Below are 57671 nucleotides of genomic sequence, written 5' to 3'. Positions count from 1 at the left end.
TAATTTTATTGTTTTCATCAAGATATTCAAAAGGTGGATAATCAGCGCTCGAGCCAACTTTATAAACTACATTTTTAGTAACTTCTTCGGCATTATTTGCTGTATTTTTTTTATTAGCGTCATCGCTACAACCTAGTAAAAATAAAACCGAGCTTGCCATCAAAAATTTTAAAATTTTACTCATTTTCTACTCCTTTAATGATTTAAAATTTTGCCTAAAAACTCTTTTAAGCGCTCATGTTGCGGATTTGTAAAGACATTTTTCGGTGTATCATCAACTGCGATTTTGCCTTTATCCATAAAGAAAATTCTATTTGCTACATTTCTTGCAAAGCCCATTTCATGGGTCACAACAAGCATCGTTATACCCCTTGCGGCAACATCTTTCATAATATCAAGCACCTCTCCGATCATCTCAGGATCAAGTGCACTTGTAGGCTCGTCAAAAAGTATCACTTCTGGCTCCATCGCTAGGCTTCTAGCGATCGCAATACGTTGCTTCTGTCCGCCTGAAAGCTTGTGCGGATAGGCAAATTTCTTATCACTTAACCCAACACTTTTTAGCAACTCATCAGCTCTTTTTTCTGCGCTTGCTTTATCTAAAATTCCCGCTTTTATCGGGGCTAGAGTTAAATTTTGCAAGACGTTTTTATTTGCAAAAAGATTAAAGTGCTGAAAAACCATGCTCACTTTTTGGCGAATTTTATTTATATCTGATTTTTTATCTAAAATATCTTCGCCATTTATCTTTATGTGCCCGCTATCTGGCTCCTCAAGGCGGTTTATGCAGCGTAAAAATGTACTTTTTCCACCACCACTTGGGCCAATTATCGCTATAACTTCACCCTTTTTGATATCTACACTGATGTCATTTAAAACACGCAAATCGCCATAGCTTTTATTTAAATTTTTAATCTCAATCATGGCGGTTTAATCTCCTCTCGAGTAGTTTTGTCAAAAGTGTAAAAAATTTAACACTCACATAATAGACAATACCTGTAAAAATGACTGGCTCTGGACTATAAAAGACCGCTTGCAAGCTCTTACTTTGCATCGTGATATCAACGACGCTTATATAGCCCACAACTGATGTCTCTTTAAAAAGTGAGATAAACTCATTTGCAAGAGCTGGTAAGATATTTTTTGTAGCTTGTGGAAAGACTATCTCGCGCATCGAAACATAGTAGTTTAGGCCCATCGCACGAGCCGCTTCCATTTGTCCTTTATCGACGCTATTTATACCACTTCGTACGATCTCGGCCACATAAGCAGAGCTATTTAGTCCAAGTGCGATGAGAGCTACATAAAAATTATCACTCCATGTTGCAAAAATGACAACTGAAAATATTAAAAGTTGAAGTATTACAGGTGTTCCACGTAAGATATCGATATATTCATCAATTATAAAATTTAAGACTTTGATATTTAAAAATTTAATAAACGCCAAGGTAAATCCAAGTGTTATGCCTATGACAATACCGCCTATAGTAAGCCCTAAAGTCACTCCGTAACTTTTGATATAAGCAATCTCTTGAGCCTCACTAAGATCTCTTGGATAGAAAAAATATGCTCCAAGTGAGACGATTATTATAAAAAATAGAAATTTAGCTAAATTTTGAGCCTTCAACTTTGTCCTTCTCTTTAAAATATGGCTTTAAATAATACGAAAAAATTTATATCATTTTGCTTAAAAGTGTTTAAGGATCGGCACTGAATGTTGTAATTTAAAAAAATTTATATTAACATAAGCCATTTATCTTAATTTGAAAGGAAATTTATGAGCTTTGGGTCTTATTTAGCCATCGCCATCTATTTTGGCTTTTTGCTCTTTATCGGACGATATTTCTACGATAAAAATGCAAGTATGAACGAGTATCTGCTAGATAATCGTCGAATGGGTCCAGTGGTCACTGCACTTAGTGCTGGTGCTTCTGATATGAGTGGTTGGATGCTACTTGGCGTGCCCGGAGCATTATACGCAACTGGCATAGCAAATGTGTGGATGATAATCGGTCTTATCATTGGAGCTTACTGCAACTATCTATTTTTAGCAAAGAGGCTTAGAATTTATACTGAGGTTGCGAGTGATAGCATCACGATACCGGATTTTTTAGAAAATCGCTTTAAAGATAGGACTAAAATTTTAAGAATCATCTCTGGTCTTATCATTTTGATCTTTTTCACACTTTATGTAAGTAGCGGCATCATCGCTGGTGGCAAGACGTTTGAGAGCTTTTTTGGTTTAAAATTTGCCTACGGAGCGGTCTTTACACTTGTTATCGTGGTCTTTTACACATTTTTTGGTGGATTTAAAGCAGTTAGTATAACTGACGCATTTCAGGGGCTTTTGATGTTTTGTGTCCTAGTCTCGATCCCAGTCGTGGCATATCTAAATTTAGACTTGCCAAGCGATACAAATTTACTAAAAGAGATAAGCAAACTTGATGCAAATCACCTAAATCCATTTAGAGATCAAACTTTTTGGGGAATTTTAGGACTTATGGCTTGGGGATTTGGCTATTTTGGTCAGCCACACATCATTGTTAGATTTATGGCGATACGCGATTCAAAAGAGCTTGCTAAAGCAAGAAGGATCGGCATTGGCTGGATGAGCATTGGGTTGCTTGGTGCGATTATGAGCGGACTTATCGGCTTTGTCTACTTTAGTCAAAGAGACGGACTTAGCGATCCTGAGACGGTGTTTTTAAAGCTTGGCGAGCTACTTTTCCCACCATTTTTTATAGGCATTATCATCTCAGCTGTGCTTTCAGCGATCATGAGTACTATCTCAAGTCAGCTTTTAGTTACATCTAGCTCGGTAACAAAGGATTTTATCTTTGCATTCTATAAAAAAGAGATTAGTCAAAATACACAAACAGCGATCAGTCGCTATGCTGTCGTAGTAGTGGCTATAGTTGCTACTATGCTTGCTTTTATCTCAACAGATAATGTTCTAAACGTCGTTGGTAACGCTTGGGCTGGATTTGGTGCAAGCTTTGGACCAGTGCTACTTTTTAGCCTTTACTGGAAGCGTATGAGTGCACTTGGAGCACTCGCTGGTATGATAGCTGGAGGTGCGACAGTAATATTTTGGATTACTTCAGGGCTAAATGTTTATGTTTATGAAATTTTACCTGGCATCATAGCTTCTTGTATAGCGATCATTAGCGTAAGTATCTGGGGAGATGCAATAAATAAAATGACGAGCGAACCTCACGAGCAAGTCATAAAAGATGAATTTGAAAAGATGAAAACAAGGCTTTAAGCCTAAACTTACAAGAAATTCCTAGTATCTTGTGCTAGGAATTTCTGCTAATTGCCTCTTAAAGTTTTAATCCCTTTTTTAGTTTTCTTATCAAAAACCTAGCTGGATGAAGCTCATGAAATAGTGATCTTTCTATACAAAGTGGACGATCAAGTACAAGATCGGCTATCAAATTTGCTCCAAGTATCGCTGTACCAAGACCTCGTGAGCCGTGGGCAAAATTTACAAAGACATTCTTTTCATAGCTTGCTTTTGGATTGTTATCTTTATTTTTACTCCAAAATAGCCCTTTGTAGTTTTGCTTGTAAAATTCTTCGTCATGCAAAGCGCCAATTATCGGAAATCTGTCTCCACTATAGCTCCTATATCCTACACGTGAACCGATAATGGCGGCTTTTGTGGTGTCAAAAAACTCGCTTACATCGCTTAAATTTTTAGCATTATCCTCAACTTTAGGCATATCGCAAATTTCATTTCTGGCATAAGTTGCGCCGATGACTTGCACGCCTTTGACGGCTGGGCAGATGTAGCCTTTTGCGCTTAGCGGCAAAGTATTTTTAAGCACTGGTTTTAGGTGCGTGACTTGACCTCGGACGCTGCTTATTTGCATGTCGTAGTCCTTAAAAATTTCACTGCTCTTACTGCCAGTGCAAAAGACCAAAATATCGGTTTCTAAATTTTTACCATTTTTAAATTTAACACTTATCTTACCGTTTTGTAGATGCGCCCTACTCTCATACTCGTGATTAAATAAAATTTCAAAACTGCCTGATAAAAATTTACAAATTTCTCTTGGTCTAGCGTATGCACCGTCTTTTATAAATATCCCAGGATATGGCTTTAAGTTCTCATCAAATTTAAAAATATCGCTAGCGGCTTGATCCTGCCACGAGCCATATCTTTTGATGAGCTCATCATCAAATGCGTAGTCGATGCAGCCGTTAAATTTAATAAGGCTTTTTGGCAAAGTTGCCTTGTAAAATCTCACTGCTTGCAAAAATGCGTTTAAGTGCATGCGACCTAAATTTACCACAGGCTTTGTAACTAGCGGCATCAAGGCACCACAGTGATTGCCTGAGCCATTTGTAGCCACTTCACCCTTTGCCTCGGCGATCACCACCTTAAAGCCATTTTTGGCTAGCTCGTCAGCTGTTGTAAGTCCAGCCACACCAGCTCCTATGATAAGCGCTGTTTTGCCTTTTGCGCTAGAGGCTGGCTCGCACCTCGCAAACCAAGCATCTTTTAAATTTTCATCTTTTTTCTCTAGTACGGCGCTACTCATCTGGCGTTTTCTAGCATAGCCCTCTTTTAGGCTTAGCAAAAAGCCAGCGCTCTTTAGCCCGTCTTTTACTATTTTTGCGCACGAGTAGGTTCTAGCAATCGTGCCAACCTTGCTTAGTCTTGCGATCTGCCCAAAAATTTCTTCGCTCCAGATTGAGCCATTTTTACTTGGAGCAAAGCCGTCTAGAAACCAGATGTCAGCGCTAAAATCAAGCTCAGGTAAAATTTCTTTAGCCTCGCCGTAGCAAAGATCAAGTGTGATATTTGGGGCAAAATTTATACGGTGTATGCCAGAAATTAGCGGCGGATAGAGCGAAACCAACTTTCTAGCATAAGCTTTAAAAATGCCTAAATTTTCATAAATTTTTAAAATATCTTCTTTTTTAATAGGGCTTTTTTCGATGCTAACAAAGTGAAGTTTTTTATTACTACCTTTAAATTTCTTACAAAGTGTAAAGAAATTTAGCCCAGCACCAAAGCCAGTCTCAGCAACTATGAAACTGTCTTTGCTCTGCCAAATTTCATCAAGTGCACTTGCAAAGACAAATTCACTCTCAAGCCAAGGTTTATCGGTATTAAAGTAGATGTCACCAAACTCCTCGTTAAATGGAATTTGCCCTTTAAAGCTTAAATTTGCATTTTTCATCTATTTTTTGCGAAATATCCATCTATGCCGTTTGCTATGCCGTTTGCAAGGGCGTTTTGATATGCATCATTAAAGAGCTTTTCACCCTCAACTGGATGCGTGATATAGCCGATCTCAACAAGAACTGCTGGCATAAGAGCGCCTACGAGTACCCAAAACGGCGCTTCCCTTACACTACCGTCACTTGCAGCATAGACCTTTCTAGCACTTGCTAAAATTTCTTTTTGGATATCGATACCAAGCTTATTTGACGCGATGATCTTCTCGCGATTTAGCACATTTAGAAATGTCTGCTGCGAAAAGTAGTTCATCTCTTCAATATCTGATTTGTTCTCAAGCGCGGCTGCGTTTTTACTACGTTCACTTCTTGCAGGCGATAAGAAAAATGTCTCAATGCCGTGCATACTCTTTGCCTTTGTGGCATTTGGAGCGGCATTTGCGTGAATGGAAACAAATAGATCAGCCATCTTATCATTTGCAAATTTTGTTCTTGTTCTTAAATTTATAAAGACATCGGTTGATCTAGTAAAATAGACCTTGTAGCCACGCGCTTTTAGTATGTCGCCAAGCTTTTTGGCTACACCTAAAACCGCAGTTTTTTCCTGAAGCTTGCCATTTACTGCACCTGGATCAGTGCCACCATGACCTGGATCGATGACAATCGTTTTGTTGCGTAAAAATTTACCAGTCGCAACTGGTGGCAAAGGTGCTGCCACTGGCTCACTTTGTGCAGACTGCGGCTTTAAATTTGGCTCAGGCTCTTTGTGTGGCACTTCTTCATTTTTGTTTTTAGTTTTATGAAGTGGTGTTTTTACATTTTCGTTTGAGATAAAATTTTGAGTGCTGATTACAAGCAGATCACCTGTTGCATTTGCTTTTATAGTCTTTTGGATCTTATCAGAAAAAATAACTCTAACAGTGTTTTTATCATACTGCGAGATGTGAATGTAATCAGATATGAAATTTTTATAAGTTAGCGGATTGCCGTTTAATCTACCATCGATATCCATAATGTTTTTATATGTATTTTGTTGCTTTAAAAAGGATGTTTTTAGTTTTGCAGTATCGATTTTTGTATTAAACTTAAGTACTAAAGTGTCATTTATCTTGGTTGCACTAAGCAGCGTCAAAGTAGTAGCGCTAGGCGTACTAGCGCTCTTTACACCATTTAGTGCATTTAGATCTTTTATATACCCACTTGAATCAAAACCAAGCGATTTTGAGCTGGTTATAAGCCTTGTGAGTGCTTGTTTTTTTATATTTTTGTCATTTTTTATGATCGCGTCGACATAGATATCTTTTATATCGTTGTGAAATTTAATCTTTGCACTTCTGCTTGAGCTGGCAAAATTTTTATCAAATTTTGCAAATATCTCAGAATTTGTCGCGGCAAAAAGAAAACTACAAACAATAAAAAAGAGGATTATCGCTCGTTTCATTCACCATGTACCAGCTTGTGCATTAGCTCTTTTACGCTTATTAGCTCTTTTAGTTTATATCCATTTGCTCCAGTGAAAAATAACCCAGTCTCTTTTTTGCCACTAAATGAGTCAAACAGCCTATCAGCGATGCAATATCCAACCTCTTTAGCTCCTTTGCCCCTTTGACAAGGACTCACACAGTTACTTATACACTGGATCTTTGGGCCCATCTTTTTTTCTACTAAATTTATCAAATTTGTTCTAATCCCACGAGCTGGATAGCCAACTGGACTTTTTATAAGCTCTATGTCCTTTTCCTCGGCTGCTAGTATCACTTCTTTAAAGCCAATATCCGCGTCACACTCATGAGTACCGATGAAGCGTGTACCCATCTGAACGCCGTCTGCGCCTAGCGATATTGCTTTTTCGATATCATTTTTATCCCAAATTCCACCGGCTGCTATGAGCGGAAAATCGCCCCACTCTTTTATCTCGGCTTTTACTTGCGGGATTAGATTAAATAGCGAAAACTCAGGATCAAGACACTGCTCGTAAGTAAAGCCCTGATGTCCACCACTTAGTGGTCCTTCAAGCACGACAGCATCTGGTAAGCGGTCATATCTTTGTAGCCAGCGTTTGCAGATGATCTTTAGTGCTTTTGCACTTGAGATAATAGGAACTAGCGCGACTTCTTTAAAATTTTGTGTAAATTCTGGCAAATTCGTAGGTAGCCCAGCACCTGATACGATGATATTTATACCGGCTTCACAAGCATCTTTTACCACTCTTGCGTAGTCATTTGCAGCATACATTATATTTACGCCAAGTGGCAGGTCGCCACAAATTTTTCGTGCATTCTCAATAATTGCTCTAAGACCTCTTGTTGAGTAGAAATTTTCACTTCCAAATGGCTTTGCATTTAGCTCTTTGTTTATAAATTTACGATTTTCATAATATCCTGTGCCAACTGAACTGATTATTCCAAGACCGCCTTCAAGGCTGACGTTGCCAGCTAGTTTGTCCCAGCTGATACCAAGTCCCATACCGCCTTGAAATATCGGATACTTTATCTCATATTTTCCTATTTTTAATGGCTTTAACTCCATCTATTCAACCTTTACTTTTGCAAATTTACGCTTTCCAACTTGCAAGATATATTCACCTGCCTCTAATTTTAACTGCTCATCGCTAATCTTTTCTTGATTAATGCTAACCGCATTTGCCTTTATGTCGCGTCTTGCTTGAGAATTTGACTCACTTAGCTCACACTGCGATAAAGCTTCCACGATCCAAACTGGTGCTTTTAGGCTAAATTCTTTTATATCAGTTGGGAGTTGATTTTGAGAGTGTACGCTATTAAACTCAGCCATCGCAGCTTTTGCAGCCTCCTCGCCGTGATACCTTGCTGTTATCTCGTACGCAAGGTCCTCTTTTGCTTTTTTTGGATGATACTTGCCGTTTTTTACGTCGTTCATTAAATTTTCTATCTCGCCAAGGCTTTTTGTACTTAAAAGCTCGTACCAACGCCACATTAGCTCATCGCTTATACTAAGCGTTTTTGCAAACATATCATTTGCATTTTCAGTTACGCCGATGTAGTTTCCAAGACTTTTGCTCATCTTATTTACACCATCAAGCCCTTCAAGAAGAGGCATCATTATTACAGCTTGCTCTTTGCCAACATTATAAGTCCTCTGCAAGGTTCTACCCATTAGAAGGTTAAATTTCTGATCCGTACCGCCCATCTCGATATCGCACTTCATAGCAACGCTATCATAACCTTGAAGAAGTGGATACATAAATTCACAAATTGAAATTGGGCTGCCAGCTTTTATCCTTTTTTCAAAGTCGTCGCGCTCTAGCATTCTAGCGACTGAAAATGTACTAGTTAGCTCTATCATTCCAGCGGCTCCAAGCTCATTTGACCATTTTGAGTTAAACATGATCACAGTTTTTTTTGGATCTAAAATTTTAAAAACTTGCTCTTCGTAGGTTTTAGCGTTTTTTAAAACTGTCTCTTGATCTAGCTTTTTTCTAGTTACTGATTTACCGGTTGGATCACCTATTTGAGCAGTGAAGTCACCTATTAAAAACTGTACGATCGCGCCATGTTTTTGAAGCAAAGCCATCTTGCTTAAAACGACTGTGTGTCCTAAGTGAAGGTCTGGAGCAGTTGGATCAAAGCCAGCCTTTACATAGAAATTTTCACCTTTTTCATAATAGTTTTTTATTAAATTCTCAACTCTTTCAAAGTCAATAATCTCGGCGACACCGCGTTTTATCTCTTGTAAAATTTCAGCTATATCTTGCATTATCTTTCTCCTAGTTGTGGTATGGATCGCTTTGTGAAACGAAATCTATAATCTTATATCTATCTTTGATCTTCTCTCTTAGCTCGTTTGCATCGATGTTTTCAGCTATCTCAACACTTATCTCAAATGTATCGCCGCTAAGGTCATTTGCTTCATTTAGCGAGATTGTAGCCAAATTTACATCTAGTCTAGCAAGATATGTTAAAAATTCAGCCAACGCGCCTTTTCGGTTCTCAAGATTTAATAAAATTTTATATCTATGTGGGGCATTTCTAGTCCATTTGACAAAGATGATCTCATTGCCCTTATCCATAAGCTTTCCAGCACGCTCACAAAGCTTGTGATGCACTGTCACATTGTGCCCATTTTTAAAGCCAACTATGCTATCGCCTCTTTTTGGGTTACAACAATAGTCAAACTCGACATTTGAAATTTTATGATTTGAATAGATTACGATATTTTCAAATTTTTGCTTTTTAACCTGATATTTGTCGCCCAAAGAGATCATAAAAGGACGCTCTTTTTTTATATACTTTTTAAGCATATTTACGACCTCTTGCAAAAAATCACTTTCAGTTGCAGCACGAAAAACTTTTTTGCCTAAATTTTCATGCTCTATCCAGTCTAAAATTCTATCTTTTGAAACGCCAAAAACCGACTTTAAAATATCAACTGCGATTTTATAATTTATATCTTTTATCTTTTGCTTGCAGTATGTTCTTATCGTAGCCCTTGCTTTACCAGTTCGAACACTATTTATCCACGAACAGCGAAATTTTGCCTCCTCGCCAGTTACAATCCTTACAATATCACCGTTTTTTAGCTCTGTTAAAAGTGGCATCCTGACGCGATTTATATAAGCTTCTTTTGCGTAAAGTCCGATCTCTGTGTGAATCTCATAAGCATAATCAAGTGCAGTAGCCCCGCGTGGAAGTGTAAAAACCTCACCTTTTGGCGAATAGACCGCAATATCTTCTATATAAAGACTATCTTTTGCATATTCATAAAGCTCTTCGACGTTACTTTCAGCTTCATTGTTTTGCATACCAATGTCGTTTAGCCAGTCAAGTTTTGGATTAAGTAAACTGCCCTCGCCGTTTTTGTATTTCCAGTGAGCTGCGACACCGTATTCGGCGGTTTTGTGCATATCGTAAGTACGAACTTGTGCCTCAAAAATACTCTTATTATCAAAAATAGTTGTATGTATCGTTTGATAGCCATTTTGCTTTGGAAGCGCAATATAATCCTTAAATCTCGAAATAAGAGGATTAAAATTTATATGCAAATTTCCAAGCGCAAGGTAGCAATCAAGCGGCTTTTGCACAAGAATTCTAATAGCAAGCAAATCAAGCACCTCTTCAATCGAAATACCTTTTCTTTGCATTTTTAAATAAATCGAATAGTAATGCTTTATACGTTTTTGAATCTCGAAAGTACCCTCAATAAAGCCATTTTCAAGCAAAATTTGATTTACTTTCTCGTAAAAAGCATTTAGCTTAAGGCTAAGCTGCTGTTTATTTTTATTTAAAAAGCTATCGATCTTGGCGTATTCTTCTGGCATCGCATATTTAAAGCTTAGATCTTCAAGTATATTTTTAATCGATGAAATTCCAAGCCTATGAGCGATCGGAGCATAGACCATAAGCGTCTCTTCAGCGATGCGTTTTTGTTTTTCTACTTTTAATGCATCAAGGGTTAGCATATTATGAAGTCTGTCACAAAGCTTAACCACAAGAACTCTAACATCTTCAATGGAGATTAAAAGCATTTTTCTAAAGGTTAGTGCCGAGCTTGCTAGTTTTTCGTTACTACTTGAGCTTGCAAGCTTATTTTCTCTTATAGCAACTATCTTTGTAAGCCCTTCAACCAGCTTTGCCACTTCATCGCCAAATTCAGCCTGGACTTCGCTAAGTGTAACTTCAGTATCTTCAACCACATCGTGAAGTAGTGCAGCTATGACCATACTCTCGTCTCCGCCCATATTTGCTACTATTGATGCTACCAAGATAGGATGGATTGCGTATGGCTCGCCACTTTTGCGGTATTGACCAGCATGAGATGTGACGCAGCTATCTATAGCTTTGTCTAATTTCTCGCTTCGTTCGCAAAGGGAAAAGAGCAGCGTTATAGCTTCTGAAACATTTTTACAAGGTAAAATTTGTTCTATTAGCTGCTCTAAAAAAAGACTATTTTCCTTCAACTATTGCCTCTAAGCCTATTTTGCCCTCAGCTACTTCAAGTAGTGCAATGTCAGCAAATTTCATCTTTGAAGTATCGGCTTCTACAAGCACTACTGCTCCATTTGCTAGTGCTTCTGCACGCTTTGCTACGATAAGTGAAAGTTTATATCTATCATCACCAACTTGCTTTAACGCTCTTGCTGTTGTTTGTTCTGTTCTCATATTTATCCTTTTTAAAATTTATTTTACTACTGAATATAGGGCTGCTTCTTCTTCATTTATTATTTTTAATAAATTTCCAGCCTTAAACATATTACAAACCAAAATCGGCAGTGAGTTATCTTTTGCTAAAGCTATAGCAGTATCGTCCATAACCTTGATATCATCACTCATCGCCTTTTCGTAGTTTAGTGATTTTAAAAGTTTTGCATCTTTGAATTTTTTCGGGTCTTTATCATAAACGCCATCAACCTTTGTAGCTTTTATGATCATATCTGAGCCAATTTCAATAGCTCTTAACGTGGCTGCTGTATCAGTTGTAAAGAAAGGATTGCCAGTGCCTGCAGCAAATATAACGACTCTGCCTTTTTCCAAATGGCGCTGCGCACGTCCCACGATGAAAGTCTCACAGATCGCTTCCATTTTGATTGCACTTTGCACTCTTACCTCTAGCCCACTTCGCTCTAAAGCTTCACGCATTGCGATCGAATTTATAACAGTTGCTAGCATGCCCATGTGATCGCCGCTCGTTCGTTTGATGATGCCATCTTTTGCAGCACTCACACCACGTATAATGTTGCCACCACCGATAACGATGCCAACCTCGATGCCATTTTCGACAAGCTCTTTTATCTCATTTGCTATAAATTTAAGCACCGCCGTATCTATGCCAAAACCATTCTCTCCCGCCAAAGCTTCGCCTGAAAATTTAACCAATACGCGTTTTCTTTTACTCATTGTCTTGCTCCTTAAAATTCACGCATTCTAGCCAAAAAGGCTTTAAATTTAGTTAATAGCACTTGCAAAGCGGCTATTTTGAGATCATCTCAAGTGGATCAATGTGGTAGTTTCTTTGCGTCACTTCAAAGGTTAGATCGTTTCTAACTCGGCCTATAACGTAGCCTTTTTGCACGACTGAGCCTACCTTAACCGTCGGTGCGATCTGACTTAGGTGAGCGTAGATCGTGTGGATGCCATTTTCGTTTTCTATAATGACTACATTTTCAAGCATCGGAGTTGCTTTTGCAAAGACCACTTTGCCATTTAGCACGCTTTTAACCTTGGCATCTGGCGTGGTTGAGCGAAGCGTGACTGACTCATTAAAAATTTTGATGTTATATATTGGATCTACATAGTTACCAAATTTTTGCTTTACGGTGTAGCTATCAAGAGGAGCGATTGTCTTTGCACCTGAATATTTTTTGACTGAGCTTGTTTGATAGCCTCCACCCATTGGTTGGCTTTTTTCGCCTTTTTTACCACCTTTGCTTGCAGCTGCTTTTTCTTGTTTTTCTCTAGCAGCACGTGCGGCTTCATCTTCTTGTTTTTGCATGATAGCGAGCTGCTCTAGCGTCTTTCTTAGCTCATCTTGCTGGGCTTGAAGCTTGGCTAGCTTTTTGCTATAAATTTCTTTATCTCGTTTTAGTCCGTTTATAGTATTTTTTTGCGTACTTTCTAAATTTTGCAAGTCACTTTGCTTGCGTCTATAGTTTTTGATGCTTGAGTTTATCTCGCTTATTTTGTTTGATTTATTTTTTATCTTCTCAATCGTATCTTCATAGTTCTGGCTAAGCCTTTTAAAATCCTCTTTTGCTATGGCATTTAGCTTGGTTAAAATTTGAGATGAGATGATACTCTCCTCGCTTTGCTTGCCCTCAGTTGCAGACATCAAAAGATCAAACGATAAATCTTCTGCAATAATCCTTATCATATTTTGCTCAAGCTCTTTTTGTGTGCGTTCTAGCTCTTTGTTTTGTTTTGTTAGATCATCAAGTTCAATAAGTGCTTTTGAAGCATTTGTCTCAAGGACTGAAATTTGACCCTTTAAATTTGTGATATCGCCACTTATACCGCGAAGTTTTTTCTCACCATTTACGATATCACCAGCCAAATCATCTAGCTTTTTACTAAGCTGCTCGCTCATCGCCTGACTCGACCTCAATGAGTTTTTGGAGTCTTTGATCTTCTCTTTAGTATTTGACGCAAAAGCTAGACTAAAAGCTAGCAAAAATATAAAAATTCCTTTTCTCATATCGTGCTTTTTCTAGCCTTACTCATTACCAAACTAACAGCAAAAATACTTAAAAACATAGCCACGCCAAATAAAATAAAAATATCCCTTGAAGGATCAAGACTAGGCAATACCACATCAATACTTGCGGCATTTTCTCTAAAAATTTCAATACTAGGCAAGAAAAAGAAAAATACACCGACTGCAACGGTAGCAACTAAGCTATCAACCATAGCCGATTTGTAAAGCATGGCTGATTTTAGCCAAAATGGTGCTCCAAAAAGCGTCATAATCTCGATGCGCTCTCTATGCTCAAATAGCCAAATTTTAGCCTGCTTAAGCATGAGCATGAGTCCAACAACACAAAGTATCGCCATAAAAGCATACGATATGCTTTTTGCTAAATTTAGCATTTTAAAGACCTTGTCATGAGTCTTTGAAAATGTCTCGACCTTTGTGATGCCATCAAATTTTAAAAGTTTTTGCTTTAGATCATCCATGTACTGCGGTGTCGGAAATTCGCTAAGTTTTAGTGAGTAAAATTTTGGCAGTACATTTTGTAGTATGGATAAATTTTTAGCAGAGATGTCATTTGAAAGGCGGTCAATTATTTTTTGCGGACTTAGTGGCTCGAGACTAGCTAGATTACTCACGATCGGCTTTAGCACGGGCTCACTCAGCTCTTTACTTGAAACTATGACGATGTTATAGTCATTTCCCATAAGTCTTTCATAATCTCTCACAACCTTATCAGCAGTTAGGCTAAACTGCACGGAAAACAAAAGCGCGATCAGCGGCATGATGAATCCAAGATGGTTTTTAAGCGATCTCATGCACGCCTCCATTTTCTATGACGAAGTGACGGTATGGGATACGAAGTGTCGATGGGATATGGTGCGTGACAACTACTACGCTTGTGCCTAAAAATTCCCTAGCTGATTTTAAAAGCGACCAGATGACATCGCTTGAGTATTCGTCTAAATTTCCCGTTGGCTCGTCGCATAAGAGCAAATTTGGATTGTGCGCTAGAGCCCTTGCCATCGCTACTCTTTGCTGCTCACCACCACTTAGCTCACGAGGGTATTTATCTGCCTTGTGAAGCATATTTACATGTTTTAAAAGTTTAGCCACTTGCTTTTTGCTCACATTTTGATTGATGCCTTTGATGATGAGTGGCAACATGACGTTTCTTTCCACATTCCATTCATTTATCAAACGATAATTTTGAAATATAATGCCAACTCGCTGTCTAAGCTCACAAAGCCTTTTATCATCAATGTCATCCATTTGTGTCATGCAGACATTTAGCTCTCCAGCAAGAGGTGAAATTTCTCCGTAAAATGATTTTAAAAGCGTGCTTTTTCCACTTCCGCTCTTGCCTGTGATAAAGACAAAATCATTTGCATAAATATCTAAATTGACGCTATTAATTACGATTTCATCGCGTTCATAAGCTAGGCTCAAATTTCTTGCACTAATTATCTCTTGCATCAGCCAAATACTCCTTCAAAAGCTCGTGTGCTGCTAAATTCTCACGAATTAAGATCGGTTTTTTTATAAAATATTCGCTTTTTTCATCGCTTATTTTGATAAAACATTGCTCGGGTTTATTAAATGCTCCAAAAGCAACTTTTAGCAAAATTTCACCCTCATTTATGGTGTAAATTTCTTCAAAATGTAAAAAATAATCTTCTTTTTTGATGATGAAATTTTTGAAATTTTTAATGATATTTTTTACGCTTGTCTTTTCTTTGAAGCTAAAATCCCCAACTAAAATACTCTCACCACTTTTGACCTCACAAGTATAAATGACATCATAAATATCCTTATCTTGACGTCTCCAGCGGTCTTCGTACTTACTAGTTACTTCTAAATTTCTATTTTTGAAAGCTTCTATTTTTGAGTTTGTAGGCTCTAAAAATTTACTCAAGCTAAAGTCGCAATACTCCTTGCTATCAGTCCTTAGCTCAAATTTACCGCCTACTTTTAGTATCCTCTCGCACTCAAGTGCAAACGCCGATGAGACCACGCGTCTATGCTCTGCTTTATCCCACGGCACTGGAAAGTGTAAAAAGACTCTATCAACTAAATTTGAGCCAACGAGAGAGAGTAAAAGTCTGGCGTCAGTATTGATTAGACGCACGTTTTCTAGGGCATTTGCCCTAGCTAGCTTTGCTACTTGCTCGATGCTTGGCTTATAGACTTCTATTCCGATAACTAGGGCATTTGGATTGTTTTTAGCTTGATAAAGCAAGTGCCTGCCAGAACCAAAGCCGATCTCGATAAAAATCTCTTTAAATTTATCTTTTAGCTCACAAAATGCTGGCACAAATTCTTCAAGGCTTAAAATTTCACTCACTTTTTTAGTCAAATTTGTCTTTTTTACAGCAAATGCTTGACTGATTACGTCATTGCAATTTTGCTCTTTAAAAAGCTCCAGTGCCTCTTGCAAAAGACCAACTTTAGCTGGCTTTGTAAGCTTCTCTCCCTTTACAACAACGCCATTTTTACCGGGCTTTACAACTAGAAAAAAGCTCTCTTCTTCATTTTTTGTGTAGATGAGCCTCTCGTTTCGCCCATTTGCCTGCCAAAGAAATTTGACTTTGTCATTACCAAATGGAAACGAGAGCTCTTTTAAAGACGAAGCGATGAAATTTGGCATTATTTTATGCTAACTTCTGCTTTTGATGACTTATCAGAGGCGATGCCGTACTCATCGATAGCTACGACGCTGTAAGAATAGCTAGCTCCTTTTTGCACGCTATCATCTCTAAGTCCAGTACCATCTATGCCACTAAAAATTTTCTCACTTGCACCACTTCTATAAACAGTGTACGAACTAGCTCTATCAACTGCACTCCAATTTACATTTACTCCGCTACCATCGTAGCTAGCGCTAATATTTGGAGTCTTTGGCGCACCAAGTGTTATCCCCACAATTGGCTCTTCTTGTTTTAAGCTCTCAAGGCCGTCTTTATCAACTGCTGTGACTCTGTAATACCTCGTCGCTGCATTTGTGTTTATGAGATCCTCATAGGTGTTGCTAGTCGTTTTTGCCAGATATGTGTAAGGCAAAATTTTACTCACTGTCCTATAAACCTTAAAATAAGCAAAATCCTCAGCCGGCGCGTAATCCCAAGTTAAAATTATCTTTTTTGGTGCATTTTTTGTTGCCTGAAGGTTTGTTACTGATTTAGGGTAACTCCTTTGTCGTTGCACTGATATTTTGGCTTGGTTTTGAGACAACACCTGAAGAAGTTTTAACTAAAATTCTATACTCATAAGACTTACCAGGTTTTACCTCAGTGTCGATATATTCAGCATTTAGTCTGCCATTTACCTCTGCGATTTGACTAAATTTATTAGCTCCTGCATCACTTCTTTGAATAATATAGCTTGCCACGGTGCTATCAGGATGTGGTCTCCAGATCACTTTTACACGTCCTGGAAGCCCTGTAATAGCTTGCGAAAATGGTACTGAGTCAAGCAGTGGCTTTGTAGTTGCTGTTGCGATCGTGCCTGGTTGAGAGATGGCATTGCTTGAGTAGGTTCTCATCTGGTATGAGTATGTGGTCTCCGGTGCTAGATTGCGGTCCACATAGTGCGTTGCAAAGCGGTCTTTGATGTCTGCAACTAGCTGCATTTTTGAGTTGGTATCATTTGGGTTTGAGCGGTAGAGATAGTATCCAACAACACTTTCATTGGTTACTGGGTTCCATTCAAAACCAACTTCTGTCATGTCTGAAATAGTTTTTAAACTTGTAATCGTAGGTAGTGACATGCTTTGCTGAGTGGGTACGCTAGAGCCGCATCCCGCCAAGAAAGCTGCTAAAAATGGTGTCAATATGCGTAGGGCAAATTTTTTCATCAAAAATCTCCTTGGGAATTTTTTTGTAAATTATTTGGTTAAAGTCATCATACGTTTTTGCGATAAATTCCACCCTTTTGCCAGTTCGTGGATGGATAAAATAAAGCATATAAGCGTGAAGCATAACCCTGCTTATTTTATCGCCTTGGCTCTTAAATCCGTATAAATCATCGCCTAAAATATGGCGGTTTATGCTAGATAGGTGCACTCTTATCTGATGAGTCCTGCCTGTAAAAAGTTTTGCTGCTATTAAATTTATGCCATTTTCACTTAGTAAATTTACAAAGGCGCTTTTTGCAAATTTAGCGTCCGCAACGATCGCTTTTTTTAGGCGGTTGTTTGGATTTCTGCCGATTGGCTTGTTGATGATAACATCCTCTTTTAGCGGTAGATCGGTGAGTGCTAAATAAATTCGCCCCATACTCTTATCGCTTAGCTGCTCGCTTAGTTTTGCGTGAGCGAAGTTATTTTTAGCAACGACAATAGCGCCACTTGTACCCTTATCTAGGCGGTGGACGATGCCAGCTCTTACATCGCCATTTAAATTTGAGAGCATAAAGCCCTTTTTATTTAGCCATTCAACAAGTGTCGCCTCTTTTACACTTGGAGCTTGATGAACGACGATTTGCGGGGGCTTGTTTAGCACTATGAGATCGTCGTCTTCATAGATGATCGGGATGTCAAAATTTACTTCATACTCGTTTTGCACCTCTTTTTTTGGGGCAAAATTTACGCAAACTTCATCATTTTCGCTTAGAGCAAAGCTTGGTTTTGAGACTGGTTTTAAATTTACGCTTACGAGAGAATCTTTTATCAAATTTAAAGCTTGATTACGTGAAATTTGAAGCTCTTGCGCTACTGCTACGTCGAGTCTTGAGCTATTTAAAACATTAAATTTAACCAAAATCAAAGCCTTGTTTGTGATATAATCTAGCCCAAAAATTAAGGTTTGCTTCTTGATAAAACTAGATCGGCGTATTTTAACACATTTTGATTTTATTCAGCCGTTTTTAATAATCCCAATCATCATAATTTCATACATCCTAGTTTCCGAAGCAAACGACATTTTAGCAAACAAACAGCTTGTGTATTTTGGCATAGGTTTTGCATCATTTTGTGTAGCGTTTTTGCTGCCTATTAGGCGTATCGACTGGATTATTCCGATGTTTTACTGGATCTGCATCGTGTTACTTTTAAGCGTCGATCTTTTTGGCGTTAGCAAGCTAGGAGCTAGGCGCTGGTTAGAAATTCCCTTAGTTCACTTCACACTTCAGCCATCAGAACTGATGAAGCCAGCCTTTTTGCTGATGTTAGCCTATCTCATCAAACAGCGTCCTCCAGAGGCTAATGGATACGGAGTAAAAGATTTTTTAAGACTTAGTTTTTATATACTTTTGCCATTTGTGCTCATCATGAAAGAGCCTGATCTTGGCACTGCGCTCATACTTTTGATAGTTGGCTACACCATCCTTTTTGTAATCGGCGTAAATAAGAAAATTTGGATCACTATCATCCTTGCGATAGGCTTTTTGGCGCCAGTTTTGTATGAAAATTTACATGACTATCAAAAAAAGAGGATTCACGATTTCATCGCTGAAGAACCAAGCTATCACGTCAAACAAAGTATCATCGCCATAGGTAGCGGCGGACTCAAAGGCAAGCCAAAGGACGAAGCGACGCAGACGCACTTTAAATTTTTGCCAATCGCCACTAGTGATTTCATCTTTGCCTACAATATCGAGCGTTTTGGTTTTTATGGTGGATTGTTTTTACTTGGACTTTATGGAGCACTTATAACACATCTTCTAAGTTTAAATTACGGACTAAAAAACGACTATTTTACACAAGTTACTACCACGGGGATTGCTGCACTTATTTTCGTTTATGTGGGTGTAAATGTCTCAATGACGATCGGTTTTGCACCAGTTGTAGGCGTGCCGCTGCCATTTTTTAGTTACGGCGGAAGCAGCTTTGTTACATTTATGGTGCTTTTTGGAATTTTACAAAATTTGCTAACTTTTAGATTTGATAGAACTTATAGCTTTATAAAAATTCACTTCTAAAAATTTCTCCACAAGTATCAAATATATAGTTTTGTCCTACCCTACTTTGTGTTTTTTGATACAAGACTTTATAGCATTTATAAGATATTTTATATCCTCTTTTGTATGCGTATAGTGAATGCTAACACGTACCCAGCCAGGTTTTGCTTCAAAAATGGTATTATCTTTTAAATTAAGCAGATCATGTCCATACGGCCCAGCGCAATCACAGCCTGCACGCGTTTGTATACCAAAATCACTACTTAAACTAGCAGCAAAATCATAAGGCGAAATGCCTTTTACATTAAATGCAAAAATGGGCAATCTGTCTAAATTTTCAGGGCAATAATTTATCACCTCATCTATCTTTTCTAGCTCTTTGCAAAACATCTCGCCTAGCTCACATTCAGCTGCTTTTATATTATTAAGTCCGATTTCATTTCTTAGTTTATAGGCTAAATTTGCACGTATTAGCTGCATTATCGGTGGCGTGCCACCCTCTTCTAAATTTTCAACTTCATTAGTAAAAATATGCGATGTCCTGCTTACGTACTTGACTGTACCTCCTGCTGCAAATGTAGGCAAATTTTTACAAAGCTCTTTTTTGATAGCCAAAAGCCCACAACTCCCAACTCCTCCAAGTAGTTTGTGAGGCGAGAGAAACAGTGCGTCAAAATATCTGCAATCAACATTTTCATAAGCGCTAAGAGTGGCCACGTCAAGTGCTAAAATGCCATTATATTTTTTAATCAGCGAGTAAATTTTTTTATAATCAGTTTTAACGCCAGTGACGTTTGAGGCGGCACTAAAGCTAGCTATTATCTTTCTTTTTGCATTTTGCTTTAATGCATTCTCAAGCATCGCATAATCTATCTCATTATTTTCATCAAGCTCTATACGTTTTATATCACAAAGCCCTTCTCTTAAGCTAACTTCAACAGAGTGATGCTCATAAGGGCCAATGATCGCTAATGGCAAGTTTAATTTTCTTAAATTTGCTTCGCCGATCAAAGCTCTTGTGGCTGGTGAGATATAAATTCCCATTATCTCCTGAAATTTCTTTATCGCAGCCGTTGCTCCTTGACCAGTCGCGATAAGATAAAAACTATCATCAAGACCCAATAAGCTTTTTAACTCAGCTCTTGCATTTTCATAGCATTTTTGCGTTAACGCTGCGCTTGAACTACTATCTGAGTGAGTGTTTGCATAGGTTTTTAAAAATTTTAAAATTTCATCTTCAATGGGCTTGTAAGCAAGACCTGAAGCTGTGTAGTCAAAATAGTAAAGACCCTCTTTTAAAATGATATTTTTTCTTACTTCATCGATATTTAGCAATGTTTTCCTTTTATTTAAAGCAGGGATTATAATTAAATTTTCATAAAAAATCTTGCAAAACAAGTATCTTTTAAAGCAATAAATTTCTTTGTAAATTTTCTATATTTTTCTTTATCGTGCCATCTTTATAGATAGCGGATATTAAGGCGACCATGTCTGGCTTTACTTTAGCGACACTTGCAATGTTACTAGAGTTTATACCTCCTATGACACACACATTCATTCCCATTTCTCTTGCTTGTGATATAGTTTGGGCCTTGCAAAGCGGCGCATTTGGTTTTGTTGGGCTTTTAAACATCGCTCCAAAAGCCACATAGCTAGCACCATTTTGTTTTGCCCTAAGGGCAAGCTCCAAGCTATCATAGCAGCTAACTCCCACGTAAGCATCATCTCCTAAAATTTCAAACGCTTCTTTTATGCTCGCATCATCTTTTCCCAAATGCACGGACTTTGCCCCGATATTAGCAGCAAATAAAATATCATCATTTACGATAAATCTGGCTCCAAATTTTTCGCATAAGTTGAAAATTTCACTAGCTAGCCTCTCATCTTTGGGTATTTTTTTAGAGCGAAATTGAAAAAATTTCACCCCACACTCTAAAATTTCTTTAGTATATTGCAAGGCTAAATTTTCAGGCATCAACACATCGTCGCTAATCGCATAAATTTCAATCACTTATGCCAACTTTATGATTTAGTAGACGTTTGCCAAATTTTGTCGTAATTGCATTTTTAATAGCATTTAAAATGTATCTTTTGGCTAGTTTTATAGCCTCTTCTTTTGTGTGTCCATTTGCCAGCAAGCAGGCCAGCGCACTTGCAAAGCTACATCCAGCCCCGTGCATGATCTCTGGTTTTATTAGTGACTCTTTAAATTTAAGCACGTCACCATTTTTTTTAAAAAGAGTATCTTCGCAAATTTCTGCAACCATGCTTCGCTTTAAGATCATATCGCAAGGTAAATTTTTGCTATCAAGTTTCAAAACTTTGGCTTCATCGATATTTGGCGTGATAATGTCTGCGAATTTAAAAAGCTCTTTTAAGCTTGCTATCGCATCATCCTCAAGAAGCTTTGAGCCTGATTTTGCTACGCAAACTGGGTCTATTACTATTTTAATGCCTTGCTTATGAAATTTTTCAAGCCAAGAACCAACGCAAGATATAAGCTCTTTATTAAAAAGCATACCAACCTTTATGGCATCTATGTTTAGCTCTTCGTCTACCATTTTGATTTGTTCATTTAGATTTGTAACATTTGTAGCAAAGATATTACTAACGCCATTTGTATTTTGTGCCGTAAGAGCCGTAATAGCTGTCGCTGCGTAGCAAGAAAATGCCTCACATGTCTTAATATCAGCCTGCACGCCAGCGCCACCAACACTATCACTTCCTGCAATGATTAATATATTTTTCATCTATCTCCCATACAACCTGAAATTTTATCAACACTAAAAGGATCATCGACTTTCCAACTACTTGAATACTTTTTAATGCTATTTTTTAATGCATCTACTAAATAATCCACGTCTTGTAGCGTATGCGTATAGTGAAGTCCAGCCCTTACCCAGCCTGGCTTATGAGTAAATAATGCATCTTCTTTTAAATGAAGCAAATCATGTCCATATGGTCCAGCGCAAGAACATCCTGCACGCGTTTGAATGCCATATTCTTTGCTTAAAACTTTGGCTAGTTCATAAGGCGAAACACCGGCCACATTAAAAGAAAATATCGGCAAACGCTTTACGTTATTTGGATGGTAGCAGGTAAGCTCAGGAATTTCTGCTAGCTTTTTTTCCAAATACTCTCCAAGCTCGCTCTCATTTTCATATATTGCCTCAAATCCTATCTCATTTCTTAGCCTATAAGCTAAATTTGCCCTTATAAGACCTAAAATAGGCGGAGTGCCAGCCTCTTCTAGCTGCTCACTATCTTTTACAAATATAGCGTAGTTTTTGCTGACATAACTTACCGTTCCACCACCAGCAAATGTCGGCTCATCTGAGTTTGCAAGTATCTTTTTTATAGCAAGAAGCCCACAACTTCCAACTCCACCAAGCAATTTATGAGGAGATAAAAAAAGAGCATCAAAATAGTCACAATCAATATTTCCATAAGCGCTAAAGCTTGCAGCATCAAATGCCACAATGCCACCATAAGATTTTATAAGAGTATAAATTTTTCTATAATCGCTCAAAACCCCAGTCACATTTGAAGCCACACTAAAAGTTGCGATGATCTCACGACCGACATTTATCCTTAAAATTTGCTCCAAATGATTAAAGTCGATCCCTCCATTTTTATCAAGCCTGATACGCTCAACCTCACAAAGTGCTTGCCTAAAGCTTATCTCATTTGAATGGTGCTCATAAGGGCCAAGTACTACGAGCGGAGAATTTTCATCTGGCTTTAGGGCGCATCTTTTTTTTAACGCTGGCGGTGCATAAATTCCTAAAATTTCTTGAAATTTCTTTATCGCACCGGTAGCTCCATTGCCACAAGTAAAAAGATAAAAGCTCTCATCAAGTCCTAGTAAGCTTTTTAATTCACGTCTTGAATCTTCATAAGTTTGAGCGGTTTTATAGGCGTTTGATGAGCTGATAGAGTGCGTATTTGCGTATGTTTGGAGTATTTTTGCCATCTCATCTTCGATAGGTTTATAAGCTAGCCCTGAAGCTGTAAAGTCAAAATAATAAATGCCATTTTTTAAAATTATATTTTCTCTAATATGCTCTAAATTTACCAAATCACAACCCTCGTTTTTTGCTTAGCATTATAGATTACTTTAGCTAAAATATACTACAATGCCCAAATAAAGGAGCCAATATAAAAGCTTTAAAATCAACATTTGAGCGAATGAAACACCTAGATATAAATGAACTTATTAAATTTCATCTCGTCTTTGATGAGTTTGATTTAAAGCACTCATATTATGATGTTTTTGAAGCGATCGAGGCTGAAATTTTAAACAATTTCTTAGCCTTGATGCCAAAATTTTACTTCGAATCCGATACAAACGATGCTATAAAATCTGCCCTCATAAAACTCGCACGAAGCGATAGAAAAAAATTTAGCGTAAATAAAATTTTACCTCAAAGCCTAGCTAGCAAAGTCTACGCAAAGCTTTTTGAAAAGAATTTTTTACTGCTAGAAAAAAGTAGAGAAGTACTGCCAAAAAGATCAAAAAAACAAATGCTAAAAAAAGAAGAAAGGGGCTATAAAGTTGAGGATAAAATACATTTTAATAGCCATTTTTCAAGGTTTTGGTTTAGATTTATAGAGCCAAATTTAAGCTTGCTAAAAGCTGGTAAAAATGATGAAATTTTAGCCATTATAAAAAAGGAATTTGACGAATATGCAAGCCTTGGATTTGAAATTTTATGCGGTGAGCTAATGGCAAAAAAATTTATGATTAATGGCATATTTTTAAGTAGCTTTTGGAGCAGAAATATAGAGCTTGATATGCTATTAAATATAGGTGGCAAGATCATAGTCGGCGAGGCAAAATACAAAGAGAGAAAGGTTTGTAAAAATGTGCTAAATTTACTATTAAAAAAATGCGAAAAACTAAATATCAAGCCAGATATTATTGCTCTTTTTTCAAAGAGTGGATTTAGTAGCGAGCTAAGAAATCTAAAGGATGAAAGGCTAAGGCTTTATGAAATTAGCGATTTTGAGGAACTTTTAAAATGAACGAACACGATATCCAAGCTGGCTTAAAAAGCCTGATAGAGCAGACTTATCTAATAGAAAACGAATATAAAAATTTAACATCATCTTATGCAAACTTGCAAAATTTCATTAAAGATATTGTGGAGATTCTGCCAAATGCTATCTGGGTGTTAGATGAAAATGATGAGATCTTTTTACAAAACTCAGAAGCAGTAAGACTTGGTAAAATTTTTAAAGAGATACCAAAAAAAGAGGGCGAGATAAATATAGATGGGCAAATTTATCTTTTTAAAACAAGCTCTAAAGACAATAAACTAATAATCTCTGCAACAAACATAACAGTAGAAAAACGCACCGAGCGTCTTGCATCTATGGGTCAAGTAGCAGCTCACCTAGCCCACGAGATCAGAAATCCAGTAGGCTCTATCTCGCTTTTAGCTTCAACTCTACTTAAAAGAGCTGATGAGCGCACAAAGCCTATCGTAAATCAAATACAAAAAGCTACATGGCGAGTCGAACGTATAATCAAAGCTACACTACTTTTTACAAAAGGGCTTAATATAAATGCACAAATTTTTGACTTTTCGCAGCTTAAAAAAGAGTGCGAAGAGGCTATAAATTTTTACGACTATTCAAAGGATATTAAATTTAGCCTAGAATTTCCAGATGGCAAATATACGGGTGACCTTGATCTACTTGCCATCGTTTTTCAAAATATTTTATTTAATGCCATTGATGCCATCGAAGAGAGCGATGATGATGAAGGAGAGATCATTTTAAGCTACGAAAAAACACCGAGTGAGCATAAATTTATCATTTACGATAGTGGCGAGCCTATCAAAGACAAAGCCATAGTCTTTGAGCCTTTTAAAAGCAGCAAGCTAAAAGGAAACGGCCTTGGACTGCATCTTTGTTTGCAGATCATAGAGGCTCACAAAGGCAGTATCGAGATCACGCTAAATCCAAAAACATTTTGCATAAATTTACCAATAAAGGAGAAAGAATGAACATACAAAACGAACTTGAGGCTTTTAAAAAATCTCTTCAAACGCTTGATTTAAGAGAAATTTCAAACAATGGAGCAAAAAACGTTGCATTTATCTGTATTGATATGATAGAAGCATTTGCTGGCAGTGGTGCGCTCGCTAGTCAAAGAGTAGCCGCCTTATCAAAATGGATCGCGACACTTTTTGATAGAGCGTGGAAAGATTTTGGTTTTAGAAATTTTATACTTATAGAAGATAGACACACCAGTGATTCAAAAGAATTTGAGAATTTTCTGCCACATGCCATACTTGATACAAATGAGATAAAAACCGTAAAAGAGATAGAAAATCTAAGCTTTTTTAAAGAGTTCAAGACATTTTATAAAAACTCTTTAAGCATTGCGTTTAATAAAGAATTTGAGAAATTTTTAGAAGAGCATCCAGAGCTAGACACCTTTATAGTCACCGGAGATTGCACTGATATGTGCGTTTATCAGTGTGTTAGCTATCTTAAACTACGAGCCAATGAATACAATAAAAAAGCAAGAGTTATCGTGCCGTTTGATCTTACGCAAACATATGACATACCAGGACACAATGGTGATTTTTACCACGAGATGTTTTCTCTTCATATGAAGCTAGCACTTGGCGCTGATGTGGTAAAAAGTATTAAATTTTAAAGCTTGCTTGAAATATTTATGAGCCTATTTAGCTCGTCAAATTTAAAGCTAAGCTCGTATTTACTCGCTACGATCTCATTAGGACTTTCGCTAAATTTCATATCACAGCTTAGCAAAAGTCCTTTTATAAAGATTTTGTGATCTAGCTCGTAAGTGCTTAAACACTCATTTACTACGCCTAAAAGCTCACTTGCTAGCACTGGCTCTTCAAAGACCACATCTGATCTAAAAGCCACATACGCTGCTCCGCCCTCGTACTCTATCCTATAATAATTTTGCTCATCAAAAGCGGCGCAAAGAACCATACTAATCGTGTGACCATTAAAATTTTCATCTAGCTCAAATTGTGGCGTACTAAATGCACTAAGTCCAAATTTTTCGCCAAACTCACGTGCTTTATTTGCAAGCTCAAGTAACCGCTCATCAAAGCCATTTATATTTTCATAACCCCAAAGCCACGTATTTGACGAGAAGCTTTCAGAGCCGATAAACTGCATGTCAAACTCACGCTCATCAAAGTAAATTTTACCGCTATCAAAATCAACCTGCCAGTTGCTACCTTCAACAAGTAGTTTAAATGCACGTTTTTGAAGTAATGTTGCTTTACCAACACATGCACTAAAAAGCTCGCTCCAGTTACTTTTATCTACACCAAGCTTATCTAAAAACATCGCTTCTCCAGGCATTAGCAAGCTATTGCTTGAAGTGCTTTTTCTTTAAAGCTTTCATTTACAACAAATTTTGTCTTATAGACAAAAATTTGAGCCGTATTTTCATTTTTTATCTTAATAACAAGACGCTTATCATTGTTTGTGCCACTTTTTATATGTTCGTTATAGCCAAGATTATAAAGGTTAGTGATCTTATCTTTGCTAAGCTCACTAAGACATAAAAACACCTCTAGCTCAGCATACTCTCTTACTTTTTGAGGGGCGCTCGTCTCTTCATTTTTGCTAAATTTAGAGTTTTGTTTTAGCTTTCTTGTTTTAAAGTCTAAATTTTGTGCATCTTCTAGGCTATAAACCTCGTTTAAATTTGTCCTTACAAATTGATCGTCTTTTGTGATATTTATCCTAAAAGCATAAGGCAAGTCGCGTTTTGCTTCATCTTTTACTATATCTTCGATATTTCCAAGCTCTCTTTCAAAAACTGCGATCTCGATATTTCCGTGAAAATCAAGCACGTTTATAGTGCCCATTTTCTTGCCACTTTTGGTTATCCTTGTGCCAAAGTCTTCGATCTTGCCAACGACTAAAATTTCAGCGCTTTGCGGCAAGCTCTCAAATTCTGAGCTTAGAGTGTATTTTATCTTGTTGATCTCGTCTTTATAATCATCAAGCGGGTGGCCTGAGAGGTAGATACCAACGCTCTCTTGTTCAAATTTTAAAATTTGTTTGATGTCAAATTCATCATTTATCGTGACAAAATTTATCCTCACATCATTCATGCTCTCATCTTCGCCAAACAAGCTCTCAACTGCATTTTTATGGATCTGAGCAGCACTTTTGCAAGCTTCTATGATATTTTCTACATTTTGCATAAGCATCTTGCGACTAAAGCCAAACTCATCAAAGCAACCAGCTTTTATGAGGCTTTCAAAGACCTTTTTATTTACTTTGAATGGATCGATCCTTGAGACAAAGTCGTCCATACTCTTAAACTCGCCATTTGCTTCACGCTCAGTGATAATGTTTTCAATAGCCGCTCCACCAACGCCTTTAATCGCACCAAGCCCAAAGATAATGCCGTCATGATCGCCATTTTTAACAACGCTAAATTCTTTAGTTGATTTGTTGATAGATGGTGGCAAAGTATCTATATTTATGCGTTTTATCTCATCGATATAGCGAACGATCTTATCGACATTACTCTCTTCACTTGTAAGAAGTGCGGCCATAAATTCAGCCGGATAATAAGCCTTAAGATAAGCCGTCTGAAATGTGACGTAGGCGTAAGCTGCGGAGTGAGATTTATTAAAGCCATATCCTGCAAATTTTACAATTAGCTCGAAAAGATCGTCTGCTTTTTGTCCATTTAGCCCTTTTGCCTCAGCGCCTTTTACAAACTCACCCTTTAGTCTGTCCATCTCTTCTTTGATCTTTTTACCCATCGCACGGCGCACAAGATCCGCCCCGCCAAGGCTAAAGCCGCCTATGGCTTGAACGATTTGCATAACTTGCTCTTGATAGACGATAACGCCGTATGTTGGCGCAAGGATTGGCTCAAGCTCTTTAAATGAGTAGGTTATCTCGGCCTCGCCATGTTTTCTTTTGACAAAGTCATCAAGCATGCCACTTTCCATCGGTCCTGGGCGGTAGAGCGCTAGCATCGCGACGATATCCTCGAAGCAGTCTGGACGCAAGCTAGTTCCTAGCTTTCTCATGCCCTCACCCTCGATTTGGAAAATTCCTATCGCTTGGCCGCTTTGTATCATTTTATAAACATTAGAATCGTTTTTATCGATCTGCTCCCAAATGATATCCTTGCCAGTTCGTTGTTTTACCAGTTTTATGGCATTATCGATAACCGTTAGTGTTTTTAGTCCAAGAAAGTCAAATTTAATTAAATCCACATCCTCAAGATATTTAAGGCTATACTGCGTAACATAGCGATCTTCTGGGCTGTTTGGCTGACGAAATAGCGGAGTTTTATTCCACAGCTCCTCATTTGAGATAACGACACCTGCTGCGTGCTGACCAGCGTTTCTATTTAGCCCCTCAAGATCAAGTGCAAATTTCCAAATTTTAGCTGCCTTTGGATTTTGACTTATTAGCTCAGCTATCTTTGGCTCTTTTTCATAAGCATCTTTTAGCGTAATACCAAGTTCATCAGGTATTAGCTTTGCCATCGCATCGGCTTCGGCGTAAGGCATATCACAAACCCTAGCAACATCTCTAATGACACCTTTTGCAAGCAATTTACCAAATGTAATAACGCCAGCAACGTTAAATTTTCCATATTTTTGCGTAACATAGTCGATGATCTCGCCACGCCTACTTTGGCAAAAATCCACGTCTATATCTGGCATGCTGACACGCTCTGGGTTTAGAAACCTCTCAAAAAGTAGGTTGTATGGGATAGGATCAAGGTCGGTGATCTTTAGCGAGTAAGCGACCAAGCTACCAGCCGCAGAACCACGTCCTGGTCCAACTGGCACGCCTCTGCGCTTGGCTTCATTTATAAAGTCCCAAACGATCATCATATATCCTGGGAAATTCATCTTATTGATGATGCCAATCTCTATCTCAAGGCGCTTTCTATACTCTTCGTGTAAATTTTCAGGGACAAATTTCAGCCTCTCTTCAAGGCCTTTTCTGCACTCATGCTCGAAAAATACAGCGTCATTTTTGAAACTATATCTGTTTTCTGGCTCTGGGAGGGTCAAATTTCTCTCCTTGGCGCACTCAAGAGTAAATTTAAAATTTGGCGGAGTTGGGTTGCCAAGCTTGATCTCAAGGTTGCACTTATCCACGATCTCTTGGGTGTTTTCTATCACTTCAGGGATGTCTAAAAATAGCTCATTCATCTGCTCTTTGCTTTTGACAAAAAACTCATGGACGCTGTGACGAAGTCGGTTTGGATCGTCTAAGGTTTTGTTCATCGCGATGCACATGAAAACCTCGTGCGCAGCGGCTCTTTCTTTAAAAGTGTAGTGGGTGTCGTTTGTGGCGATGACCTTGATGCCAGTCTCTTTTGCGATACGCAAGATGTCATCGTCTATGCGCCTTTGATCGCCGATGCCGTGGCGCATGATCTCAAGGTAAAAGTCATCTCCAAAAATTTCTTTATACTCAAGCGCGACCTCTTTTGCCCTCTCGTAGCCTTTAGCGCCAAATTTAACGTTACGCTCGCTTAAATTTAGATGCCAGCTCACCTCGCCCTGCAAGCAAGCAGAGCTGCAAACTAGGCCCTCGCTATGCTCTTTCAAGATTTTTTTATTGATACGAGGATAGTAGTAAAAGCCCTCGATGTAGCTCATGGAGCTAAGATACATCAAATTTTTATAGCCAGTCTCGTTTTTGGCGATTAGGATGAGGTGAAAGCGCTGTTTGGTGCTCTTGTCATCGAGCTGCTCGCCGTTATGCACGTAAGCTTCGATGCCAATTAGCGGTTTTATCCCATTTTTTTTCATCTTTTTGTAAAAATCAATCGCGCCAAACATGTTGCCGTGATCTGTGATCGCTGCTGCCGTGTCGCCTCTGTCATGGAGCGTATGAGCTAGCTCTTCTATCTTGTTTGCTCCGTCTAGTAGGGAGTATTCGGTGTGTAAATGTAGGTGTGTAAAGCCAGAATTTTCACTCATTTTTTATCCTTTTTAATGAGCGGATTTTACAAAATTTTGGCTAATAAGGCGCTTGATGAAAGCTTAATGATAGCTTTAAAATTTAGAGATTTTTCAGTCTGTGGCAAGAACAAAGCGCGCTGTCATCTGACGCACTATGCTATTAAGGTCTTGTAAATTTTAAAATTTCATGAACAAGTAATTTCGGCTCTAAAATTTGAGTTAAGCGGTCAGTGAAGCCAAAATTTAGTAGTCAATTCTTGCGAGTGAACAAAAATTAGCAAATCAAAAAGATAAATTTAAAAGAATTAGATCGCGGACTAAGCCGCAATCCATTATAGATAAACTGGGATATTTGTATGTTCCAAGAAAAATCTTGAAGTGCCACCAAGCACCATTTCCATAAGACCATTTTCACCATATCTGCTAGCAACGATTAGATCAGCATTTCTATCAATAGCTGCTTTTAAAAGCGCTTCACCAGGTATCATCGTAGTAGCGATCACTTCAAAAGTGGCTGATATGCCATGAATTTTGAAGTACTCTTCAAGCTTTTTAAGATTTAGCTCTGCATTATCGCCAAGGCTTGCTTTTGAAGTGATGCACTGAACCTTTTTGGCGCTCTTTAAAAGATCGATCGCACCAGTTAGGGCTCTTGAGCTTTGAGTAGTGCCAGTCCAGCTTACAAGGATATTATCAGCTTTAAAATCACGCATCTTTCTAGGGATAACTATCGCATTTTTGCCACTTTTTAAAACAGCTGACTCAAATGTACCAGTGATCTTGCCATCAAGTGGCACCGCAGCTACGACTAGGTCGCAAAATTTACTCTCTTGCTCAACTATGGCGCTTCTTTTTCCATTATGGATCGTGAAATTTGCAGTGCAGACACCTTCGATGATCTCATCGCTCACTTTTATGCCAAGCTCAGCACAAATTTTATTAAAAAGCTTTTCATTCTCTTCGTGCTCAACCGCAAGCTCTGACTTGGCTGATTTTAAGAATTCTTCAAAAAGCACTCCACCACGAAGCGTCATTTTCATATTATAAACCACGCTTGGATCTAGTTGGCAAGTTAGTATCTCCATGTGAGCTTTAAACCATTGTGCAACCTTTAAGGCACCGTAAATTCTTGGTTCGATATCGTCCCCTGCTCCTATTGGAAAAAGCAACTTTTTGTATTTCATCATCTATCCTTTAAAAATTTATTCAACCAAAGAGAGCGAAATTTTATTTCCTTTTTGCTCGCTCACACACACTTTTACCTGATCGCCTACGTTTAATGGGCTCTTTATCTTTGAGATATGAAGCAAACCTTCAACTCCGTCTTTTAGCTCGATAAATACTCCAAAATCAACCACGCTTTTTACGCTTCCAATAAACTCATCTCCGATATTAAATGTCGGTTTTACACGGTCTTTGTCGTGTTTAAACGGCTTCTTGCCAAATGAACGTCCATTATCTCTTGAGGTTATAGAGATGATGTAGTCTTTTGCAGCATCAACATTTTTCTTGGCTCCGCCTGCAATTTTAACTTCACCTTTTTCCCTATCAAGATCGATTGAGACTTCAAATTTTTCTATAATCTCTTTTATAGTTTTTCCAGCTTGGCCGATGATATCTACGATCTTGTTTGGATCAACACTAAATAGCTCAAGCTTTGGAAGCACATCTTCATTTATTTCTATATTTTTATCCGCTTCTGCCATCAAAGATAAGATATGCTCTCTACCACGTTTTGCTTGATAAAGTGCCTCTTTTAGCACTTCTAAACTAATGCCACCAAGTTTAATGTCCATCTGAAGTGCTGTAATGCCATCACTTGTGCCTGCTACTTTAAAGTCCATATCGCCGTCATGATCTTCAAGCCCCATGATATCTGTTAGCACTGCGTGTTTATTGCCTTCAAATATTAATCCCATAGCAACACCTGCGACAAGTTTTAAAGTATTTACGCCAGCTGCTCTAAGTGCGAGCGAGCCACCACAAACGCTAGCCATCGAACTTGAGCCGTTGCTCTCTAAAATTTCTGAAACGACTCTTATTGTGTATGGTGATGCTAGATCAATGCTTGGCGCAAGGGCACGTTTGGCTAAATTTCCATGTCCAAGCTCGCGTCTACCAGGAGCTTTTAGTGGGCTTGCCTCACCTACGCTAAAGCCTGGAAAATTGTAGTTAAACATAAATTTCTCTACAAAAGGTACTTTTTCAGTGAGGATGTCATACATTTGAGCGTCGCTGTCAGTGCCAAGAGTAGTGACAACCAAAGCCTGCGTCTGTCCTCTTGTAAAGAGGCATGAGCCATGTGCATTTGGAAGCACATTTGTTTCGATACTAATAGGCCTAACCTCTTCAAGACCACGTCCATCAGCTCTAACACCCTCGTTTATGATCTGCTCTCTAACGATTTTCTTTTTATATTTGCCAAGGACATTTGTGATGACAGCCTCATCCCAGCCCTCTTTTTGAGCGACCTCATCGCTTGAAATTTGTTTCGCGATCTTGCTAAGTTCGCTCGCACGCTCGCTTTTTGCCATTTGATTGATCGCGTTTTTGACTTCAGCTTTATAAAATTTATCGATATAAATAGCGATATTTTCATTTTCTATCTCAGGTTTTAGCTCAAGCGCAGCGTCCTCTTTTTTATGCTCTTTGAAAGCTTCTTCGTAAGCGCTGCTAGCTCTTAGTATCGCCTTACCAGCAAAATCAATCGCTTCAACCATCATATCTTCGCTAAATTCATTCATTAGCTGTTTTTGAGCCATGCTGTCACTTAAGCTCGGATCTATCATCGGCTCAATCGCAACCATTGGGATAAGCTGCGTAGTTTGCTGAGGTAAGCTTCTCATCTCGATCATCAAAAGCTCATCTTTTGTGCCAGCCACGTATAGATCTATCGCACTTTGTTTTAGTTCAGAGTTGCTTGGGTTGATCACAAATTTTTCATCTATATAACCAACTCTAACGCCACAAACTGGGCGATTTACAGGGATGTCGCTAAGATACAACGCAACTGAAGCCGCATTTAGGCTCACAACTTGCAAATCAACCTCAGGATCAGCTGATAGCACCATTACAACGATTTGAGTTGGATATGCGTAACCTTTTGGAAAGAGCGGTCTAAGAGATCTATCGATGATGCGAGCTGTTAGCGTTTCAAAGTCGCCTGGCTTTGTCTCGCGCTTAACGTAACCACCTGGAATTTTACCAGCAGCGTAAGCTTTTTCGATGTACTGCACCGTTAGAGGTAAAAAATCCTCCTCAACTTGTGTGTCCTCTCTTGCAACAGTTGCTAAAACTACGGTATTTTTCACCCTTAAAAGTACCGCTCCGCTAGCTTGTTTTGCTACTTTATTAAGGTCAAAAATTTCAACCTGATTATTGACTTCTATACTATATTGCATTATTTTTATCTCCTTGTTGTTTTTGTAACGGCAAATAATAAGGGCTCTCTTCCAATATTGACATGATACGCTCACTCGTAGCTTCGATCTTTTTCTCGTAATACGAATCCACATCGATAAAATCTACAATCTTGTTTATCGTATAAATTTCATCGATCATATCATTTAAATTTGTAAAGACATCAGTAGCAATCACTGGCGTTGCGTATGAGATGGATTTTACCTTCACATCAAGCAACGTCTTTATGCAAATGAGTGCCGTCATACCAGTCTCGCACCCCTCATCGATTAGCAAAATATTTTTATCTTTTAGCTCTCCTATCAAATTTCCTTTTCGGTATTTATAAACATTTTTTAAAATTTTCTCTTCATATTTTCTATGTGCTTCGCCGTAAATATAGTCATAGCTTATATTAAAAGCTTTTATAAGTTTATCATTTAATACTATATCTTCTGTCTCGCTAACTATTGCAACGTCGCATTCGCTATTATTTGGCGCAGGTATTGGCTCGCTAAAGAGCATCTCGTAGCTTAAATTTAAACTTCTACAAACTGCATCTGTGAGTATAACTGACTCAAGCGACATACAAACAACTATCGTCTTTTTATCTACGAGCTCTTTTTTTGGCAAAATTTCAATTAGCTTGCTAGCTGCTTCTAATTGATCCTTAAATTTAGCCGTTATCATTTAGTTGGCACTCGATTTTGTACTGCTTTGTGAAAAGTCATAGTGCAAACCGCCCATTGGATAGAAATTTATCGTGAAATAGATACCATTTTTTCTAGTTGATGCTGAGCCATTTATTGTTGTTGTTGGCTCGACATCTTGTTGATAAATTATCCCGTAATTCCAGCATTTTCTTTGATGAAGTACACCAACTCTCCAGCTTTTTGTGTAACTTCGCTCAATATCATATTGCCAGCCGCCAATAAGGCTGTATTGATGAGGTAATTTTACTCCAAGACCACTTGTAAAATAGCTATCTTTTGTCGCACTATTTTTTATTTTGCTATCATTTTTCTTCATGGTATGAAGCATATTTAGCCAAAATAGATCATTTGTGTATGAAAATCCGCTTTGTACCTTTTTAAGCTCTTTACTCTTGTGTGAATACTCAAGCTTATTATAAAGGCTTAAATTTTCAAATGGATATAGATAGATAGCATTTTTTAAATTCGAATATTCATCTTCTTTTGTGTAATATCCTTGAGAAATACTATGTTTTATAATCTTTCTACCATTAGAGTTAAAGAAATACTGAGTCAGATAACCAGAAATTTCTTCCTTGCTCTGCCCTTGGGTCAAGAAATTTTCATACTCATTTAGATTTTTATCATAGATAAACTCATCATCTAAATTTCCTTTTCTATAGCCTGGCAGTAGGTATTCAGCTCCAAAATTTAAAGTGTGATAAAAGCTTTCATACGCTTTTGCAAGATCAGTGTGAATGGTAAATTTGTGGTAATTATTTACAAAATTTGTATGCTTATCTTCTCTTTTATCATCAAATGAATTTATCTTATTCTCGTAATTTATTCTTGAAGCGTATAGGTACTCGTAAAATGAAAACGTTAAACTATCATCAAGCAGTGGCACATGCACTGAAGCTGGAAGTGTAAATTCATACTGAGTCGCTCTAACGCCTATCTTTCTATCATATCTATGTGACTGAAGATCGAGTGAATATAAGATATTTGGCAAGACAATATCATCTGTAAATTTATGATACTGAAGCAATGGAAGCTCTTGAAGCGTATCTTTGTTCTCATTTTTTGAGCCAATTTTTTCAGTGTCTATGTAGTATTTTGCATAAGCACCAAAATAATGATCGTCATTTGCGATGAAGTAGTTAAATTTAGAAGTTACAAGCGAATCATAATCATCATCCCTGCCCTTTAAATTTAAATAATCTATATCATTTAGCTTCGTTGCGTCTATCCAAATTCCCTCTTGTAAATCCGCTTCACTAAGGTATCTTATAAGCTTATCTCTTTCGTATTTTAGTCCAATGCCTTTATGTGTTTTATTTTTTAGTTCGGCCTTATTTGAAGTCTCTCCTTTTTGCTTGGCTTGGTAGCTGTTTTTATCAGTAAATGACCCAAAGCTGATTTCGCCCCTTGAATCAGGCGACTCAGTAAATCTAAACGCACCATAAATTCCAGCACCTCTATTTGTTCTTATCTGCGGATCAAGCTCAAAGTCCCACTCATTATAAGGTGCAAAATAAATCGGCTGTTTGTAATAAAAACCTTCAGATTTTCCGTATCCAAGCTCAGGCGGCAAAAGACCTGTTCTTCTTGTGGTATCTGTTGAAAAACCAAAATATGGCAAATAAAAAACTGGCACATTAGCTATACGAAAGACTGGGTTAAAAAGATGTAAAAATTTGCTTTGTTTATTTAGCATAGCTGAGCTTGAGGTGATGCTCCAGTCAGGATCTTGGACATTACAGCTTGAAACCATCGCTTTTTTTACTCTATAGTACTCACTGTCAGAGCTGCTCTCATCGCTTCTCATCCATACTTCCATGTCTTTATTCATCATAAAAAGCGATTCAAAAGCAGTGTCATTATTTTTTAAATTTAGCTTTGCATAGTTTGAGCGAGAGACTTCGCTTTTGCCCTTCATCATATTGACATTTCCAAAGAGCTCGATAACCGAATTATTTTGATCATAAACTGCACAATCAGCTGTCACAAGGTAATCTTGTGAATATACAACGACGTTTTTGTTTGCCGTTACGATGCCTTTATCTTGCTTTACATCATCGGCCAAAAGCTGCACATCTTGCACAGCTGCACTTAGATTTAAAATACAAACCAGAACTAAAAATAAAATTTTACGCATTTATCACCACTGTTTTTGCTATTTTGTCTTGCCAAGTCTGCCTAGCTGGATTTGCAAATGCCCATGCAAAACCAAGATAAAAACAAGCTTCACTAACCAACCTAAAAATCACTCTTACCAAGCTTGAAATAAAATTTGGTCTATCTAAAATTTCTACATTAATGCACATCGTCTTTGTTAGCATTTGTCCAAGACTCGCACCATAATACCAAACAAAAAATGTATGATAAATAATCTTTAATGCGACTATTTGCCAAAAGAAATTTAAAGTCAAATTTCTGGCTTCATCATAACTCATAACTGACAAAAAGGCATCCCAGTAAATGATCAAAAACAAAAAAGAAACGATACATTCGTCAATTGAGTAAGCTAGCACTCTTTTTGAAAATGGCGCTAGCGAAATTTCTTCTTTTTCAAGTTTTTCAACTATCTGCATACTCATTTTAATGCCTGCCAGGCAATATCTTTTCTATAATGTGCTCCGTCAAATTTTACATTTTCGCAAAGCTCATAAGCTCTATCACGTGCCTCTTTTATGCTCTTCGCAGTGGCCACACAGACTAATACTCTACCACCATCTGCATAAATTTCTCCGCCTTGCTCGCTAACACCAGCATAAGCAATGTGAGCATCTTTTACATTATTTAAAACTGAAATTTTAGCTTTTGGGCTGCTTTTATACGGATAGTCCTTACTAGCCATCACAATGCCAACTGCAAATTCATCTTTTAAGCTAATAGGCTTTAGCTCGCCCTTTGCAGCATTTAGTAAAATTTCGCTTAGATTTCCGTCAATTAATGGCATCAAGACCTCGCACTCAGGATCGCCAAATCTCACGTTAAACTCAAGCACATAAGGCTCATTTTTTACGATCATAAGTCCTACAAAAAGCACTCCACAAAACGGACTGGCCTCGTTTTTCATCCCTTTTAAAGTTGGCTTTACAACCTCTTCTTCGACCCTTTTTATCAGCTCTTTTGAAGCAAGCGGACTTGGGGCATAAGCGCCCATACCGCCAGTATTTGGACCTTCGTCATTATCAAGCAGACGTTTATGATCTTGAGCCACTGGCAAACTTACAAAATTTTCGCCGTCGCAAATAGCAAAAAAACTTAGCTCAAAGCCGTTTAAAAACTCTTCAACCACCACAAATTTACCAGCCTCGCCAAAGCTAGCTCCGCTTAGCATGTCACTAACTGCCTCTTTGGCCTCATCTTTAGAATTTGCGATTATAACGCCTTTGCCAGCGCAAAGTCCATCAGCCTTTACAACCATCGGAGCGCTTAAGGTATCAATAAATTTAAATGCTTTTTCTTTATCATCTGTGTTTAAATATCTTGCAGTTTTTATATTATTTCTAGCTAAAAAGTCCTTCATATAGGCCTTGCTAGCTTCAAGTCTAGCAGCTGCTTTGCTTGGTCCAAATATAAGCAAACCCTCTTTTTTAAAGATATCCACTACGCCTTCACTAAGCGGCGCTTCAGGTCCCACGATCGTTAGAGCTATCTCGTTTTTCTTGGCAAATTTAGCTAGTTCACGAAAATCTTTTATGTCTAAATTCTCACCAAGACGTGAAGTAGCACCATTTCCGGGTGCAAAGTATAAATTTATATCATTTTTTTCACTTTTTAGCTTAAGAGCGATGGCGTATTCGCGGCCGCCACTTCCTATTATGAGAATATTCATTTCATCTCCGTAAATTTAAAAACCCGAGTGGGCGTCGCATAGAAGAGTGGCCCATAAACAAAGCCAATCTTGCAAATAGATGGATACCAAACGGTTGCAACTTCTCGCCTTTTCAGACTCAAACGAAGCCACATCACAAGGCACCCATACCTTTTCGCTAACAAAAAAGTGTTGGACCCCGTAAAATGCTGACTCGCTTCACTCAGGCAATAAAATTATATAAATTCTTTGCTTAAAGTAATGTTTTGGCAAGCGCGATACAAGCGTTTATATCTTGACTTTGGCTCACTATTGGCTCGGTAAATTTTAGCTCTTTTGCAGTGACCTTTCCAATGCTTATCGCTTGATAGCTCTCATCCCAGCCAAAATTACTAAGAAAATTTTTAACATTTAGTGGAGAAGCAAAGATCAAGATACTCTTTTTTGGTGGTTTTAGCTCTATTTTACAAGGGTTTAAAACGTTTTGATAAGCGATAATTACTTTTATATTTACTCCGCCATTTTGCAAAATTTCTAAGAAATTTGAAGCGCTATCTCTACCTTTTAGATAAAGAACTTTTTTACCTTTTAAAAGTGGCAAAATTTCTCTTGCAAAGTCGTCTCCGTGAGCGTTTTGTCCAGTATAAATTTCACTAAATCCAAACTCTCTTGCGGCTGACGCACAACTATTTGCGATGGCAAAGACTGGCAAATTTATAGCTTTTATATTGTTAAATTTTAATGCATTAAAAGCATTTTTAGAAGTAGCTACCAGCACATCATATTCACTTAAATTTAGTTCAAATTTTAAAAACTCGATCTTGCTAACGTTTAAATTTACAACGCTCTCATCAGCAGTTTTTGTATTTGAAATAAGATAAATTTTACGCAACTCTTTTTAACCTAAAAAATAATATCAAAGCAAGTAATGTGCAGGCTAAAATAACAATAGAAGTCGAATAAAATATATCACCAAGCCCAACTAGCGGAGAGACGACGCCACCTAAGAAAAATGGACAAAATCCAAGTATCGCTGAGGCTGAACCTGCATATTCTCTGCCTTCGTTCATAGCTAGCGATGAAGCAGTTGGCAAGACAAATCCTGTAAAAAGAAGCAATAAGAAAAATGCGATAATGACGCCGATCACTTCAAATTTAAAGCAAAGCATGAAAGCAATAAAAACACTAGCAAACAAGGTGCCGAAAAGCCCGGTTTTGAGCGCTTTTCTCTCATTTAAAAGACTAGCAAGTCTTGCTCCTATAACAAGCCCTAAACCATTTGAAGCAAAGCAAAAGCTATAGCTTACTGGGCTTAGAGAATAAAATTCTTGAAAGATAAACGAAGATGCCGCGATATAAGCAAACATCGCACCCATCGCAAATGTCTGAATGCTTACAAAAAGCATAAATTTTTTCTTTCTTAAAATTTTGCCAAAAACACTATAAGTCACTAGCAAAGGCATTTTTAAGCGATTTGACTGACTTAAGCTCTCTTTGAAATAAAAATTTGCGATAAAAAGCAAAATACCAATGATAGTAAGTGCCATAAAAATACCACGCCAGTCGGTAAATTTAAGCAGTAAACTACCACCAATTGGCGATAGTATCGGAGCAAGACCATTTACGACCATCATAAGGCTAAAAAATTTAGTCATTTCATGACCCTTATAAAGATCACTAACAACAGCCCTTGAAATAACCAAACTACCTGCACTTGCAAGCCCTTGAATAATTCTCATAAAGATAAAAAACTGGATATTTTGCGAGAAAAATATAAAAACAGTGCTTATCGTATAGACGACGAGCGAGATGGTAAGGGGCAATTTTCGGCCAAATTTATCACTTATTGGGCCAACTATGAGCTGACCTATGGCTAAGCCTGCCATCGAGGTCGTAAGCGTTAGCTGAGCTGCTGAAACGCTTGTGCTAAACCACTCGGTTATGGCTGGAAGTGCTGGCAAGTAAAGATCTGTGACAAATGGTCCAAAAGCAGAGAGAGCACCTAAAAATAGCAATAAAAATAGTTTGGAATTTTCTTTTTTCATAACTCTTATTTAAATTTTTAAAGAGATTATATTATGACTTTACTTTTTGCTTTATTAAGTATAAATTTGCTACTGTTGTTATAAAAAGCCCTAAAAATAGGGCTTGGTATTACATTTTGTCTTTGGTGACGATTAAGAGCATTTTAAATTTATCTTTTATCTTTAATCCATGTGGTATTTTGCCTGGTAGCACGATAGTATCACCTTTTTTGATATCAAAATGTTCATCACCAATAGTTAGCTTCATCTCACCATCAAGTGCGATAAGTAGTGCATCGCCTGGAGCTGCGTGAGTTGAGAGCTCTTGGTCTGTGTCAAAACTAAGTAATGACATTGAGCCGTTTTCGTTCTTTACGAGCGTTTTGCTCACGATTTTGCCTTTTTCGTATTCCACTGCATCAACTAAGCTAAAAATAGCTGCCTTAGGTAAATGATCTATCATTAAATCCTCCTTAAAATCAATTGAAATATATTTCGTTGGTTCGTTAAAAACTAGCTTGCGCCACACTTTTTTCTCTATCAGGCAAGCTTGCTCGCTACCTATATGCATCTGCTTTTCGCCGTAGTATAGGCTAGCACCGCCTTCTACAACCCATGCGAGGCTGTCGCAAAACAGCATCTCATGATCTAGCTCCTCGCCCGTATCAAAAGCAAATACATCGACATGAGCATTCTCGCAATCAAAAATTCTCTTGCTAACGACGCTTTTTGCGACGACTTTCGTGTCGGCGTTTAGATTGTAAATTTTACTCATTTTTCTTCCTTTCGTAAATTTTACACATCATTGTAGTGAAAATTTTTGGATGATTTATTGATAAGGATTATCTATTTTTATAAATATTAAATGTAAAAACCTATTATTTTTATACACAAACTTCACAAAACATCTTACCAAATTCAGTTAATTTAAAAACACTCTTTTTATCAACAATTTTATATTTGTTATTATTGTTAGTAGGTACTGGGAAATTACTATTACTACGTAATTCGATATACGGTTCATCTATAATAAAATATTCATCATATAGAGTTTCTACTAACCCTAGTCTGCATAAATTGTTTAAATATTCTGGAAACTTATTCGGGTAAAAACAATTGGCTTTATAACACAAATCACTAAAATAAGGTGTCGCATCTATTTCTCCACCACTATCATCATTTAGTTGGAATTTAAGTTTAAGCATAGGAAGCATAAAATTATCTTTTAAATATTTGATCATTTTGCACTCATCAGATGATAACTGTTTAATGATCTCAATAAAAGCAGGATGTTCATTGATATTATTACTATCCATGGAAGCTCCCAATAAATTTATAAACATTTCTTGAAGTTCAGGCTTATGGCGGCTATACCTCATGGTTTCAATTATCGGTACTGCTATTGAAGGGTCTGGCGTAGAAATTTCTTCTTCTTTTATATTTTTTTTATTGAAATATTCGCTAACCTTTTCTTCTATATATAGACTAATTTGATCATAGCTCCATATCATAACCGATAAAGGAGAAAGTGCTATTTTTGTAGCACCCTTTAATTTGTCTCCAACTACACTGGCTGCAGGATGAAATACATCATCATAAATTTTAGTAATTACCTCTTGCCTTGTTGCTTCCGCCACAAAATCATCCTCTATTGACATAATTGACTATCCTAAAATATTTTAAGTATTTTTTACTCCCACTCTATCGTTGCTGGCGGTTTACTCGAGATATCGTAAACTACGCGGTTTATGCCGTTTACCTCGTTTATAATGCGGCGACTTACATTTTCAAGTAAATCATAAGGGAGTCTTGAAAAGCTCGCAGTCATGCCATCGCTCGCATCAACCACACGTACGCAAACAGCATTTTCGTAAGTGCGGTTATCACCCATAACGCCAACAGAATTTACATTTAAAAGCACGCAGAATGCCTGCCAAGTTTTGTTGTACCAGCCAGTACTCTTTAGCTCATCACGCAAGATCACATCGGCTTTGCGAAGTAGCTCTAGGCTTGGTTTATTTACTTCGCCCATGATGCGGATAGCAAGGCCCGGTCCCGGGAAAGGATGACGGAATACTAGATCACGGCTTAGTCCAAGCTCAAGACCAAGCTTTCTAACCTCATCTTTAAAAATTTCTCTTAGCGGCTCTATTAGCTCAAATGTCATCCAATCAGGCAAACCACCAACGTTGTGGTGGCTCTTTATCGTCTTACTTGAGCCAACTACTGAGCTTTCGATGATATCAGTATAAAGAGTGCCTTGAGCTAGAAATTTCACATCACCATGCTTTTTGGCCTCTTGCTCAAAAATTTCTATAAAGGTCTCACCTATGATCTTGCGTTTTTTCTCAGGATCTATCACACCAGCTAAGCGGCCAAGGAAGATCTCGCTCGCGTCTATGCTAACTAGCTCAACGCCAAGCTTTGTTCTAAATGTAGCTTCAACTTGCTCTCTTTCGTTTGTTCTAAGAAGTCCGTTATCAACAAAGACAAGGATCAAATTTTCAGGCACAGCAGCCGCTAAAAGTGCCGCAGTCACGGAGCTATCCACGCCACCGCTAACTGCACAAAGCACCTTGTGAGTGCCTACTGTTTTTCTTATCTCTTCTATCTTATTTTTAGCAAAGCTTCCCATGTTCCATGTGCTCTCGCAACCGCAGATATATTTAGCAAAATTCTTTAAAATTTGCGTGCCATACTCGCTGTGTTGCACCTCTGCGTGAAACTGGATCGCATAAAATTTACGTTTATCATCGCCAAAAGCACAATAAGGCGAATTCTCACTAACAGCGATCACCTCAAAGCCCTCTGGCAAGTCCTTTACATAGTCACTATGACTCATCCATACGATTTGTTTTGAAGGTGTATCTTTAAATAGCTCATGCTCTTTAATAACGTTAAGCTCTGCCTTGCCATACTCTTTTTGATCAGCCGCTAAAACCTCAGCCCCATGCGTGTGAGCAAGTAGTTGCATGCCGTAGCAAACGCCAAGTATAGGGATGTTTAACTCAAAGACGCCGTTATCGCAAAAATAAGCATCTTTAGCATAAACACTAGCTGGACCGCCACTTAAAATGATACCTTTTGGCTCTTTCGCCTTTATCTCACTAAGCTTTGCATTAAATGGCAAAATTTCAGTGTAGACGCCCTCTTCTCTTAGCCTTCTAGCTATTAGCTGAGTGTATTGCGAACCAAAATCCAAAACTATAATCGTATTGTTCATTTATAACCTTTTAAAAATAGATATGAAAAATTTCAAACTGCACATACCAAACAATGATTGATACGATATATCCTAGAACCACCATCCAAGCGTATTTCATATGTGCGCCAAAGGTATAAATTCCTTTTAATTTACCCATTACTCCAACACCAGCTGCTGAACCAAAGCTGATCATCGAACCGCCGATACCAGCAGTTAGTGTCACTAGTAGCCACTGACTCATTGCCTCGCCTGCATCAGCTCCCATTGCTGGATTTGCTTTCAAAACAGCTGACATAACTGGAACGTTATCAACGATTGCTGAAAGGAAACCAACGCCAATATTTACAGCAGTTGAGCCAAATTTATCATAAAGTGATACAGCGTAATTTAAAAATCCAGCAAAATGAAGAGCGCCAACTGCAGCTAAAATTCCAAAGAAGAAAAATAGTGTGTTGTTTTCGATTTTTGACATATAGTGAAATACATGCATTGGCTCTTCATTTTTGTGAGCTTTTTTGAAATAGTAAGTGTAAAGACTAAGCAGCGAGAAGCCAAACATCATTCCCCACATCGCTGGTAAGTGAAAAAGCTGGTGCATCATAACTGCACAAAAGATAGTAAATGCGCCTATTGTAATAACTGCTTTGCCACCTTTTTTGATAACAACTTTTGGCTCGTTTGCCACATCAAAATGCGGTGCAGTACTTGGCACTACGCGAGAAAGTAAAAATGCTGTTACAAGCCAGCCAATAATAGATGCTGGGAAAAGTGCGAAAAAGTCTAGAAATGGTGACTTACCTGCTGCCCAAACCATAAGCGTAGTGATATCGCCAAATGGACTCCATGCTCCACCTGCATTTGCTGCTACGACGATATTTATCGCACCAGCTACTAGGAAATTTGTATTATTTCTATCTATTGTTAGAAGAACGGTTGAAAGAATAAGTGCTGTTGTTAGGTTATCAGCCACTGGGCTTATGAAAAATGCCAAAACACCAGTTAGCCAAAATAGTTTTCTATAAGTATAGCCTTTTGATACAAGATTATATTTAAGTGCATTAAATACGTCTCTTTCGATAAGTGCTTCGATAAATGTCATCGCCACCATCAAGAAAAATACGATCTGAGCGATCTCTAAAATCAGGTGATTTACCTCATGTTCAAGCGAATGCACATCCATGCCATTTATAAGCATATAAACGCCGATAAGCAGGAACATAAACGTACCGATAAAGATAGCAGGTTTTGCTTTGTCGATATGAAAATTTTCTTCTGCTGCTATGAAAAAATATCCAACAACAAAAATTATAAGCGATAAAATTCCTGCCCACGTAGTAGTTAAGTCAATAGCTGCGGTTTCTCCATCAGCACCAAAAGCCATCGCGAAAAACAAGCCTAGAAGTCCAAAAAACCTCATTATACTCTCCTTGTAGAATAAAAAATCTTGGTATATTACTTAAATGAGCCTAAAAATTAGGTTAGTTAAAATTATTAAGCTTACATTACATTTTTATTTAAATACGAAAATTTTACTAGATTTTGTTTATCTTATCAGTTTTCTTTTCTTTTACGGGAGCATTTCCATAAAATGGATCATCTTTATAGCCACAACCGCTAAATGCAAAAAGAGTAAAAATTAAAATAAAAGATGATAAGATAAGCCCATGAAAAACGCTAAATTTTTGATAAATACTATTCACGAAAATCCTTTGTATAAAGAAAAATTAAGCATGGCAAATGAGTGCCAACAGCTTTTAGAGCTTATGGGGAAAGCAAAACGATTTTATATAGCTTTTTGCTACGTTAGAGAAGGTGTTTTGACCTTTGTTCTTACTCATCCCACTGGGCTTTTAGAGCTTAGGCGTGATAGTAGTATAAATGATATAAAAAGGTTATTAAAAACCTTTTGCAAATTTAATAAAAATAGCGTTTTTAACAGCATTCTTACTCCAAAACCTATTAACGAAATCAACTATACAAAGAACAAAAAAGAAGAAAATATAAGATTTGTCGTGAGCAAATTTTTAAAATTTTTTAATCAAAAAGAGCAAAGTACCATCTTTTATGCGCCAGCTAGTAAAGGCGAGTTTAAAAATTTAGCAAAAGACGAGCAAATACACCAAAAATTTGAAGAGCTAAGAGAAATTTTGCTCAAAAAAAATGAGCAGGCAAGATGCTAATAGACGAGATAAGAACGCTTCCAAACGAGCCTGGCGTATATCAATATTTTGACGCTCAAAACAGACTTTTATATGTCGGCAAGGCCAAAATTTTAAAAAACAGGGTCAAAAGCTACTTTAAATTTACCCCAAGTCTAGCTCCGGCTGAAAAACTAAGCCCAAGAATTTCAAAGATGATAAGCGAAGCTGTGCATCTTGAATACATCGTCACGCCAAGCGAAGCAGACGCGCTGATACTTGAAAATTCATTTATCAAGCAACTAAAACCAAAATACAACATCTTGCTTCGTGACGACAAGACATATCCTTATATCTTTATAAATTTAAATGATGATTTTCCAAGATTTGAGATCACCAGAAAGGTGGTAAAAGGCTCGAATATCCGCTATTTTGGGCCATATTTTAGTGGAGCTAGCGAGCTGCTTGAGGCACTTTATCTAAATTACAATCTCGTTCAGAAAAAGTCCTGCATCAAAGGCAAAAAAGCCTGCCTTTTTTATCAGCTAAAACGCTGCTACGCCCCGTGTGAAGGCAAAATTTCAAAAGAAAACTACGCTAAAATCGTAAACGAAGCTATCGCGGCCTTACAAAATCCAAATTTACTTATCGCTCGCCTTGAAGAGCTCATGCTAAACTACGCCAAAGCCGAAGACTACGAGCAAGCAGCCGCGACTAGAGATAAGATACAAACACTTAAAAACATGCAAACAAAGGTTGAAGTTGATCTTGCTAAACTTGAGGACTTTGAGGCCTACTCGGTCGCTTGCGTGCACGATATGATCTGTGCGGTAAGATTTAGTGTGCAAAGTGGCAAGATAACTGGCGTAAAAACTGACATCACGCAGGCCAAAAACGCCCAAAAAGACGAGATAAACGAAGCTTATAAGCAGGCTATTTTAAAAAGCTTCATAGCTGGACAGCCGATAATTAGCACCAAAATTTATGTGCATGAGAGCTTTGAAGATAGTGAGCTGGTGGAGGAAATTTTAAACGAGAGATTTGGACGTAAATTTAGTATCACCTGCCCAAAAATAGGCGATAAGCGTAAAATTTGTGAGATCGCTACAAAAAACGCTGAAGTTAGCATCGAAAAATATCTAAAAACGCATGATAACGAGCTAGTAAACGAGATAAAAGAGTACTTTGACCTAGCTCACACGCCTTACGTGGTCGAGGCTTACGACAACTCACACCTTTTTGGCGAGGCAAGTGTCGGAGCGATGGTGCGCTATGAACATGGAGAGTGGGCGAAGCAAAACTACCGCCACATGCACCTAAGCTCTAAAAACGACTACGATCAGATGAAAGAGAGCCTGACAGCTAGAGCACTCAGATTTGACAAGCTTAGTCCGCCTGATCTTTGGGTTATTGACGGAGGCGAAGTGCTTTTAAACTTAGCCTGTGAAATTTTAGCAAGCAGTGGTGCAAACGTCGATGTGATAGCCATTTCAAAAGAGAAGATCGATGCCAAAGCTCACCGCGCAAAAGGCGAGGCAAAGGATAAAATTTATACAAAAAATGGCAGCTTTAGCCTAAGCACGAGCGATAAAAAGCTTCAGTTTTTCCAAAAAATGCGTGACGAAAGCCATAGATTTGTCATCAGCTTTCACAGAAAAACAAGGCAGAAAAACGATATGCAAAGATCAATTCTAAAGCAGGCTGGCGTATCTGAGGGCAGTATCGCGAAATTAATCAGCTTTTACGGAAGTTTTGATAAAATCAACGAAGCGAATTTAGACGAAGTGGCAAAAATAACAAATAAAAGCGTAGCAGAAAAGCTTGCAGTGCTCAAAGAAGGAAATTTGAAGTGATAATATATGATGAAAATTTAAAAATATCTGCGATAACGCAAGATTCACTTGAGCTATTATGTTTTGATAGTCTAGATGATTTTTTATCGCAATACAAAGATATAAGTGAGCTAGTCATAACAAGCCAAGAAAGCACAAACTACAGCTTCTTGGAATTTTTACAAAATACGAAAGATAATAGTGCTAGAGTAAATTTAAAAAGAAAAGATGGCGGTGCGATCTTACTAGAAGCGAGATTGCAAAATGCCATTTTAAAAAATGGCGAAAAATTTTTTATCGTGCTTTTAGAGAAGCAAGACATAATAAACAACCAAAATCTAATAGCAGCAGTAAAAGTAAAACCTACATTAAGACTGCCTGTTTTTAAACTAAACGCATGGTATCTTTTTGACACGCAGACACAATCACTTATCGATGATTCTTGGTTTGAAACATCGCTTAAAATACTAAATTTAAATAAAAAAGATTTTGCGTCCTATTTAAATATCTTTTTGCACAACGCAAGAGAAATTCTTATCCAGATCCAATCAGCCATAATCGCAAAAGACGAGATAATGCTCAAAAAATACGTAGATGAGATAAGGGAAGCTGCATTAAATTTAAAGCTTAATAACCTTGCAAATGAGCTTAACGCTTTTTTAGATAACAATCAAAATGGAAAGATGAAAGAGATGTCTCTTTTTACCAAAAGACTAATTGAGATAGAAAATATCGTCAAAAAATATAGCAAAAAGAATATCCATGAAAAATAATAAATTTTATATATTGCTAGCGCCAATAATAATTTCAGCGATCTTTTGCGCATATAGCGGAAATGAAAGCTATAAAAAATTTACAGATCTAAAAGATCTAAATGAAAAACTATATAAACAATCCTTAGTATTTCAAACTATAAAATCCGTAATACAAGAGCACGATACGCTAATAGGCAAAAGCCAAGAAGATATAAAAAAGTTGCGAGATAGCACCTTAAAAAATACACAAAAATTTATAAATTCTATAAGAAAAGACGATCGTATCGAGATACGAAATATAAATAAATTAAAAGAATTGCTAGCAAATATAAATCAAAATGATCAATTTGATGAACTATTTTACGAATTTTTCCAAAATATAAATGGAGAAATAGATAGCGATTTTAAACAAGATTTAGACCGAGACTTTCCGCTTATAATAAAAGCTTATGCCGCAACTTTAAGTAAAATTTACAATCAACTCTCTTTAGCAAACAACACTAAATACTACGTAAAAAACATCTTTATAAATGGCCCTTTATTTTCAATAAACAATGATGTAAGAGAAAATATATATTCCGTAAGAGACAACACACCAAATCTTGATATGCTTCCAAAAAGTGAGCTAAAAGAGAATATTTATAAAGACTTTAATCAGTTTGAAGCCAACTATCAAGCTAAAAAAATAAGAGAAGTTAAAGCCAAGATCGCATTTTCTGAGAAGCTAAATATCGAAGATATTATCTTAATCAAACAGTATGAAGATGATAAATTTATACTTTTATTAGATAGTGCCATAAATATAAAAAATGAGCTGTTAGAACTTACCGAGAGCGAGAAAATAAGCTTTGGCATAAAGACTTTTTTTGAGTTTTTGCTTTGTGGCTTGCTCATTTTATCTTTGCTTAGCATTTCTGCTAGGTTGAAATTTTTAAAGGTGCTTATCGATAAGTCAAAATACATATCGAGTTATATCCTATCATCAAAAGAGACAAGTGCGGATAATGCGATATCAAAGCTTATAAAAGCTTATGAAGATCTAAAAGAAACCTATGTAAAAGATAGCAGCTTTTTTCAGATAAAAGATAGATATATTTTATCAGTGAGCAAGAAGCTAGAGTCCATTAATAAAGAAATTTTTACATCGACCGCGGCTTTAAAAATAGAAACAAATAATAGCAAAAAGCAAGTATTTATAGACACGATAGAAAAAAATGCAAATATCATGACCTCGCTTTATAACAATGCTAAAAATATCTCAAATGTTAAAAAATATAGCGAATGCAATAAAACCGAGATATTTGATCCTCAAAAAAGCTTTGAAGAAATTTTGCAAGCAAATATCGTCTATTCGCAAAGCAAAAAGATAAATTTTATAAGCTACCTTGATCCAAGCCTTACAAATGAACTAGAAGGAAATCTAAATTCATTAAAAACCGCATTTAACTCTATCTTTTTGGCGTCTTTATCAATGTCTTTAAGACATCAAAATATTATCATCACTATCAAAAAAGTTCAAAAAGAGTTTGATAGAAGCGGACTTTGTTCTGTAAGCTTTAGCATAAAAAATAGCTCAGCTGCCATGAGTGAAAAGCAAATTTCAGATATATTTTTAGATGATGAGAATAGCTTAAATAATGATGAGAGCGAGTTTTATCTAAAAATTGCTCAAATTTATTTAAAAAATTTAGAAAGCAAGCTAGAGATTAACTCGTTTCCAAGTATTGGCAATGAGTTTAAATTTGTAGTCATTTTTAAAACAACATCAAACTATAAAGACTTTGATATAAAATGCAATCATAAATTAGCATTCTTGCAAAACGTAAATATCGCTTACAACGAAGCTTTTGAGCAGACTACAAAAGACCTTGGGCTCAAAGTGGATATGCTAACAAGCAATAGTCCATCTATTACAAAAAATTATGATGCTATATTTTTAAGAAATACCAATAAGCAAGGTCAGGATGTTAAAAATCCGCTTATTTTAAAAGATCCACTAACTCCGTTAAGCATCACAAGGCTACTTTGCTTAGGTGAAGCTAATATTATGAATAAAGATTTAAACGATAAACCAAAAATTTTGATCTGCGATACTAATGAAATTTACATAGATATAACAGCAAGTGGTTTTAGTAAATTTAACTGTGAAGTTGTGGGAGTTTGTAATAAAAAAGATTTAAAACAAGCCATAAAGCAAGGCGATTTTGACCTTATATTTGTTGGCTCGAAATTTTTCGAAGCTGAAAAAAATAGCCTTCAAAAAAATATTGATCTTATAAAAGCAGCCATACAAAATGCAAAAATTCCAATTATACTAATGCTTTCAAATACTTCAAATATAGATGGAGAGAGTGTCAAAGAATACTTCAATGCCTATATAAAAACGCCAATAAATAGTGACGAACTAGCTCAAATTTTTAGAAAATTTTTACCAAATTTTGGCGAGATTGCAATAGACGAAAGCTATCTAGCAAAAAGCGAAAATATTATTTTATTTAAGAAATCACCAATGGAGAATAAAATATTTAGCTCAGCTCTAGGAGAATTTTACAACACACTTGAAACCACAAATAGCTTTGATGAGCTATTAACAAAAATAAAAACTAAAACTTACGGCATCGTTCTTATAGATGAAAATGCAAAAGACTTCAACTACGAAGAGCTAACAAGAGTTGTTGATAAGACAAGGCAAAGCCAAAAGGTTGATACAAGAGTGCTGATATTTGGCGCACAAGAAAGAAGTGAATTTCCTTTTGTAAAAGTGCTAGCCAAAAATATCACAAAAGCAGAGCTTTCAGCTACCGTAAGAGAGCAAATCGATTCTATGGGTACTAGCTACGCTAAAAGCTCTTATGAATTTATTAAGTTTAACGCCTAAAACTCTTTTGCGTTATTTTTAAATATATTTAGCACGCTTGCTCGCTTATGGCAAATTTCAGCGTACTCTCTTTCGCTTTTTGAGTCATAAACTATACCAGCTCCAGCCCCCACAAATACATCACTAAATTCATTTTCACCTGGCACAAAGATGGCTGAGCGAATAAGAATAGCAACTTGAGCATCGCCATTAAAATGCAAAAATCCAATGCCGCCGCCATAGATATTTCGCTCAGAAATTTCAAGCTCATTGATTATCTGCATAGCTCTTATTTTTGGGGCTCCACTTAATGTGCCAGCCGGAAAGATACTAGCTAAGACATCAAAAAGATCAAGCCCTTTAGCGCACTTTCCATAGACATCGCTTACGATATGAATTACTTTTTCATATTTTTGGATATGCATCGCATTTCTTACAGCTACACTTTTTGGTTCTGAAACCCTGCCGATGTCATTTCTGGCAAGATCAATTAGCATTTTATGTTCAGCCAGCTCCTTTTCGTCACTTAAAAGCTCATTTTCAAGTACCGCATCTGCATTTGCATCGCTTCCTCTAGGCCTTGTGCCTGCGATCGGAGCTACAAAAATTTGCTCACTTTTCATCTCAAAAACAAGCTCTGGCGAAGAGCCAACCACATCGCCATAAGGTGTAGGAAAATGAAACATATATGGGCTTGGATTTGTAAGTGAGAGCTTTTTATAAAATTCCAAACTGCTCATATTCGTTGAAATTTCAAGCAATTCACCAAGCACCACCTGAAAGACATCGCCACTTCTTATATACTCTTTTGCTAACTCAACCATATCCTCAAAGTGTTTCTTTTCTTTACCAAGATCAGTTTTTATACTAAATTTACTCTGCTCTTTGCTTTTGCATTCAACTTTCGCATCAAGCAAAAAATCATAATATTTATTCTTATCTCCATAAAATGTATAAATTTTACTCATCTTGTCAAAGTGCAGGTAGGCCTTTGCGTCAGCGTAGATAAATTTTGGAAATTCATACTTTTTAGCTTTCTCTTCTCCGATATATTCAAAATATCTCACGCCATCATAAGCAAAAACACCAAAGAGACCTGCAAATGGAGCTAAAGATTTATTACGATTTGTATCAAAATAACTTCTAAGCCCATAAAAATCCATATCCTTTTCATCGATATATTCGCAATCAATGCCTATAATCGTTTGCGTCTTATCCTCAGCTAGGTAGCTATTTTTAAATTTCTCTCTGATTGCTTCATAATAAAAGAGTGGTTGTTCTAAGAGCATTTTTTTCCTTTAAATTTTTGATGATTATAAAAAAAGTTCGCTTTTAGTTTTTAAAATTTTTATCAAATTTCTAAATTTATGCCCAAATTTCACCTTTTTACTATTTTTTTAACACCGCTTGGCTAAAATTTAGCACTCATAAAAGGAAATTTATGCTTTTTGTTGAACTTTTTATAATTGGTATCGGCGTTGGATACATCGCTGGCTTTTTTGGTATCGGTGGTGGCACAGTCGTCGTTCCTATAATGGTCGCCTTTGGATATGACATAAAAACCGCTATTGGCATAAGCGTCATGCAAATGATATTTAGTGCGACTTTTGGCTCATATCTAAACTACAAAGCTGGCCTTTTAAAACTAAATCGCGGCGTAGTTTTAGGGCTTGGAGGCTTAGTTGGAGCTAGTTTTAGTGGCATTATCGTCTCGTATGCGCCAGCGATTTTACTTGAGTCACTCTTACTCGTCACCTTTATCTTATCCCTTTTTAAGTTATATTTCATGCCAAATAGTGACGGCTCAAACGCAAATAACTCACTTTTTTTACTATTTTTAGTTGGTCTTTTTGTGGGCGCTCTTGCCATTAGTATTGGTATCGGCGGGGGCGTCTTTATAGCTCCTATTTTGGTAGGCTTTTTACACTATGAGCTAAAAAAAGCCGTTTCAATGGGAGTATTTTTTGTGATGTTTGCAGCCTTCTCTGGCTTTATCTCACTTTCATTAAGCGGCCATATCTCTTATTTAGAAGGTGCTTTTCTAGGCCTTGGCTCGCTAATAGGCGCATACTTTGGCACCAAAAAGACACAAGCTATGGATAAAAAAGCACTTAAAAAGTGGTTTTTACTCTTTTACATAGCGATGATAATTCTAATCTTAAAAGATATGATATTTGGCTAAATTAAAAATTTAAGGCTAGGTTAGCTAGTCTTAAATTTCTTCAAAAAAGTAGGCTTCACTTAATTTAAAAGCAAGCTTATCTAGTTCGTCTTTACTTAAATTTACGCTCTTTGCGATATCTTCTAAACTAGCTTTACCATCAAATTTCAAGGCTGCTTTGATCTCTTGGTGGCTCAGGTTTAGCTTACCATTTAGCTCATTTGCCAAAGAGATAACTGGTGAGCTAGCATTTAAAAAATATTCAAGATACGCAGCAGCTCTAGGCTTTAGTCTAGTTTTGCCAGGCTCATAGATAAGTGCTTTGAGTTTTGAAGAAGAAATTTTAGTGCTTTGATCGTTTAAAATTTCAAGTAGCCCTACAAAAGCTTCGTTTGCATTCTCTCCAAGTACCGTTTTTGCTTCGCTTAAATTTAAGCTTTGTGGATAGCTTTCGCTTAAAATTTCTTGCGTTTTTGTCCTTGGCTGCTCGCTAAAATATGCAAAATAAATCTTATCAAGCTCGCTCTCTCCAAGCACCGCGTCAAAGTCCTCAGCACCGCCAAGCCTCTCTTTGTGAGCGATGAGACTTTTTCTAAATGATCTATTAAACAAAAAGTCGTTTAGTTGCTCTTTTTTGATGCGAGAGTTGTAATTTTGCTCGATATGTGCGTCAAAGCGATAAATTCCAGTTGAGCTTGCAAAGATATCATTTAGCGAAGCATCTATTACGTAGCAAAGTCCGTGTTTGTCGATATGCTTAGCAAATTTATGAAAGTAGATTGGCTCGTTGCTTGCCTCTAAAAAGTCATGCAATATATAATAATCATTACCCTTTGCGATGATGCCTTGCAAGAAATTTAGCTGTGTTAAAAGAAGCTTCATACTATCTTTGTATACGACGTCGCTTTGGCTTTGCAAGCTAAATTTCAAATAATCCTGCAAGAAATTTAACTCATCTTTTATGTGAGAAAGTGCCTCTTTGCTCTCCTTGCCAGCGCTTGCAAAAAGCATAAAATCTCTTAAAATATCAAGGCTCTTCCAGCCAGGATAGGTATTATACGAAACATAAGCGATGCCATCCTCGCTTAGTAGTGCCTTAATCGTGGCAAGCAGCGCATCTCTTACATTTGGACTTACCCAGCTATAAACGCCATGAGCGATAATATAGTCAAATTTCCCAAGCTCTTTTATATCGCTTTCGTTCATGTGTAAAAAATTTCGCTCAAGCAGAGTAAAATTTTCCAAACCTATCTGCTTTGCTACCTTGTTACCTTCAGCCACTTGATGGCTTGAGATATCGATACCAACGACTTTTGCGTTTTTATGCGAAATGGCAAATGGCAAGATATTGCCGCCATATGATGAGCCAAGCTCAAGCACTCTAGCCTCTTTTAAGCTAGCTGCTTTAAGCCCCAGAAATTTAGCAACCGCTTCTATCCTAACTGGCGAGCAGTCGCTAAATGCAGCCGAGAAATAAGGAATTTCATCGTAAGCTTTCTTTGTTTTATTCATCAGCTATGTTTTCTTGCAAATTCTCTCATAAATTCGCCAAGTTTTTCAACGTCGCTTTGACTAACGGCATTGTAGATAGAGGCTCTTATGCCGCCAAGATGTCTGTGACCTTTTAGCCCTAGCATGCCCTCTTTTAGCGCTTCTTCTACAAAAACTGGTTCAAGCGCATGATCTTTTGGTATTGTAAAGCTCACGTTCATATCTGATCTGCTTGATTTTTTGGCATGGCCCACGTAAAAGCCATTTGAGCCGTCTATGATGTCATAAAGCGTGCTTGCTTTTTTTGCATTTATCTTCTCAACCTCTGCAAGTCCGCCAAGATCTAGTAGGTGCTGCATGGTTAAATTTAAAAGATAAATTCCAAAAGTTGGCGGCGTGTTGTAAAGTGAGTTTGCCTCTACGTGCGTTTTGTATCGCAAAAACATAGGGACATTTTGGCTGCTCACGCGATCAACTAGATCTTTTCTTATAATAACGATAGTCACACCACTTGGACCTGCATTTTTCTGAGCGCCACCGTAAAGCAAGCCGATACTGCTAAAATCAAGCGGTCTAGCGAAAAAGTCGCTCGAAGCATCAACAACTAGGGGCGATTTGGTCTTTGGCATAGCCTTATACTGTGTGCCGTAAATCGTATTATTTGAGCAGATGTAGGCGTAGTCAGCATCGTCACTAAATTTAAACTCAGGTATGTAAGAGAAATTTTCATCCTCGCTGCTTGCGACGACATCTACATTTACGCCAAGCACTTTTGCCTCTTTGATCGCTTTGTTTGTCCAAACGCCAGTGTTTGTGTACTCGGCCCTGCCACCTTGATATAAATTCATCGGTATCATGCTAAATTGCAAGTGTGCGCCGCCTTGCAAGAATAAAATTTCATACTCATCGCCGATGTTATAGAGCTTTCTTATCTTATCCATCGCGCCAAAGTGGATCTCCTCAAAGGTCTTACTTCTGTGGCTGATCTCCATGATCGAGTAGCCCTCACCTCTGTAGTCGGTAAATTCGGCTTTTGCATGCTCTAAAACGTCTAGTGGTATCGCGCTTGGGCCTGCGCTAAAGTTAATTTTTCTACTCATTTTTACTCCTTGATAATTGCTTTTTTATGTGTATTTTGCGAGACAAGCTCTATCTCATCGTCTATTTTTAAATCCCTAAGATCAACCCTCCTGCCATCTTTTCTGACCTCAATAAGCCCCTTCGTGCTCTCAAAAAAGAGCTCTCTCATCTCATAAGCCTTCTCTAGCGAGCTAAGAGCCGAGCCAAGAAGCAAGATCTTTCTTTGCACGGCGTTTGTTAGGGCATTTTGCTTGTTTGCTACCTCGCTAAATTTTAGCTCGATCCTAGCTTTTAGAGCGTTTGATGAAAATTTAGAAAGAAGAACATTTAGCAAATTTTGCTTTTTGGTTATCTTTAAGCTTAAAGCGCTATCAAGATCGTCGCTGAGCCTATCAAGATACTGAAAAAACGCCTCTTCATCAGGCAACAGATCAAGCATGGCTGCACTTGGCGTAAGCGATCTGCGGTCTGCTACAAAATCACTTATAACGTAGTCGATCTCGTGTCCGATAGCGCTTATGACTGGCGTTTTGGTAGCATAAATTTCACGCGCCAAGCCCTCGTCGTTAAAGCACCAAAGATCCTCTTTGCTACCACCTCCGCGAGCCAAAACGATCACATCAACGCCGTATCTATCAGCTCTTCGTAAAGCCTTTATGAGCGAGCTTGGGGCATTTTCACCCTGAGTCAAGGCATCAAAGATATAAATTTCGCTTAGTTTCCAACGACTAGTCACGACCTTTAACATATCCTGAAGCGCTGCCGAAGTAGCGCTTGTAACAAGGGCTATTTTTTTAGGTAAATTTGGTATCTCTTTTTTTGCGCCTATGTCAAAAAGGCCCTCGTTTTCGAGCTTTTCTTTAAGCTGCCTAAACGCAAGCTCAAGCTCACCCTCGCCATCAGGCAGCATCGCACTAGCCACTAGCTGATACGACCCGCTTGGCGAATAAATGGTCACTTTGCCATAAATTTTTACTTTTAGGCCATCTTTTGGTAAGAATTTCACCTTTTGGTTGTTCATGCGATACATCACGGCTGAAATGCTTGACTTCTCATCCTTTAGCGTGAAGTACCAGTGCCCAGAAGCATGCTTAGTAAGGCGCGAAATTTCTCCACTTACCTCGACATAGTCAAGTGTGGCTTCAAGCAGTGCCTTTGCTTTTTCGTTTAGCTCAGAAACACTAAGCATTGATTTCTCTTACCTTTTTAGCGATAAATAGTGTCGAGATATCCATGCTAAAGCCTTTGCAAAGCTCTATCTCAAAACCAGCCGTGGCTAGCTCGTCGCAAAAGCTCTTTGCGTCCAAGAAATTTTCGATCGAACTTGGCAGATATTCGTACGCCTCTTTGTTTTTTGAGATAAAGCCACCAATCTTTGGCAAAATTTTACTTAGGTAAAAATCTCTTAGCGCAGTTATAAAGCCTTTTTTCTGGCGCTTTGTAAATTCAAGTACGACTACGTAGCCATTTAGAGCAAGCACTCTGTTAAACTCCCTAAGTGCTGCCTTTCGCTCAACCACATTTCTGATACCATAGCTTATGCTTAAAATTTGAGCCTCACCACTTGCGAGCGTCGTGTTGTCAGCATAGGCCTCTATAAATTTAAAATTTGGAAATTTTGCCCTCGCCTCTTTTAGCATACCGCTTGAGGGATCGATGCCAGTAAGGCTTTTTATCTGCACGCCAAATTCTTTTGAAATTTCACTCCAAAGCCCCATCATATCGCCAGTGCCACAAGCCACGTCTACAATATTTATGCTTCTTTCTTTAAAAATTTCTAGCATATATCTGCAGGCAAATTTCCTCCAACTCACATCCACACCAAGACTTAGCACTCTGTTTGCGACGTCATAAGTCGGAGCGATCTGGTTAAACATATCAACGATTTTTTCTTGTTTTTGCATAAATTTGCCCTTTTATATGTAGTAAATTTTTAAATTTCTTGAAATTTTGCGAGTTGCTTTTATAAATTTAAGACGCTTTTTTAGTATCTCTTCTCTACTTTTATAAATTT

General features: G+C 37.5%; 52 protein-coding genes (2 of these 52 cut by a window edge). 10 read left to right on the top strand and 42 right to left on the bottom strand.

What is annotated here, in order from left to right:
• The 3 genes in view from F3G66_RS06695 to F3G66_RS06685 are tightly spaced (at most 11 nt apart) and all read right to left on the bottom strand, a layout consistent with a single transcriptional unit that may run on beyond the window.
• A protein-coding gene (locus tag F3G66_RS06695) for a transporter substrate-binding domain-containing protein (protein WP_103600551.1) crosses the window boundary here: on the bottom strand, window positions 1-184 show its beginning. It extends 590 nt beyond the left edge of the window; the window shows 184 of its 774 coding nt (coding positions 1-184); the start codon lies at window positions 182-184; its stop codon lies beyond the left edge, outside the window.
• An 11-nt stretch (window positions 185-195) separates the two neighbouring features.
• On the bottom strand, window positions 196-924 hold the full coding sequence (locus tag F3G66_RS06690) for an amino acid ABC transporter ATP-binding protein (protein WP_072595138.1): 729 nt from the start codon (window positions 922-924) through the stop codon (window positions 196-198).
• Window positions 917-1627 (bottom strand): amino acid ABC transporter permease, encoded by a 711-nt coding sequence (locus tag F3G66_RS06685; protein ID WP_085658195.1) that lies wholly within the window; start codon window positions 1625-1627, stop codon window positions 917-919. The genes F3G66_RS06690 and F3G66_RS06685 overlap by 8 nt, the downstream gene beginning before the upstream one ends.
• Before the next feature lie 150 nt (window positions 1628-1777).
• Here F3G66_RS06685 and putP point away from each other — a divergent pair, with 150 nt between their 5' ends.
• The gene (gene putP / locus F3G66_RS06680; RefSeq protein ID WP_149707563.1) at window positions 1778-3265 is read left to right on the top strand and encodes a sodium/proline symporter PutP; all 1488 of its coding nucleotides are present in this window, start codon (window positions 1778-1780) and stop codon (window positions 3263-3265) included.
• Between the two features lie 58 nt (window positions 3266-3323).
• Here putP and mnmC read toward each other — a convergent pair whose 3' ends face one another.
• From mnmC to F3G66_RS06610, 14 genes are all read right to left on the bottom strand, one after another.
• A complete protein-coding gene (mnmC, locus tag F3G66_RS06675) occupies window positions 3324-5192 on the bottom strand; it encodes a bifunctional tRNA (5-methylaminomethyl-2-thiouridine)(34)-methyltransferase MnmD/FAD-dependent 5-carboxymethylaminomethyl-2-thiouridine(34) oxidoreductase MnmC (protein WP_149707562.1) in 1869 nt (622 codons plus the stop codon).
• Window positions 5189-6631, bottom strand: a complete 1443-nt coding sequence (locus F3G66_RS06670; RefSeq protein ID WP_149707561.1) for an N-acetylmuramoyl-L-alanine amidase family protein — start codon at window positions 6629-6631, stop codon at window positions 5189-5191. Before F3G66_RS06670 ends, mnmC begins: the two co-directional genes overlap by 4 nt.
• Window positions 6628-7719, bottom strand: a complete 1092-nt coding sequence (locus F3G66_RS06665) for a nitronate monooxygenase (RefSeq protein WP_087583961.1) — start codon at window positions 7717-7719, stop codon at window positions 6628-6630. Before F3G66_RS06665 ends, F3G66_RS06670 begins: the two co-directional genes overlap by 4 nt.
• Window positions 7720-8925: a tyrosine--tRNA ligase gene (tyrS, locus tag F3G66_RS06660; protein WP_149707560.1), complete on the bottom strand. Its 1206-nt coding sequence runs from the start codon at window positions 8923-8925 to the stop codon at window positions 7720-7722. It lies immediately after the preceding gene.
• Window positions 8926-8935: 10 nt separating this feature from the next.
• Window positions 8936-11125 carry a RelA/SpoT family protein gene (locus F3G66_RS06655; RefSeq protein WP_084041542.1) on the bottom strand — a complete coding sequence of 730 codons (2190 nt, stop codon included), beginning with the start codon at window positions 11123-11125 and terminating at the stop codon, window positions 8936-8938.
• Entirely contained in the window at window positions 11112-11327 is a 216-nt protein-coding gene (locus tag F3G66_RS06650) for a DNA-directed RNA polymerase subunit omega (protein ID WP_149707559.1), read from the bottom strand. The genes F3G66_RS06655 and F3G66_RS06650 overlap by 14 nt, the downstream gene beginning before the upstream one ends.
• Before the next feature lie 18 nt (window positions 11328-11345).
• Window positions 11346-12062, bottom strand: coding sequence for a UMP kinase (gene pyrH / locus F3G66_RS06645; RefSeq protein WP_054196984.1), 717 nt, complete (start codon window positions 12060-12062; stop codon window positions 11346-11348).
• Between the two features lie 73 nt (window positions 12063-12135).
• Window positions 12136-13356 carry a murein hydrolase activator EnvC family protein gene (locus tag F3G66_RS06640; protein WP_149707558.1) on the bottom strand — a complete coding sequence of 407 codons (1221 nt, stop codon included), beginning with the start codon at window positions 13354-13356 and terminating at the stop codon, window positions 12136-12138.
• Window positions 13353-14168, bottom strand: a complete 816-nt coding sequence (locus F3G66_RS06635; RefSeq protein ID WP_149707557.1) for an FtsX-like permease family protein — start codon at window positions 14166-14168, stop codon at window positions 13353-13355. The genes F3G66_RS06640 and F3G66_RS06635 overlap by 4 nt, the downstream gene beginning before the upstream one ends.
• Entirely contained in the window at window positions 14155-14826 is a 672-nt protein-coding gene (locus F3G66_RS06630; RefSeq protein WP_021091805.1) for a cell division ATP-binding protein FtsE, read from the bottom strand. The genes F3G66_RS06635 and F3G66_RS06630 overlap by 14 nt, the downstream gene beginning before the upstream one ends.
• The gene (trmB, locus tag F3G66_RS06625) at window positions 14810-15997 is read right to left on the bottom strand and encodes a tRNA (guanosine(46)-N7)-methyltransferase TrmB (protein ID WP_107785241.1); all 1188 of its coding nucleotides are present in this window, start codon (window positions 15995-15997) and stop codon (window positions 14810-14812) included. Before trmB ends, F3G66_RS06630 begins: the two co-directional genes overlap by 17 nt.
• A complete protein-coding gene (locus tag F3G66_RS06620; RefSeq protein ID WP_223154226.1) occupies window positions 15997-16422 on the bottom strand; it encodes a fibronectin type III domain-containing protein in 426 nt (141 codons plus the stop codon). Before F3G66_RS06620 ends, trmB begins: the two co-directional genes overlap by 1 nt.
• A gap of 106 nt (window positions 16423-16528) precedes the next feature.
• Window positions 16529-17203, bottom strand: coding sequence for a fibronectin type III domain-containing protein (locus tag F3G66_RS06615; protein ID WP_188115839.1), 675 nt, complete (start codon window positions 17201-17203; stop codon window positions 16529-16531).
• The gene (locus tag F3G66_RS06610; protein ID WP_149707556.1) at window positions 17136-18107 is read right to left on the bottom strand and encodes an RluA family pseudouridine synthase; all 972 of its coding nucleotides are present in this window, start codon (window positions 18105-18107) and stop codon (window positions 17136-17138) included. Before F3G66_RS06610 ends, F3G66_RS06615 begins: the two co-directional genes overlap by 68 nt.
• A gap of 52 nt (window positions 18108-18159) precedes the next feature.
• On the opposite strand from F3G66_RS06610, the gene F3G66_RS06605 reads away from it, so the two are divergent.
• On the top strand, window positions 18160-19266 hold the full coding sequence (locus tag F3G66_RS06605) for an FtsW/RodA/SpoVE family cell cycle protein (protein WP_149707555.1): 1107 nt from the start codon (window positions 18160-18162) through the stop codon (window positions 19264-19266).
• A 36-nt stretch (window positions 19267-19302) separates the two neighbouring features.
• Here the strand turns inward: F3G66_RS06605 and F3G66_RS06600 are convergent, their stop codons facing one another.
• From F3G66_RS06600 to F3G66_RS06585, 4 genes are all read right to left on the bottom strand, one after another.
• Window positions 19303-20580 carry an aminotransferase class V-fold PLP-dependent enzyme gene (locus F3G66_RS06600; RefSeq protein WP_149707554.1) on the bottom strand — a complete coding sequence of 426 codons (1278 nt, stop codon included), beginning with the start codon at window positions 20578-20580 and terminating at the stop codon, window positions 19303-19305.
• Between the two features lie 70 nt (window positions 20581-20650).
• Window positions 20651-21256 carry a thiamine phosphate synthase gene (thiE, locus tag F3G66_RS06595; protein WP_149707553.1) on the bottom strand — a complete coding sequence of 202 codons (606 nt, stop codon included), beginning with the start codon at window positions 21254-21256 and terminating at the stop codon, window positions 20651-20653.
• The gene (locus F3G66_RS06590) at window positions 21249-21995 is read right to left on the bottom strand and encodes a hydroxymethylpyrimidine/phosphomethylpyrimidine kinase (protein ID WP_149707552.1); all 747 of its coding nucleotides are present in this window, start codon (window positions 21993-21995) and stop codon (window positions 21249-21251) included. Before F3G66_RS06590 ends, thiE begins: the two co-directional genes overlap by 8 nt.
• Window positions 21992-23323 carry an aminotransferase class V-fold PLP-dependent enzyme gene (locus tag F3G66_RS06585; protein WP_149707551.1) on the bottom strand — a complete coding sequence of 444 codons (1332 nt, stop codon included), beginning with the start codon at window positions 23321-23323 and terminating at the stop codon, window positions 21992-21994. Before F3G66_RS06585 ends, F3G66_RS06590 begins: the two co-directional genes overlap by 4 nt.
• A 110-nt stretch (window positions 23324-23433) precedes the next feature.
• Here F3G66_RS06585 and F3G66_RS06580 point away from each other — a divergent pair, with 110 nt between their 5' ends.
• Genes F3G66_RS06580 through F3G66_RS06570 form a run of 3 tightly spaced genes read left to right on the top strand, consistent with a single transcriptional unit; the run spans window position 23434 to window position 25915 of the window.
• Window positions 23434-24270 carry a DUF234 domain-containing protein gene (locus F3G66_RS06580; RefSeq protein ID WP_149707550.1) on the top strand — a complete coding sequence of 279 codons (837 nt, stop codon included), beginning with the start codon at window positions 23434-23436 and terminating at the stop codon, window positions 24268-24270.
• Window positions 24267-25256 (top strand): sensor histidine kinase, encoded by a 990-nt coding sequence (locus tag F3G66_RS06575; RefSeq protein WP_149707549.1) that lies wholly within the window; start codon window positions 24267-24269, stop codon window positions 25254-25256. The genes F3G66_RS06580 and F3G66_RS06575 overlap by 4 nt, the downstream gene beginning before the upstream one ends.
• On the top strand, window positions 25253-25915 hold the full coding sequence (locus F3G66_RS06570) for a cysteine hydrolase family protein (RefSeq protein WP_149707548.1): 663 nt from the start codon (window positions 25253-25255) through the stop codon (window positions 25913-25915). The genes F3G66_RS06575 and F3G66_RS06570 overlap by 4 nt, the downstream gene beginning before the upstream one ends.
• On the opposite strand, the gene F3G66_RS06565 is transcribed toward F3G66_RS06570, so the two are convergent.
• From F3G66_RS06565 to F3G66_RS09460, 15 genes are all read right to left on the bottom strand, one after another.
• Window positions 25912-26586, bottom strand: a complete 675-nt coding sequence (locus F3G66_RS06565) for a DUF6882 domain-containing protein (protein ID WP_188115838.1) — start codon at window positions 26584-26586, stop codon at window positions 25912-25914. The two genes, F3G66_RS06570 and F3G66_RS06565, sit on opposite strands and share 4 nt — an antisense overlap.
• A 14-nt stretch (window positions 26587-26600) precedes the next feature.
• Window positions 26601-30218, bottom strand: a complete 3618-nt coding sequence (gene dnaE, locus F3G66_RS06560) for a DNA polymerase III subunit alpha (RefSeq protein WP_149707547.1) — start codon at window positions 30216-30218, stop codon at window positions 26601-26603.
• 314 nt (window positions 30219-30532) lie between these two features.
• Window positions 30533-31384 (bottom strand): universal stress protein, encoded by an 852-nt coding sequence (locus F3G66_RS06550; RefSeq protein WP_149707545.1) that lies wholly within the window; start codon window positions 31382-31384, stop codon window positions 30533-30535.
• An 18-nt stretch (window positions 31385-31402) separates the two neighbouring features.
• Window positions 31403-33601, bottom strand: coding sequence for a polyribonucleotide nucleotidyltransferase (locus tag F3G66_RS06545; RefSeq protein ID WP_149707544.1), 2199 nt, complete (start codon window positions 33599-33601; stop codon window positions 31403-31405).
• The gene (locus F3G66_RS06540; RefSeq protein WP_149707543.1) at window positions 33591-34289 is read right to left on the bottom strand and encodes a sodium:proton antiporter; all 699 of its coding nucleotides are present in this window, start codon (window positions 34287-34289) and stop codon (window positions 33591-33593) included. The genes F3G66_RS06545 and F3G66_RS06540 overlap by 11 nt, the downstream gene beginning before the upstream one ends.
• Window positions 34290-36449, bottom strand: coding sequence for an LPS-assembly protein LptD (locus tag F3G66_RS06535; protein ID WP_149707542.1), 2160 nt, complete (start codon window positions 36447-36449; stop codon window positions 34290-34292).
• Window positions 36442-36891 (bottom strand): RDD family protein, encoded by a 450-nt coding sequence (locus tag F3G66_RS06530; RefSeq protein ID WP_149707541.1) that lies wholly within the window; start codon window positions 36889-36891, stop codon window positions 36442-36444. The genes F3G66_RS06535 and F3G66_RS06530 overlap by 8 nt, the downstream gene beginning before the upstream one ends.
• Window positions 36888-38135 (bottom strand): phosphoribosylamine--glycine ligase, encoded by a 1248-nt coding sequence (purD, locus tag F3G66_RS06525; RefSeq protein ID WP_149707540.1) that lies wholly within the window; start codon window positions 38133-38135, stop codon window positions 36888-36890. Before purD ends, F3G66_RS06530 begins: the two co-directional genes overlap by 4 nt.
• Window positions 38136-38367: 232 nt before the next feature.
• The gene (locus F3G66_RS06520) at window positions 38368-39006 is read right to left on the bottom strand and encodes a uroporphyrinogen-III synthase (protein ID WP_149707539.1); all 639 of its coding nucleotides are present in this window, start codon (window positions 39004-39006) and stop codon (window positions 38368-38370) included.
• Complete coding sequence (locus F3G66_RS06515; protein WP_149707538.1) at window positions 38999-40159, bottom strand: multidrug effflux MFS transporter; 1161 nt, start codon at window positions 40157-40159, stop codon at window positions 38999-39001. Before F3G66_RS06515 ends, F3G66_RS06520 begins: the two co-directional genes overlap by 8 nt.
• 109 nt (window positions 40160-40268) lie before the next feature.
• Entirely contained in the window at window positions 40269-40913 is a 645-nt protein-coding gene (locus tag F3G66_RS06510) for a cupin domain-containing protein (protein ID WP_085658171.1), read from the bottom strand.
• A 109-nt stretch (window positions 40914-41022) separates the two neighbouring features.
• Complete coding sequence (locus F3G66_RS06505) at window positions 41023-41796, bottom strand: DUF4393 domain-containing protein (protein WP_149707537.1); 774 nt, start codon at window positions 41794-41796, stop codon at window positions 41023-41025.
• Window positions 41797-41828: 32 nt separating this feature from the next.
• Window positions 41829-43361: a glutamine-hydrolyzing GMP synthase gene (gene guaA / locus F3G66_RS06500; protein WP_149707536.1), complete on the bottom strand. Its 1533-nt coding sequence runs from the start codon at window positions 43359-43361 to the stop codon at window positions 41829-41831.
• A 10-nt stretch (window positions 43362-43371) separates the two neighbouring features.
• Entirely contained in the window at window positions 43372-44760 is a 1389-nt protein-coding gene (nhaD, locus tag F3G66_RS06495) for a sodium:proton antiporter NhaD (RefSeq protein ID WP_149707535.1), read from the bottom strand.
• A 115-nt stretch (window positions 44761-44875) separates the two neighbouring features.
• Complete coding sequence (locus tag F3G66_RS09460) at window positions 44876-45043, bottom strand: hypothetical protein (protein ID WP_021091736.1); 168 nt, start codon at window positions 45041-45043, stop codon at window positions 44876-44878.
• 30 nt (window positions 45044-45073) lie between these two features.
• Between F3G66_RS09460 and F3G66_RS06490 the strand changes: the two genes are divergently transcribed.
• Genes F3G66_RS06490 through F3G66_RS06475 form a run of 4 tightly spaced genes read left to right on the top strand, consistent with a single transcriptional unit; the run spans window position 45074 to window position 50946 of the window.
• Complete coding sequence (locus tag F3G66_RS06490; RefSeq protein ID WP_149707534.1) at window positions 45074-45523, top strand: hypothetical protein; 450 nt, start codon at window positions 45074-45076, stop codon at window positions 45521-45523.
• Window positions 45517-47334: an excinuclease ABC subunit UvrC gene (gene uvrC, locus F3G66_RS06485; protein ID WP_149707533.1), complete on the top strand. Its 1818-nt coding sequence runs from the start codon at window positions 45517-45519 to the stop codon at window positions 47332-47334. The genes F3G66_RS06490 and uvrC overlap by 7 nt, the downstream gene beginning before the upstream one ends.
• Window positions 47331-48086 carry a hypothetical protein gene (locus F3G66_RS06480; RefSeq protein ID WP_149707532.1) on the top strand — a complete coding sequence of 252 codons (756 nt, stop codon included), beginning with the start codon at window positions 47331-47333 and terminating at the stop codon, window positions 48084-48086. The genes uvrC and F3G66_RS06480 overlap by 4 nt, the downstream gene beginning before the upstream one ends.
• Entirely contained in the window at window positions 48076-50946 is a 2871-nt protein-coding gene (locus F3G66_RS06475) for a response regulator (RefSeq protein WP_149707531.1), read from the top strand. Before F3G66_RS06480 ends, F3G66_RS06475 begins: the two co-directional genes overlap by 11 nt.
• On the opposite strand, the gene F3G66_RS06470 is transcribed toward F3G66_RS06475, so the two are convergent.
• Window positions 50943-52214 carry an anthranilate synthase component I family protein gene (locus tag F3G66_RS06470; RefSeq protein ID WP_149707530.1) on the bottom strand — a complete coding sequence of 424 codons (1272 nt, stop codon included), beginning with the start codon at window positions 52212-52214 and terminating at the stop codon, window positions 50943-50945. The two genes, F3G66_RS06475 and F3G66_RS06470, sit on opposite strands and share 4 nt — an antisense overlap.
• A 152-nt stretch (window positions 52215-52366) precedes the next feature.
• On the opposite strand from F3G66_RS06470, the gene F3G66_RS06465 reads away from it, so the two are divergent.
• A complete protein-coding gene (locus F3G66_RS06465) occupies window positions 52367-53107 on the top strand; it encodes a sulfite exporter TauE/SafE family protein (RefSeq protein WP_149707529.1) in 741 nt (246 codons plus the stop codon).
• A gap of 30 nt (window positions 53108-53137) precedes the next feature.
• Here F3G66_RS06465 and F3G66_RS06460 read toward each other — a convergent pair whose 3' ends face one another.
• The 5 genes in view from F3G66_RS06460 to F3G66_RS06440 are tightly spaced (at most 12 nt apart) and all read right to left on the bottom strand, a layout consistent with a single transcriptional unit that may run on beyond the window.
• Window positions 53138-54598 (bottom strand): class I SAM-dependent methyltransferase, encoded by a 1461-nt coding sequence (locus F3G66_RS06460; RefSeq protein WP_149707528.1) that lies wholly within the window; start codon window positions 54596-54598, stop codon window positions 53138-53140.
• A complete protein-coding gene (gene serC / locus F3G66_RS06455) occupies window positions 54598-55677 on the bottom strand; it encodes a phosphoserine transaminase (RefSeq protein WP_149707527.1) in 1080 nt (359 codons plus the stop codon). Before serC ends, F3G66_RS06460 begins: the two co-directional genes overlap by 1 nt.
• Window positions 55678-55679: 2 nt before the next feature.
• The gene (xseA, locus tag F3G66_RS06450) at window positions 55680-56846 is read right to left on the bottom strand and encodes an exodeoxyribonuclease VII large subunit (protein WP_149707526.1); all 1167 of its coding nucleotides are present in this window, start codon (window positions 56844-56846) and stop codon (window positions 55680-55682) included.
• Window positions 56839-57561, bottom strand: a complete 723-nt coding sequence (gene ubiE, locus F3G66_RS06445; protein ID WP_149707525.1) for a bifunctional demethylmenaquinone methyltransferase/2-methoxy-6-polyprenyl-1,4-benzoquinol methylase UbiE — start codon at window positions 57559-57561, stop codon at window positions 56839-56841. The genes xseA and ubiE overlap by 8 nt, the downstream gene beginning before the upstream one ends.
• A gap of 12 nt (window positions 57562-57573) precedes the next feature.
• A protein-coding gene (locus F3G66_RS06440) for a CYTH and CHAD domain-containing protein (protein ID WP_223154225.1) crosses the window boundary here: on the bottom strand, window positions 57574-57671 show its 3' portion. It continues 1309 nt past the right edge of the window; 98 of the gene's 1407 nt are visible here — the last part of the coding sequence; the start codon falls outside the window, past its right edge; the stop codon is at window positions 57574-57576.

The organism is Campylobacter concisus (assembly GCF_902460665.1).
Lineage (GTDB): Bacteria > Campylobacterota > Campylobacteria > Campylobacterales > Campylobacteraceae > Campylobacter_A > Campylobacter_A concisus_AL.
Note: the sequence above shows the minus strand (reverse complement) of the source record. Positions and strands in the feature narration are given on the sequence as shown.

What these genes read in the sequence shown, in the direction of transcription:
- F3G66_RS06690 (WP_072595138.1), bottom strand. Translation starts at nt 924, where the DNA reads ATGATTGAGATTAAAAATTTAAATAAAAGCTATGGCGATTTGCGTGTT.
- putP (WP_149707563.1), top strand. Translation starts at nt 1,778, where the DNA reads ATGAGCTTTGGGTCTTATTTAGCCATCGCCATCTATTTTGGCTTTTTG.
- mnmC (WP_149707562.1), bottom strand. Translation starts at nt 5,192, where the DNA reads ATGAAAAATGCAAATTTAAGCTTTAAAGGGCAAATTCCATTTAACGAG.
- F3G66_RS06670 (WP_149707561.1), bottom strand. Translation starts at nt 6,631, where the DNA reads ATGAAACGAGCGATAATCCTCTTTTTTATTGTTTGTAGTTTTCTTTTT.
- F3G66_RS06665 (WP_087583961.1), bottom strand. Translation starts at nt 7,719, where the DNA reads ATGGAGTTAAAGCCATTAAAAATAGGAAAATATGAGATAAAGTATCCG.
- tyrS (WP_149707560.1), bottom strand. Translation starts at nt 8,925, where the DNA reads ATGCAAGATATAGCTGAAATTTTACAAGAGATAAAACGCGGTGTCGCC.
- F3G66_RS06650 (WP_149707559.1), bottom strand. Translation starts at nt 11,327, where the DNA reads ATGAGAACAGAACAAACAACAGCAAGAGCGTTAAAGCAAGTTGGTGAT.
- pyrH (WP_054196984.1), bottom strand. Translation starts at nt 12,062, where the DNA reads ATGAGTAAAAGAAAACGCGTATTGGTTAAATTTTCAGGCGAAGCTTTG.
- F3G66_RS06640 (WP_149707558.1), bottom strand. Translation starts at nt 13,356, where the DNA reads ATGAGAAAAGGAATTTTTATATTTTTGCTAGCTTTTAGTCTAGCTTTT.
- F3G66_RS06635 (WP_149707557.1), bottom strand. Translation starts at nt 14,168, where the DNA reads ATGAGATCGCTTAAAAACCATCTTGGATTCATCATGCCGCTGATCGCG.
- F3G66_RS06630 (WP_021091805.1), bottom strand. Translation starts at nt 14,826, where the DNA reads ATGCAAGAGATAATTAGTGCAAGAAATTTGAGCCTAGCTTATGAACGC.
- trmB (WP_107785241.1), bottom strand. Translation starts at nt 15,997, where the DNA reads ATGCCAAATTTCATCGCTTCGTCTTTAAAAGAGCTCTCGTTTCCATTT.
- F3G66_RS06615 (WP_188115839.1), bottom strand. Translation starts at nt 17,203, where the DNA reads ATGAAAAAATTTGCCCTACGCATATTGACACCATTTTTAGCAGCTTTC.
- F3G66_RS06590 (WP_149707552.1), bottom strand. Translation starts at nt 21,995, where the DNA reads ATGAAAAATATATTAATCATTGCAGGAAGTGATAGTGTTGGTGGCGCT.
- F3G66_RS06580 (WP_149707550.1), top strand. Translation starts at nt 23,434, where the DNA reads ATGAAACACCTAGATATAAATGAACTTATTAAATTTCATCTCGTCTTT.
- F3G66_RS06575 (WP_149707549.1), top strand. Translation starts at nt 24,267, where the DNA reads ATGAACGAACACGATATCCAAGCTGGCTTAAAAAGCCTGATAGAGCAG.
- F3G66_RS06570 (WP_149707548.1), top strand. Translation starts at nt 25,253, where the DNA reads ATGAACATACAAAACGAACTTGAGGCTTTTAAAAAATCTCTTCAAACG.
- F3G66_RS06565 (WP_188115838.1), bottom strand. Translation starts at nt 26,586, where the DNA reads ATGTTTTTAGATAAGCTTGGTGTAGATAAAAGTAACTGGAGCGAGCTT.
- dnaE (WP_149707547.1), bottom strand. Translation starts at nt 30,218, where the DNA reads ATGAGTGAAAATTCTGGCTTTACACACCTACATTTACACACCGAATAC.
- F3G66_RS06550 (WP_149707545.1), bottom strand. Translation starts at nt 31,384, where the DNA reads ATGAAATACAAAAAGTTGCTTTTTCCAATAGGAGCAGGGGACGATATC.
- F3G66_RS06545 (WP_149707544.1), bottom strand. Translation starts at nt 33,601, where the DNA reads ATGCAATATAGTATAGAAGTCAATAATCAGGTTGAAATTTTTGACCTT.
- F3G66_RS06540 (WP_149707543.1), bottom strand. Translation starts at nt 34,289, where the DNA reads ATGATAACGGCTAAATTTAAGGATCAATTAGAAGCAGCTAGCAAGCTA.
- F3G66_RS06535 (WP_149707542.1), bottom strand. Translation starts at nt 36,449, where the DNA reads ATGCGTAAAATTTTATTTTTAGTTCTGGTTTGTATTTTAAATCTAAGT.
- F3G66_RS06530 (WP_149707541.1), bottom strand. Translation starts at nt 36,891, where the DNA reads ATGAGTATGCAGATAGTTGAAAAACTTGAAAAAGAAGAAATTTCGCTA.
- purD (WP_149707540.1), bottom strand. Translation starts at nt 38,135, where the DNA reads ATGAATATTCTCATAATAGGAAGTGGCGGCCGCGAATACGCCATCGCT.
- F3G66_RS06515 (WP_149707538.1), bottom strand. Translation starts at nt 40,159, where the DNA reads ATGAAAAAAGAAAATTCCAAACTATTTTTATTGCTATTTTTAGGTGCT.
- F3G66_RS06510 (WP_085658171.1), bottom strand. Translation starts at nt 40,913, where the DNA reads ATGAGTAAAATTTACAATCTAAACGCCGACACGAAAGTCGTCGCAAAA.
- F3G66_RS06505 (WP_149707537.1), bottom strand. Translation starts at nt 41,796, where the DNA reads ATGTCAATAGAGGATGATTTTGTGGCGGAAGCAACAAGGCAAGAGGTA.
- guaA (WP_149707536.1), bottom strand. Translation starts at nt 43,361, where the DNA reads ATGAACAATACGATTATAGTTTTGGATTTTGGTTCGCAATACACTCAG.
- nhaD (WP_149707535.1), bottom strand. Translation starts at nt 44,760, where the DNA reads ATGAGGTTTTTTGGACTTCTAGGCTTGTTTTTCGCGATGGCTTTTGGT.
- F3G66_RS06490 (WP_149707534.1), top strand. Translation starts at nt 45,074, where the DNA reads ATGGCAAATGAGTGCCAACAGCTTTTAGAGCTTATGGGGAAAGCAAAA.
- uvrC (WP_149707533.1), top strand. Translation starts at nt 45,517, where the DNA reads ATGCTAATAGACGAGATAAGAACGCTTCCAAACGAGCCTGGCGTATAT.
- F3G66_RS06475 (WP_149707531.1), top strand. Translation starts at nt 48,076, where the DNA reads ATGAAAAATAATAAATTTTATATATTGCTAGCGCCAATAATAATTTCA.
- F3G66_RS06470 (WP_149707530.1), bottom strand. Translation starts at nt 52,214, where the DNA reads ATGCTCTTAGAACAACCACTCTTTTATTATGAAGCAATCAGAGAGAAA.
- F3G66_RS06465 (WP_149707529.1), top strand. Translation starts at nt 52,367, where the DNA reads ATGCTTTTTGTTGAACTTTTTATAATTGGTATCGGCGTTGGATACATC.
- F3G66_RS06460 (WP_149707528.1), bottom strand. Translation starts at nt 54,598, where the DNA reads ATGAATAAAACAAAGAAAGCTTACGATGAAATTCCTTATTTCTCGGCT.
- serC (WP_149707527.1), bottom strand. Translation starts at nt 55,677, where the DNA reads ATGAGTAGAAAAATTAACTTTAGCGCAGGCCCAAGCGCGATACCACTA.
- xseA (WP_149707526.1), bottom strand. Translation starts at nt 56,846, where the DNA reads ATGCTTAGTGTTTCTGAGCTAAACGAAAAAGCAAAGGCACTGCTTGAA.
- ubiE (WP_149707525.1), bottom strand. Translation starts at nt 57,561, where the DNA reads ATGCAAAAACAAGAAAAAATCGTTGATATGTTTAACCAGATCGCTCCG.